The following is a 57,360-nucleotide window of genomic DNA, read 5'->3' on the forward strand; positions in this document are numbered from 1 at the left end:
CCGGCAAGGATGCGGTGCTCGGCGGCATGATCGTCACAGGGATCGGTTTCATCATTTACGGGCTCATCGCCCCACGTTTCGCCAACGGCGTGAACCGGGCGCCGGCCGAGTAATACAGGGAGGACCAGATATGTCAGAGAGAAATGGTCGCTGGGCGGCAATCGCCGCCTCTGTCCTTGCCGCAGCGGCCGTCTGCGCCGCCGCGCTGCCCGCGCAGGCGCAGACGCTCGACCGCGTCCGGACGAGCAGCGCGCTAAAATTCGGCTACGATCCGGACGCAAGGCCGTTTTCGTTCGATGCCCAAGGCAAGCCCGACGGCTATGCGGTGGCGCTCTGCAACAGGATCGCCGATAGCCTGAGAGCCCAGCTGAACCTGCCGAAGCTCGATGTGGAGTGGGTTCCCCTTTCGGGTGACGCCAAACTGCGTGCCATACAGGATGGCACGGCGGACCTTGTCTGCGCAGCGGAGCCGGTCACGCTCGAGCGCCGGCAGCAGGTCTCGTTCTCGCTGCCGATCTTCCCGAGCGGCACGGGGGCGCTGCTCAGTGCGAGCGCCCCCTTGGCATTGCGTGAGGTTCTGCAATATGGCGAACCATCGAGCCGGCCCGTCTGGCGCGGCGCGCCGGCCCGCACGATCCTCGAACACAAAACGTTCTCGTCGATCTCGGGCACGACAAGCGAAGGCTGGCTGTCCGACAAGATCAAGAGCTTCCAGCTCGCGGCGACGGCGACGCCCGTGACGAACTATCAACAGGGAATCGAGCGTGTTCTGGACGGCAGCTCGGCGGTGCTCTTCGGCGATATGCCGGTTCTGATGGATGCCGCCGCCCGCAGCGACAGCTCCGGCAATCTCATCGTCCTCGAGCGTCATTTCACCTACGAACCGCTCGGTCTTGAACTGGTGCGCGGGGACGAGGATTTTCGTCTGGCCGTCGATCGCGCATTGAGCCAAGCCTACGCTGCGCAAGATTTCCGGGTCTTCTTCACAACGTGGTTTGGCCCGCCTGACGATGCAGTCGTGACCTTCTTCCGGCAGACGGCGCTTCCGGAGTGACGCGACGCGCTTTCGGGAAAATGGGCAAGGCAGGGATCATCGGCGCCGGCCAGCAGCAGATCAGGCCCGCTGACATTGCGGCAACGGGCGAGGATAATCACAGGAGCGAAGCTTGAGCCTCCTTTTCAAAGAGATTCGCGACAGCCCGATATTATGGCTGCTGGCCGCCGTGCCGGTGGTGTTTTCAGCTGCGGTGCTTTTTCCCGAAGCCCATACGGCGCTTTTCGTCCTGTCGGTCTTGGCCATTGTGCCGCTGGCCGGGCTGCTCAGCCATGCGACCGAATCCGTTGCCGCCAAGACCGGTGATGCCGCAGGCGGGCTGCTGAACGCAACCCTTGGAAATCTGACCGAACTGGTGATCGCGCTGGCTGCACTGCAAGCCGGCGAATATACGCTGGTCAAGGCATCCATCGCCGGCGCGATCGTCACTAACACGCTGTTCATGCTCGGCGCTTCCTTTCTGCTGGGCGGCCTCAAATACCACACACAGGAATTCAACCGGGCGAGCGCCCGTATCCAAGCCGGCCTGCTTTTCCTGGCCACAATCGCACTTCTGATGCCGTCGACGCTTGGCGGATTGGATGCGACATCGGTCGCACCGGTCACCCAAAAGCTCAGCCTCAGCTTGGCCGTTCTGCTGATCATCGGATATGGGCTGGGGCTGTTGTTCACGCTTGGGACACATCGGGAATTTTTCTCTTCAGCCGAACATGCCGAGGCCGGTGAGGCGCCGTGGCCGCTTAACCTCGCCCTCGGCACGCTTGCCGGCGTCACCATCCTCGTGGCCTTGGTGAGCGAGATTTTCGTCGAATCCGTGCAGGAAGCGGCCGTCGCCTTTGGAATGACCCCGGCCTTTGTCGGCTTCATCGTCGTCGCACTGGTCGGCGCCGCCGCCGAAATGGCCTCGGCATTTTCCGGGGCGCGCAAGAACCGGCTCGATCTCAGCGTCGGCATCGCACTCGGGAGCGCGTCGCAGATCGCCTTGTTCGTCGCGCCCGTTCTCGTCTTGATGAGTTATGTCATCGGCCCGTCGCCGATGGATCTGCAATTCTGGCCGGGTGCTGTGACGATGATGTTTCTTGCGACGGTGACTGCGATGTTCGTCACCAACAGCGGGCGATCGGCATGGTTCGTCGGCGTCCTGGTGCTGATGGTCTATATGATCTTCGCCATAACGCTGTACGTCTTGCCTCCGGCAGTGCGATGACATCCCGCGTTGGAAAACAGGAGCCATCCGGCGGCGAGCCGCAAACTCAAAAAATGCGACGGCTGTTCTTCATCGCACTCGCAAAGCAGCTCCGTGTCATCTGGCCGATCCTTTCCGGCATCGTGTCGATCATGGTGGTATCCGGCCTGGCAATCTGGCGCATCGAGGATTGGCGGATCGATGAAGCGCTTTATTTCACCTTCGTGACGGGCCTTACCATCGGCTACGGCGACTTCACGCCCAAACATGTTTCGGCACGAATACTGGCTTTGCTCATCGGTTTTGCCGGGATTGTGCTGACCGGCGTCATTGCGGCCATCACGGTAAAAGCGCTGAACGCAACGGACCGAGACGGCGGCGGCTAGGCCCGTTACGTTGCGGACTTCGTGTGCCTTCAGTCTCCAATCCAAAAATTTATTCGTGATCTCCGGGAACGATCCGGTAGCCTGGCGACTTCGTATCCATTGCAGGAGTGCCTTGAATGCGGAGCTGACCCATGAGCCAAGAACGCGGCCGCAGAAAACTGATGTTGCGACTTCCCGATATCCGGCATCTGCTGGCGAGTATGACCAGTGAGGCACTCGCGGAGATGTTCGAATCCTATGATCTTGCTGTCGATGCGCTGGAGCGGTTCCGAAACAAGAGCCCGAGGGAGGATGGGCTGATCAGTGAATATGAACAGCTCTGCCGTGAAATCGAACAGGAGGTTGTCGTCTACTGCAGGAACCGGTGAGCCCTCCCGGCGGCGCCGGCTGCGACCGCTCCAAGGAGGGATCTCGCTCGCCTCGACAGAACCGTCATTGCGTCTGTTCGATACGTTCCGGTTGAGGCTCGAAACTCGCGGGGCGGTTATTTTCCGCTGCGTTCGAGACCGAAGGCCACGCCCAGGCTCTCAGCAACTCGTAGAAGACGCTGAGAACGACCGGCCCCAGAAACAGGCCCAGCAGGCCTTGCGACAGGGTGCCGCCGATCACGCCGATCAGGATCACCAGCATTGGCGTGGAGAGGCCGCGCGCCATCAAGATCGGTTTCAGTATGTTGTCGATGATCATGATGGGGATCGCGACGACGGTGAAAACCAATGCAATCGACGTGGGCCAGGAGAACCACGCCCAGAGAATGACAGGCAAGAGGACAAGTGCCGGCCCGAGCTGCATCAGGCAGAGGACAAACACAATAAAAGTCAAAGGCCCGCCGGCCGGAATGTCAAAAAGGGCAAAACACAATCCGCATAACAGCGCCTGCAGAAAGGCGACGCCTATGACGCCGCGCGATACGTTTCGCACCGTGGTGCCCGCCAGCCGGGCGAAGCCGACACCTTTTTCACCGGCGATCCGGCTTGCCAGTATCTGTACGGCTGCAGCCAGGGGTGCCGACCGGGTGAGAAATATGCCCGAAAGCACGATCGAAACGACAAAACTCAAGACACCGACGCCGATCGAGGCAAGTTTCGCGACAATAACGGCCGCAACCTCACGAATGGGCGCCTGAAACTTGATGATGGTGGCGGCCAGATCGCTTGCGATCTGATTCCAGGCGCCGTGGATCCGCTCACCGACGACAGGCCACTCCCGGATGGCGGCCGGCGCGGCGGGCAGGGTAAAATTCCCCTCCCGCAACGTGCCGATCAGCGCCTGCGCGGCGTCGGCAAAATTGACCGCGACAAGGGCGAGCGGCGCAATGATCAGGACGAGAGAAAAGACGACGATGACGACGGCTGCGATGACGGGCCTGTTGCCGATCAATCTGGAAAGTGCCTCGAATATCGGGAAAAGCGCGACCGCCAGAATGGCGGACCAGATGACGATCAGCGCAAAGGGAGCAATGAGGACCAGAGTCCAATAGGCGAAAAGCCCGATAATACCCAAGCGGACGAGATCGCTTATTCTCGCCTCTATCGAAATCTGCCCTGGCCCGGCTCCCTGTGCCGCCGTATCGCCTGCATTCTCCATCGTTGCATCCCGTCCGCCGCGTTTATGACGCCGTGTCCGGCACGACATGGCGGATGCTGCGGTCCTCCACGAAATCCGACGGCCGTTTCTGGCGTTTTCCGAGATCGGGCGCATCGAACTTCACCCGCTCATAGGGGATGGATTGCAGGATGTGCGAGATGCAGTTGACCCGGCCGCGTTTCTTGTCATCCGAGGGCACGACCCACCACGGCGCATGGTTGCTGTCGGTCATGCGCAGCATCTCGTCATAGACCCGCGTGTAGTCCCACCAGCGCTGATAGGATTCGACATCCATGGGGCTGAGCTTCCACTGTCGCACCGGGTCGTCGATCCGGCGTCTGAAACGACGTTCCTGTTCTTCCTCGCTGACCGTCAGGAAATATTTGAGCAGAATGACGCCGCTTTCGACGATCGCGGCCTCGAAGCGGGGCGCCAGCTCAAGAAAGCGCTGCGCTTTCTTTTCGCTGCAGAATCCCATGACGCGATCGACGCCGGCGCGGTTGTACCAGCTGCGGTCGAAGATGACGATTTCGCCGGCCGCCGGCAGATGAGCGATATAGCGCTGCATGTAGATCTGGGATTTTTCGCGGTCGGTCGGCGCCGGCAGCGCCACGACACGGAAGACCCGCGGGCTGACCTTTTCCGTTATGCGCTTGATCATGCCGCCTTTGCCGGCGGCGTCCCGTCCCTCGAAGATGATGACCACCCTCGCGCCGGCCTTCTTGATCCAGGCTTGCAAATGGGCCAATTCCACCTGCAGCCGCCCGATTTCCTTGTCGTAATCCCATGATTTCTTTTTTTTCTTATTGCCCTTTGCGACACGGTCTGCCGCTCCATCCGTCTGTGCGGGCTCGTAGTTCTCGTCCATTTCTCTCCCTCCCTTTCGGCTAAGATGGTTTGCCTGCCGGCATAGCAGCGCCGGTCTCGCCGACACTTCCGATCAGCGCTCTGAGCGCTTCCTCTCGACCATTGAAAAGATTTTCGACGCCGATCGCTTTGATGACGCCGGCGCGGTCGAGGATGCCGCGGCTTTCTTCACTGAGGTCGGCCATGGCAAAGACGATATTGCGCTTTGCCAGCAGTTCGGCCACGGCGTCGAGCGCGGCTGCGCCGGTGCTGTCGATATGCGTGACGGCACTGGCATCGAGCACCAGGCATCGGGTTTCGGCCGGAAGTCCCTTGGCGACCGAGGCCAGCCGCATCCTGATATAATCGGCATTGTAAAACAGAATGCTGCCCTGGATGGCGAAGACGGCGGCGCCCGCGACGGGGCGAGCTTCCGGAAAACGGGCGAGATCGAAAAAGCCGTGCCGTCCTTCGATACGGCCAAGCAGGCCATCGCGGGGAAACATCGTCTGACGCAGGAGATAGACGAGCGTTGCCGCAACGGCGACGATGACGCCGTTGAGAACACCGAAGCTGATTGCGCCCCACATGGCGATCAGCGCAAAAATGAATTCCATGCGGCTGATGCGCCAGATCTTTTTCAATTCGTGAATATCGATGAGGCTGATCGCCGCCGTTGCAAGAATTGCGGCGAGCGCGGGAATGGGAAGGATCCGCAACGCGCTATGAAGGAAGACAAGCGCGGCAATCAGGGTCGCGGCCGATACCAGTCCCGCCACCTGGGAGACACCGCCCGTCGACAGGTTTATCGCGGTTCGCGAATCCGAGACGCTGACCGGAAACGAGCCGAACAGACCGGGCGCGATATTGGCGGCGCCAAGTCCGATCAATTCCTGATTGGCGTCGACCTCCTCGCCGGTTCGTGACCCAAAGCTTCTTGCCGCGACGATGCCGGCGCCGAAGCTGACCAGAAAGATCGCCGCCGAACCGAGCACGATCTTGTCGAGAGGCATCTGATGTAATGCAGGCAGGGACAGGCTCGGCAGTCCGCCAGGGATATCGCCGACAACTGCGATGCCGCGGCCCTGGAAATCGAAGATCGCCGAAAGCACGACCGAGAGGACGACCACCAGAACGGGACCCGGAACTCTGAACCGGAAGGCCCGCACGATCCATAACAAGGCGAACATGACGAGGCCGAGGACGAGGGAAGGCCAGTGGATCAGACTGCTCTTGGCGAGCATTTCGACAAGCGGCGGGATCAGTCCATCCGACTGGATCTTCACTCCTGTGAAGCGGCCGATCTGTCCGACAAGGATCGAGAGCGAAACGCCCGCGAAGAAGCCCACCAGAATGGGGCGGGAGAGAAAACTTGCGAGAACGCCGAGCCTCAGCAATTTCGCCGCGATGCAGAAGACGCCGACGCCAAGCGCAAGGGCCGAGGCGATGGCGACCCGGTCGACAGCTGCCGTCGTCGGTTCGGCGGCGATAATGGCGCCCATGGCGGCCGCCAGCACGGTCATGGTCGCAGCATCCGGCCCGACGACCAAAAGCCGGGAAGGACCGAAGATCGCATAGGCGATCGGCGCGACGATGCTGGCATAGATGCCGGTCTCCGGCGGCAGGCCGGCGATGGCGGGATAGGCGATGGCGCTCGGCAGGCCGACTGCGGCGATCGACAGCCCGGCCGGAATGTCACTGCGGAGCCAGTCTCTGTTGAAGCCGGCCAAGCCCCGCAACATCGGAAGACTTCCTATCACCGCGGGCTCCTTATTCTTTGCCGCTGATATGCATCAGTGTTCAAGAAACACGTAATTCATCCAGCTGCTCATGCGCAGCAGCACCTTGCGCAGAACGGCGACGTGGTGCCAATGATGGGTGTAGACCGCGACGTCCGCGACCACGCCGCCCGGCAGTTGATAGTCCTTGGTGCTTTCGAGCAGCTCGATCCGAGCCAGCGTTTGTCCAGGCGAGAGGCGCTCGGGTGATTGCGGGTCGATCAGCGCGCCGCTCGGCTGCAACTGGCCCTGGGCCATCACATCGATGACCTCTCCCACCCGCGCCTTGAATATCTTGCCGGGCACGGCTTTGAAGGAAACCTCCGCCTCATCGCCGACGCGGACGCGCTGCAGCGAGTTCTGGATGAAGGCCGCCGCCAGCATGCGGTCTTGGCTGTCGATGAAGACCATGACCGGCCGTAGCGGCAGAGGATTGGCCATCATTCCGGGACGGAGGAAGACCTGGGTCACGTAGCCGTCGGTCGGCGCCCGCACGACCGTCTGGTCGAGTTCGTACTCGGCATTGTGCAATTCCGCCTGCAGCCTTGCAACCGTCGGGTTGGTTCCGTTGATCTCAGACTCAAAGGCAAGCTTTGCCTGCAGCGCCTGGGCGCGGGCCGTGTCGACCGTAGCCTCTGACGTCAGGTAGATGCCGCGCCGGTTTTCGACCTCGAGTTCGGAAAAGACAGCACCCTTGCCGCTCGACTTTGCATTCTCGTTCGACTGCTGGAATTTCTCAAAGGCCTGCTGCGACCTGTCCCGCGAGGCCTCGGCGCCCGTGACAGCTGAATTGGCGGCATCCATGGCCGCTTTCAATTGCAGGACGGACTGCTCGGCTTCTGCGAGCGCGGCTTTTTTCTGATCGACGGTAAACTGGTAAGGCCGCGGATCAATGCGAAAGAGGATATCGCCCTTCTTCAAAGGCGCATTCGCTGTCACCGGGACCTCGACGACCTGGCCTCCGACGACCGGGATGACCGGTGCCGAGGTGAAATAGATGCGACCGTCGCTCGAATAGGGATGGTTATAGCTCATCAGGAGCAGCAGGGTTGAAATGAGGAAGATCCCTCCAAGGACAGCGGTTGCGAGCGTCCACTGGTTCACCGGGATCCTGAATATTTTAAAGACTGCCCAGCAGATCGCGGCGTAGGTGAGTATAAGGAGCAGATCCATCAGGCGTTCTCCTTCTCCGGCGTCCTTGTCTCGAGCTCGGCGATTCGTGCATGGAGGCGAGCGATTTCCGCGTTCGCCTCAGCTTCCGCCGATAACTTCCCGTCTTGCCGGATGCCCCAGCCCCTGTCTTCGCGGTAAAGCGTTGCCCAAATGAACAGAAACGGCCAGATCACGTGGAGCGTGAAGAGGCTGACCCATCCGGCAACATGTATAGCGTCCTGATGGGGGTGGTTTCGTGCCTTGGCCATCAGGTGGGGAATGTCGTGAATGGCAATCACGGCATAGAAAAGCGTGACCACGACGAAGACCAAGACGCCCAACGCAAAATAGTCGAGAAACACGGATCCCCCTTCCGGCTTGGGTCTAGCCCGAGCCGCTGATCGCAAGCGAAGCTGGAATAGTAGGCCCGTTTCGGCGCAAAGGCCCGTAGCATCGCGTAATCTCTATCGAGGCGTTCGCAGATCATTCAACGGATCAGATCGGCTGTGCGGCAGGCAGTCATGCAAGAGCAGCGAGTCGCATTGTAAGATCGCGTATTTTACGTCTCCAACTCGTTCGCCTGATATATAATTTCTCCCATCTGCTGAGCGCAGTTCGGCGGCGGGGGCGGCGATGGCGTCGGGAGAAAGTGGTTCGACATACCGGTCCGCCCTTGAAACGGCAGAGACTTATTTTCCCGACCAGGCGAGGCTGGTGCAGCGGCTTTTCTACGTCAATGAAGCCTTTCACAGCATGTGCGAGGATCTGGCTGCCGCGGCGGAGGCTTTGGCGCGTGCCGAACAGCTGCCTGAGGCGATCAAGGAGCTGCGGCGGCTGGAATATGCAGGTCTGGTCGATGCCCTATTGAAAGAGATGCGAGAGGCGATATCGCAATCGAAAATTGTGGTGCTCAGGCGTTCAACCGTCACCGGTCCGAAATCTCCGTAAACGCGTCCGTCCGTCAACCGATTCAAGGCAACCGATTCAAGGGAGGTGCATGCGATGAAAGCAATTTCCCGCAAACTGCTTGGTGGATTGTCGGCTCTGGCGATCATTGTGCTGCAGCCGGCCCTCCCCGTGCGAGCACAGGCTCCCGCGCCCGCTGCCGCGCCTGCTCCGGCGGGCGCCGAACAGCCGGCCGCTGCCCTCCTCTCCGAAGACGAGCTTGAAGTGCTGGTCGCGCGGATCGCGCTCTATCCGGACGAACTGGTCGCGGCGATTTCGGCCGCCTCGCTCTTTCCGCTGCAGATCATCGAAGCACAGCGTTTTCTGGAAGCGAAAAAGAAGAATACCGACCTCAAGCCCAAAAGCGACTGGGACGGCAGCGTCGTTTCGCTGCTCAACTACCCTGACATCGTCAAGATGATGAGCGAGGATCTCGACTGGACCCAATCGCTCGCCGATGCGCTCGCCAATCAGCAGAAGGACGTGCTGATCGCCATTCAGCAGCTTCGCGACGAGGCGGTGGCAAAGAACATCATCAAGACGGACGACAAGGTGACGGTTGTCACCGAAAACGACAACATCATCATCCGGCCGACCGATCCCGAGAAGATCTATATCCCGCAATATCCGCCGGAAATGCTCTATGAGCCGGGCTATGCGACGGAACCGATCTCCTATTATCCCGACTACTACGACAGCTATTATTATCCCGGCGCCGCCTTCTTCGCCGGCGCCGTCACCGGGCTTGCCTGGGCCGCCATCGTCAACTGGGACGACTGGGGGGTATGGGGCGGCCGCTGGGACGGCGATATCGACATCGATTGCAACAATTGCCTGAACAATCGCAACTTCAACGGCAAAATGAAGTTGAATGACGTCGACTGGGCGAATGTCGACCGCAGCAAGCTGAGCATCGGCAAGGATCAGCTTGGCAAGCTGGACCGGTCGGCGATCCAGTCGGGGCTACAGGCCGACAATCGCAATCAACTGCGCAACAAGGCCGCGGACAGGCAGGCAAGCCAGGGGCCGGGCAATCGCGGCACGGCGGCGCGCGCGGACGATATCCGGAAAAGCACGGCGCAAGGGCTGAAGGCCAAACCGCAGGCAAACAGGCCGGCGGCCGGTGATCGTCAGACTGCGTCCCGGCCGGAGAACCGTCCCAAACAATCGGCCAATCGCCCTTCGGCGAAACCCGCGCAGAAATCCGTCAAGAAACCCAGCAAACCGCAGATGGCTGCGAGGCCCGACAATCGCGGACGCCAGTCGAGCGCACTCGGCAATGTCCAGTCCGGCCGCCAGCAGGCCGTCGCCTCGAAACGAGGTGCACAAAGCATGGGCGCTCACCGCCCGGCAGCCCGTCCCGTTCAGCACTCGCGCCCGATGCCGTCGCGCGGCGGCGGCGGCCGCGGTGGCGGTGGTGGCGGCAGAGGAGGAGGACGGCGATGAGACCCCTTCCAAGCCCATGGAGCTACATCATGAGACGTCAAGCGATCGTAATCCCGCTCATGCTTGCGACAGCGCTTTGCGCGATACCGGCGACACCGGCGATTTCGCAGGGCCAGACGGATCTCACCGAATACAAGGCGGCAAAGGCTTCACCGAAATTCGACAGCCCGGATCTTGCCCTCGATCGGCTGAAATCGGTGCTCGGCTCCAATAATATCGGCGATCTTGCCGATCTGCTCGGCCTGAACGCGGACAGACTGCGCGCCAGCAACGAGGCGATGATCGCCTATGGATTGATCCGGGAGGGCGCCGAGCGACAGATGATCCTGAAAGACGCCGATGGTGCGAAGATCGTTGCGATCGGCGATCGGCTCTGGCCTCTGCCGTTCCCGCTCACCGAGGACAAGGATGGGAAATGGTCCTTCGACACACAACGCGGCTTTGAGGAGATCGTCAACCGGCGCATCGGCGAGAACGAACTGGCGACGATCGACACGATGCACGAATATGTGGCGGCGCAGTATCAATATGCATCCGACGATCGCGACGGTGACGGTATTTACGAATTCGCCAAGAAACTGATCAGCAGTCCAGGCAAGCTGGACGGTCTCTACTGGGACCCGAAGGTCTATCCGGAAGAAAGCCCGGCAAGCGCGCTTGTGGAGACGGCCGCCTTCGGCGCCGCCAAACGCGGCGAAGGTTATTTCGGATACCGCTATCGCATCCTGACCGCCCAGGGCGACAATGTGCTCGGCGGCAAACAAAGCTACGTCATCAATGGATATATGACCGGCGGCTTCGCACTCATCGCCTGGCCGGTCAACTATCGGGTGACCGGCGTGCAGACATTTATCGTCAACGGGAGGAGCGCCATCTACCAACGCGATCTCGGACCGCAGACGGAACAGCGCGCCGCCGCAATCAAGGAATTCAATCCGGATGCCAACTGGACCGTTGTCAGCGATTAGGTTCGGGCAGCGTCCCGCGCCCCGTTTCAGAGGTGCGACGCCGCTGCCCCTGTCCGCCCCGACGCAATCAGGGGGGGCTTGTACGAGGCAGCGGCCATGGCGCGATTGGAATAGCGTTTGTTGCCCGTGACTTCCCGCCCGAGCCATTGCGGCAGCGCCGGCAGATCTTCTTCGCTCGCTATTTCGATCTCGGCGAGCGTCAATCCCTCATAGGCGCCGGCAAAGACGTCCACCTCCCAGTTTCGGCCCTCGTGAAGGACCCGGTAGCGGGTCTTTTCAATAACGTGGCCAGTCGCATGGAGAAGCAGGTCTCGCGCCTCTTCGACGGGAATCTCATACTCATATTCGTCTTTCGCAAGCCCCATCGTATGGAATTTGATTGTCAGGCAGGCGGAACGACCGTCAATCAGACGGACACGCACCGGGTTCTCGCCGCGAGACAGATACCCCTGCTGCAGGACATGTGAAATGCTGGCCCGCGCGCGCCAGCTATCGCTACGCACGAGGAATTTGCGCTCGATCTCGGTCGCTTTCACGTTGATTTCTCCCGAAGGATTTCCGGTTTTCTCCGAATCCCGGAAATGCTCCACTCCTTGTTCTCACATAATTCCCGAAGCAAAAGGGCTAGGCGCTTTTGCTGGAACTGCTCTCGCTTTTCCTGCCGGTCACTCGACAGGCGGCTCCCAGGTGAGGAAGAAGCCGACGTCTCCGGGCATGCCGTCCGGGAAGTTGATGATCATGGCCTTCAGCCCATAGCCCTGCGGCTTGGCAACCTCTTCGAAAAGTTCGAGAAGTTCCTTCGCCTTTCCCTGCAGTGTCTTCTGCCATCCCGACAGGTTATTGTTGATGGCCCGACCGCTGTCGGAGCAGAAGGTCGATGGAAAGCTGTAGATCAGCGCCTCGTATTTGCCATCGGCGGCCGCTTTCATCACCAGCCGCTTGATGGTGGCGCGCTCGGCTTCGCCGAGCTGTTTGCGGAAAAAATCCTCGACGAATTCCGCGTGTTTCTTTGCTTCACGCGCCTTGATCTTTTCGCTGCGCTCCATCTCGACAAGCTGAAGCTCCAGAGCACGTTTGCGCAGTTCCTCTGCACTCGTCATCGGATGGGAAGTAGAGGTCTCAGGTGATGTCATCGCAGCCTCCTCCAGAATACCCGGCGATGATAGGGCGAGCTTGGAGACTAAGGCAGTAAAATACATGACCGGGCCGGTAGAATACGGTATCCTACGCCGGCCTTTCGCAAATCGTGACTACGTCCATTATTTGGCCAGTCATCGGATTCTTTTGGCGTTGGGTGGGGTATTCAGCTGGGCAGCATTGCCGTTACGGCTGGCGGGGCGTGCTGCAGATTGTTCGCAATCGCAGTCTGGGGGAACCGATGACGAGTGCAGGCATAAACAGGGTCGCCGCCTCGCAGGAGGAGGTGCAGCAGCAACTCGAGCGAATTCTTTCCAGCCGGGAGTTCCGCCTTCCCGAACGGACGAGGAAGTTCCTTGAATTCGTCGTCACGGAAACGCTTGCGGGCCGTCGCGACTATCTGAAGGCCTTTACCATCGCGCAGGCCGTTTTTGGCCGGGACGCGAACTTCGATGCCCAGCAGGACCCCTGCGTTCGTATCGAAGCCGGCCGGCTGAGACGGGAACTCGAACATTATTACCTGACCGCCGGCGGCGCCGACCGGATCATCATCACCATCCCGAAGGGCGGCTACGCGCCGGTCTTCGATGTCATCGAGAGCGCTGGACCCGCGAACTTGGTGTCACCCGAGCACCCCCATCGGCCTGGCCGGTCGGGCGATGATAGCGGGCAGATCGATACGGCTGCGGATACGATCAGCCGGGAGCAACCGGACCGGGGTCTATCGCGGCCCCTATATTGGCTGCTTGCAGCGGGCGCCGTGCTCATCCTGGCCGCGGCAGCAGCGCTCCTTCAGCAGTTGGGATCGTCGAATGCGGAGCGCGAGACGGTAGCGGGAACCGACAATCGCCCCACCATTATCGTCGAGCGTTTTGAAAGCGCGCCCGACGGGAGCCTTGCCTCCGATATCTCCCGCGGCATGACCGACGATATCATCGAGAAGCTGGTCCGCTTCAACGACATCGTCGTCGTCACCGCCATGCCGCGGAAAACCGGCGAAGCTTCGCCAGGGCCGCTCTATGCCCTGCAGGGAAGTGTGCGGCTTGAGGGCAGCAACTTGCGCTCGACAGCCAGACTCGTGCGACGGGCCGATGCTGCTGTCATCTGGGCAAGCGACTACGATGCCGACTTGAAGATGCAAGGCATCCCGAAAACGCAAACGATCCTTGCCGGGGATATCGCCGCGGCGGTCGCGCGGCCGTTCGGCGTCATGTTCCAAACCGATACTGCGGCCATTGCCGGCAATCCGGACGCTTTTTCCTGCGTTCTCTCCTATTACAGCTACCGCAACGAAATGACGGTGCAAGCTCACGAAGCGGCGAAATCCTGCCTGCAACAGGCCGTGGAAAAAACCCCGGCCGATTCCAATGTCGCGGCCCTTCTTTCGTTGATATATCTCGACGAGTTCCGCTTTTCATACCAGCTTCACACGCAATCGACGGCCGCCACGCTCGGCATCGCCAAAGAACTTGCCGAGCATGCCGTGCAGCTCGACTCGAAGAATGCCCGCGCCCTTCAGGCACTGATGCTGGCCAACTTTTTCGGTCATGATCCGGCTGCCGCTCTCAGCGCCGGCGCCGCCGCCTATGCCAGCAATCCGAACGATACCGAAGTGGCGGGTGAATACGGCCTGCGCCTGTCGATGTCGGGGGAATGGGATAGAGGCTGCACGCTGATTTCGGAGGCCGTCGGCAAAAATGCCGGCCCACGCGGATATTACGAAGTCGGAATGGCCCTCTGCGCCTTCATGCGCGGCGATACGCAGGCTGCCGAACTCTGGTCGCGCATGTCTGATCTCAATTACAACCCGATGCATCGCCTCGTATTGCTCTCCATTCTCGGCGCGCTTGGAAAAAAGCAGGAGGCCGACGAACAGCTCGACTGGATCAGGCGCGAATCACCTGCACTGATCCCGAACATCCGACGCGAAGTCGTCAGCCGGCTGGCGCGAACCGAGGATCAGCAACGGTTCTTTGCGGGAATAGAGGCTGCGGGGCTGTCGGTGCAATCGCCGAGAGATTGAGGTCGTGGGAGCGGAATGCCAGCGCCAAATCGATGGTCTCTAATTTATGCCCGTTATTGACGCCTCTGCGAGAGGCACGGCTTTCGCCTGCACCCGCGTTTATTCGGAATCGGTCTTCCGGTCGGCGAGTCGATTTGACGCCAGATTAGGCTGGACCAGTCTCTTGCTGGCAAAAGCCCTGCCGGAATGCGATTTCAGGTATGTTTCAAATTCAAGCGCCTTGTGCTTGTCAGGAAAGGCGCAATACCAGAGCAAATTCCATGGTGCGAATTTGGCGGTATGGGTGGATTTTCCGGCATTGTGCGCCGACAGACGCTGTTTCAGATCTGCGGTAGAGCCGGTGTATTCCTGATCGGGAAAATCGACGCTGCGGAGAATATAAACGTACCACATCAGCGTTTCAGCCCGTCGTCGCCCTTCGGGCTATGCCGGGCACTGCTTCGGCCTAACGGTTTCTCGCGGCTGCGCCATGCGAAGCCCGTAAGGGCGAAGCGTGGTGGAGCTAAGCGGGATCGAACCGCTGACCTCTTGCATGCCATGCAAGCGCTCTCCCAGCTGAGCTATAGCCCCATCAAGGTGGTCCGGCTGAGGGCCGGTCCTGGGATGCTTCGCAGGGCGTGCCCTGCGGAGTGGCGGCTTATTACTTCCGGTTTTCGGAGATAGCAAGCCTAAAAAATCCGGCCCGGAGAATTTTTTCCTCGCCGGGCCGAAATGCAGCCGTCAGACTTCGTCTTCGTCGCCGGTCACGCCGATGATGTCGCTCATGTCGTCGTCGTCATCGTCTTCGTCCGGTGTGAGGAAGGTGTCGTCGTCGTCATCGCCTTCGATTTCGACATCGTCGTCGCCCATATCCGGGATGTCGTCGCCGGAGGCGGCGTCATCGGCATCCTCGAGCGAAACCAGTTCGACTTCGGTGTTTTCGGTATCGACTTCCGCAACCTCGTCTTCTTCGGCAACGTCAGCGATCGCCGAGGTTTCTTCGAAGAAGGACAGGGGGTAGGATTTGCCGGTATAAGGAGAAACGATCGGATCCCGGTTCAGATCATAAAACTTCTTGCCGGTTTCCGGATCGGTACGCTTGGTTCCAAGTTCCGCTTTCGCCACTATAAGCCTCGTGAGAATGGCCGAATCCGAGATTCGGCAAATGCCGTTCAAGCCGGCGTTCCATCGGAATTTATAAGCCGGTCCCCTTAATCGCTGTGGCTTCCCATGTCAAAGCCAAACTTTATGATCGGAGCGCAAGGTATTTCCGGCGCCGACGGATGACCGGCCGGCGGGTTTATGGTAGCGAGCCGCGGCAGCTGCGGAGCTGAGCGAAGATCGTCGCCGGAAGGGGCGGCCTTGCGAAGAAAATGCTGCGCCTTTACAAAGGATTACGCGTGCATGGCGCCGCGCCGCGGCCTTTGAGCCGGTTGCCCCAGGATTGACAAGATGAGCACCAGGACTTTCACCATCGCCATCGATGGCCCGGCGGCGGCCGGCAAGGGCACTCTCTCGCGCCGCATCGCCGAGCAATACGGCTTCCATCATCTCGATACCGGCCTGACCTATCGCGCCACGGCCAAGGCGCTGCTCGACGCCGGCCTGCCGCTCGATGACGAGGCGGTGGCCGAAAAGATCGCGCGGGAGGTTGAACTTGCCGGATTGGATCGCGATATACTTTCCAAACATGAGATCGGCGAAGCCGCGTCGAAAATAGCCGTCATGCCGGCGGTGCGCCGGGCGCTGGTCGAGGCGCAGCGGCGATTTGCGACGAAGGCGCCGGGAACCGTGCTCGACGGGCGCGATATCGGCACGGTCGTCTGCCCGGATGCGCCGGTGAAGCTCTATGTGACGGCGACGCCGGAGGTGCGGGCAAGACGCCGTTACGACGAGATCCTCGGCAAGGGGGCGACGGCCGATTTCGATGCGATTTTCGAGGACGTCAAGCGGCGCGACGAACGCGACATGGGACGGGCCGACAGCCCTTTGAAACCAGCTGATGATGCGCACTTGCTTGATACGTCGGAAATGAGTATAGAGGCCGCGTTTCAAGCCGCTCAATCGATCATCGATGCGGTCTTGAGCCGAGATGCCTAAATTCAAGCGATTTTGCATGCTCAGACGCATGGATCGCTTTTAATACAGCAGCCTGAAATTCCGTCCAAGCGCCGGATTGCCTTCGTGAAAGAGGGCGGACTGGGTTCAGGCCCGTTCAACGCAAACCAACCGGCGCATACGTGTCCGCTTCCCTATCCAGGACACGCAGGAGATTTTATGTCAGTAGCAACTCCCTCTCGCGAGGATTTCGCGGCCCTTCTCGAAGAGTCCTTTGCCAAGAACGATCTGGCCGAAGGCTATGTAACCAAGGGTATCGTCACGGGCATCGAAAAGGATGTCGCCGTTGTTGACGTCGGCCTGAAGGTCGAAGGCCGCATCGCGCTCAAGGAATTCGGCGCCCGTGCCAAGGACGGCCAGCTCAAGGTTGGCGATGAAGTCGAAGTCTACGTCGAGCGTATCGAAAACGCGCTTGGCGAAGCTGTTCTGTCGCGCGAGAAGGCTCGCCGCGAAGAAAGCTGGGTCAAGCTCGAAGCCAAGTTCGAAGCTGGCGAGCGCGTCGAAGGCGTCATCTTCAACCAGGTCAAGGGTGGCTTCACGGTCGACCTCGACGGTGCGATCGCCTTCCTGCCGCGTTCTCAGGTCGACATCCGCCCGATCCGCGACGTTACCCCGCTGATGCACAACCCGCAGCCCTTCGAAATCCTCAAGATGGACAAGCGCCGCGGCAACATCGTGGTTTCGCGCCGTACGGTCCTGGAAGAATCCCGCGCCGAGCAGCGTTCTGAAATCGTTCAGAACCTCGAAGAAGGCCAGGTTGTCGACGGCGTCGTCAAGAACATCACCGATTACGGTGCGTTCGTCGACCTCGGCGGCATCGACGGCCTGCTGCACGTCACCGACATGGCATGGCGCCGTGTGAACCATCCGTCGGAAATCCTGAACATCGGCCAGCAGGTCAAGGTTCAGATCATCCGCATCAACCAGGAAACCCACCGCATCTCGCTCGGCATGAAGCAGCTCGAGAGCGATCCGTGGGATGGCATCCAGGCCAAGTATCCGGAAGGCAAGAAGATTTCCGGTACCGTCACGAATATCACCGACTACGGTGCATTCGTCGAGCTGGAGCCGGGCATCGAAGGCCTGATCCACATCTCGGAAATGTCCTGGACCAAGAAGAACGTTCACCCCGGCAAGATCCTGTCCACGAGCCAGGAAGTCGAAGTCGTCGTTCTCGAAGTCGACCCGTCCAAGCGCCGTATTTCGCTCGGCCTCAAGCAGACGCTGGAAAATCCGTGGGCAGCATTCGCCCGCAGCCATCCGGCCGGCACTGAAGTCGAAGGCGAAGTCAAGAACAAGACCGAATTCGGCCTGTTCATCGGCCTCGACGGCGACGTTGACGGCATGGTGCACCTCTCCGACCTCGACTGGAACCGTCCGGGCGAACAGGTCATCGAGGAGTTCAACAAGGGTGACGTCGTCAAGGCCGTCGTTCTCGACGTCGATGTCGAGAAGGAACGCATCTCGCTCGGCATCAAGCAGCTCGGCAAGGATGCGGTCGGCGACGCCGCTGCATCGGGCGACCTGCGCAAGAATGCAGTCGTTTCCTGCGAAGTCATCGCGGTCAACGACGGCGGTGTCGAAGTGAAGCTCGTCAACCACGAGGACATCACTTCCTTCATCCGTCGCGCCGACCTCGCCCGCGACCGCGACGAACAGCGCCCTGAGCGCTTCTCGGTCGGCCAGGTCTTCGACGCCCGCGTCACCAACTTCTCCAAGAAGGACCGCAAGATCATGCTGTCCATCAAGGCTCTGGAGATTGCGGAAGAGAAGGAAGCCGTTGCCCAGTTCGGTTCGTCCGACAGCGGCGCTTCGCTCGGCGACATTCTGGGCGCAGCCCTGAAGAACCGCGGCGGCGAATAAGCCTCGCATCCGCCTTTGAATTGAAGAACCCGCCGGAGCGATCCGGCGGGTTCTTCATTTTCAAGTTATGAACATTTATTCCCAGCCGACCATGCGCTGATAGAGCGCGTAAACAGGGTCGGCGGCCGCGCCTGACTGATAAGGCGTCGGCTCGGCATCGATCATCCTCGGCGTCCTGCGTTGAGGCGCCGCATTGGCCGCTTCGGCATCGGCCGCGGCATCCCCGCCGCCGGACTGCGCCTGCTGCTGATCTTCCTGCTGCGGATCGTCTTGCTGCTGATCCGGCGGCGCGCCGTCGTGATGGTGCTGATGCTGGTGGCTGGTTTCACCCGCCTTCCCGTTCGGCGGGACATCCTTGGCGAACTGATAAGGCAGCTGCGTATAGGCAAGTCCCTCCGGCATCCTTGCCGCCAGCGGGATATAGGCAGCCTCGGCCGTCTCGGCTATCGGCATCATCGGCGGTGGCGCGTCGATCTCTTTCGGCTGGCGGGCAGCCGCGGCCACGACCTCCGTTTCCACCGGCGACGGGCGTGGCGCTGCGGACGGGCGCGCATCGGGTGCTGCGAGTTCCGCCGGCTGCCTGGTCAGGGTTTCGGCCGCATCGCTGATGACGGCATCGTCGAGGATCGCATCGATCTCCACGGCCGCTTCGACGGGACCATCCTCCAGCACGGCTTCGACGTCCTGCTCGCGGATGATGGTGACGATCATCTCGGAGACCTCTTCGGTCATCGAAGCGACAATTCCCGTCCAATTTCTCGGAATGACGGGATCGCCTTTTCCCGACATGGCGCGAGGCTGGATCGCAGGCGCCTCCGGCATTTCCCGCGCGTCCTCGGCCGCTGTGGCCTCGGCCGGCAAGGTTGGCGCGGCGTCGATCTCCTGCGGCTCGGGTTCCTCCGGGGCGACCGCGCTTGCCGCTGCCGACGCGGATTGAGCCCGGTTTTCGGGCCGCGGCGCTTCCGGATCGGCAGCGTCCACGGCCTCAGTGATGACCGCCTCCTCGGCGGTTGCCAAAGCCGCGGTCTCGACCAGCGAACTGGCCGGTGCGGACGGCTTGTCTGCCGGCTGGCGCATGGCGGCAGACGCATGATCCTCGTGCAGCTGGATTTCCGGCCGGGCTTCGGCGCGCATCGGCGAAGCGTCGTTCTGGCCATAGGAGCGCACGACGGCACGGGCGGCGAGATCGCGATCCTTGTAGCGGACAATTTCCAGATATGCGACGATGCGGGCTGCTTCCGGACCTGCGGGATTCTTCAGGGCTGCGGCGATCATCCGAAGCGGCAGACTGTGGCCTTGCTCCGTAAGTTGGCGCTCCACCTCGTCGATCCTGGCAGCCGGCAGCCGCTGGATGGCATCGGCAAGCCGGGAGGCGAAGGCGAGATTGCTTTCGTCCTCGCCGCGATCCAGCGAGATCGCGCGGCCGGCCGCATCGATGGCGTCGAGGAGGGCTTCGATCATGCGCTCGCGTGCGGCAAGGAGCAGGATACTGAGTTTGCCGGCAATGGCGGAATTCAGGTCGGCGGCTTCGACGGGATTGACCGGCGCTGGCGCAATCACAGAACGGCCGAGGCCGCCGGCGACGATCGCCGCAGTCTGGCCTTGGGACGAAAAGCTTGCATTGGACGCTGCACGAACGGGAGTCAACATGGCATGCTCCTTTCGCAAAGTGACGATGAAAGCAGGCTCTATAAAAGGGCCGCGCTCATCCGGCCCCCTTGCATCCCAGCAGATCCTCCTGTCCGCATGACGCAATACCGGCGTCATCGAAATGCATAAATATTAATGGGAATTTTAGGAAAGAGGCGTTAACGAATCGCTAACAGCCGCAGACAGGCCCGTCGACGGTCTTTGTTTTCAATTGTGCCGCAGGCAATTTACTCAGCTATGGGCGAAAATATCGGCCTCTTCCCAGCCGAGCAGGTCGAGCTTGGCGCGGGTCGGCAGGAATGCGAAGCAGGCCGTCGCATGGTCGAAGCGGCCGTCGCGGATCAAGCGTGCCGTGAGCTTGTCGCGCAACGCGTGGAGATAAAGCACATCGGAAGCGGCATATTCGAGCTGGGCCGGAGACAGCGTCTCGGCCGCCCAATCGGAAGATTGCTGCGTCTTGGAAATATCGACGTCGAGCATCTCCTTGAGATTGTCCTTGAGGCCATGCCGATCCGTATAGGTGCGGATCAGGCGCGAGGCGATCTTGGTGCAGAACACCGGGGTCGTCGTGACGCCGAACGTGTGGAAGAGGACGGCGATATCGAAGCGGCCGTAATGGAAGATCTTCTGATGGGTCGGATCTTCGAGCAGGGCGACGAGATTGGGGGCCTCTTTCTGGCCGGCGGCGATGCGGATGACGTCGGCGGTGCCGTCACCCGGCGAAAGCTGGACGACGCAGAGCCGGTCCCGGCGCGGCACCAGGCCGAGCGTTTCGGTGTCGATGGCGACCGCGCCGGTGTAACGGGCGGCATCGACCGCTGATATATCGCCTTCGTGATAACGTATGGTGGCGGCCATGAGACTGTCTTCCCCTAGGATGTCAGGCTGAAGCGGCCTGAGATCGTGTTTTAGCGCTATAGCGCAAAGCCGCAAAATGCGAAACCGCTTCCTCTGGCGGTGGATCAGAATGTCGGCGGCGTGTTGATCCAGAGAAGAACGGTTTCGCCATCGTGGCGATTGCGCCAGGAATGGTAGCGGCGGCTTTCGAAGTAAAGTGAATCGCCGGGTCCGAGATCGAAGAACTGATCGCTGTCGAGCACCAGTTCGAGCCGGCCGGACAGAACGTGCATGAACTCCTCGCCCTCGTGACGATAGGCGCCTTCGCTGGCAGCACCCGGCGCCAGCACGAAACGATGGCAATCCATCATCCTGCGGCCTTCGGCAAGCAACTGCACCGCGACTCCAGGGGTCGTTTCCGGCCAGGTGCGCCATTCCCCGGCACGCACCATGACCGGCACCTCGCCGCTTTCTTCACCGGAGAGGCGGGAAACGGTGGTGCCGTAATACTCGGCGAGGTCATGCAGCGTCTTGAAACCGACGCCCTGCGAGGTGCGCTCCAGGGTCGAGAGGGTCGAAGCGGTGATGCCGATGTCGCCGGCCACCTGCTCCAGCGTCTTGCCGCTCGCGTGGCGCAGGCTGCGCAGCTTGCGGCCGAGGCCGGTTCCCTGGCTTGTCTCGGCGCCATCGGCGGACGGCTCCTCGGCCTCCAGCGCCTCGCGGATGGCCGCGGGATTGAGGCCGCGCTCGACACGATACCAGGAGATGCGCTTCAAGCGCGCCAGATCGTCGGCGCTGTATTGCCGATGGCCGGTTTGCGAACGGCCGGGAACGAGCAGACCCTGACTTTCCCAGAGCCGCAGCGTCGAAGCCGAAACGCCCGCCAACCGCGCGGCCTCGGCCACCTTGTAGCGTACAGGCCCGCTATCATTCATCCGAAATATCCCTGATTCCAATCGCGTGCGAGCATTCATCAAAACACGTGATGTTTGAAGAAAAAAATGGCTCTTGTTTTCTTACAGGAAAAATGTAGGAATTTCGATAGTGATTGCAGAATTTCTGCAAGATAATTCCAGATCCCCTTTCAGCCAGGAGCGCATTGATGACCGCGACAAGCCTTACCGACCGGAAGAACGCCGCCATTTCCCGCGGCGTCGGCATGACGACCCAGATCTATGCCGATCGTGCGGAGAATGCCGAGATCTGGGACAAGGAGGGCCGCCGCTATATCGATTTCGCGGCCGGCATCGCCGTTCTCAATACCGGACACCGTCACCCCAAAGTCATCGCGGCGGTCAAGGATCAGCTCGACCATTTCACCCATACCTGCCACCAGGTTGTTCCCTACGAAAACTATGTCAGCCTTGCCGAACGGTTGAACGCGCTGCTGCCGGGTGACTTCGAGAAGAAGACGATCTTCGTCACGACGGGCGCCGAGGCGGTGGAAAATGCCGTCAAGATCGCGCGTGCGGCAACCGGCCGCTCGGCCGTCATCGCCTTCGGTGGCGGCTTTCACGGCCGCACCTTCATGGGCATGGCGCTGACCGGCAAGGTGGTGCCCTACAAGGTCGGCTTCGGCGCCATGCCGGGCGACGTCTTCCATGTCCCCTTCCCGGTCGAGCTGCATGGCGTCACCGTCGATCAGTCGCTGGCGGCGCTGAAGAAGCTTTTTGCCGCCGATGTCGATCCGCAGCGAGTCGCGGCCATCATCATCGAGCCGGTGCAGGGCGAAGGCGGCTTCTACCCGGCGCCGGCCGCCTTCATGAAGGCGCTGCGCGAACTCTGCGACCAGCACGGTATCCTGTTGATCGCCGACGAGGTGCAGACCGGTTTTGCCCGCACCGGCCGGATGTTCGCGATGGATCATCACGAGGTGGCGGCCGACCTGACGACGATGGCAAAGAGCCTTGCCGGCGGCTTTCCGCTCGCCGCCGTCACCGGCCGCGCCGAGATCATGGACGCGCCGGGACCGGGCGGGCTCGGCGGCACCTATGGCGGCAACCCGCTCGGCATCGCCGCAGCGCACGCCGTCCTCGACGTTATCGCCGACGAGGATCTCTGCAATCGCGCCAACCAGCTCGGCGGCCGGCTGAAACAGCGGCTGGAATCGCTGCGTGAGACGGTACCCGAGATCGCCGATATCCGCGGGCCGGGCTTCATGAATGCGGTCGAATTCAACGACCGGACGACCGGATTGCCGAGTGCCGAATTCGCCAACCGGGTGCGTCTGATCGCGCTCGACAAGGGCCTGATCCTGCTGACCTGCGGCGTCCACGGCAACGTCATCCGCTTCCTCGCGCCGATCACCATCCAGGACGAGGTTCTCGGCGAGGCGCTCGACATCCTCGAGGCTTCGATGCTGGAAGCGAGCGCGGCCAAGTAACCGAACCGGATTTCAATGGCTGCCGGCGACCGGCAGCCGCTCCCAAGGAGACATGAGATGGCTTTCACCACCGCCCTGACGAGGCACGTTCCCTTCTCTTCGCCGTTCCTGCGCGCCGCCGGCTATATCAACGGCGTCTGGACATCGGGCGATGCCGCCAAGACCTTCGAGGTGCTCAATCCGGCAACCGGCGAACTGCTTGCTTCGCTGCCCGATATGGGGGCTGCCGAGACGCGGGCGGCGATCGATGCGGCCTATGCCGCCCAGCCGGCCTGGGCTGCGCGGCCCGCCAAGGAGCGCAGCCTCATCCTGCGCAAATGGTTCGACCTGATGGTTGCCAATGCAGATGCGCTCGCTGCAATCCTCACCGCCGAAATGGGCAAGCCCTTCGCCGAAGCGCGCGGCGAGATCCTGTATGCCGCGTCCTATATCGAATGGTATGCGGAGGAAGCCAAGCGGATCTACGGCGAGACGATCCCAGCGCCTTCCGATGACAAGCGCATGATCGTCATCAAGCAGCCGGTCGGCGTCGTCGGCACGATCACGCCGTGGAATTTCCCGGCGGCGATGATTGCCCGCAAGATCGCGCCGGCACTGGCCGTCGGCTGCACGGTGGTGTCGAAGCCGGCCGAGCAGACGCCGCTGACGGCAATCGCGCTTGCCGTGCTCGCCGAACAGGCCGGCATTCCCTCAGGCGTCTTCAACCTCATCGTCGGCGTCGACGGCCCGGCGATCGGCCGCGAGCTCTGCGGCAACGACAAGGTGCGCAAGATCAGCTTCACCGGCTCGACCGAAGTCGGCCGCATCCTGATGCGGCAGTGCGCCGACCAGATCAAGAAGGTGAGCCTGGAACTCGGCGGCAACGCGCCGTTCATTGTCTTTGATGATGCTGATCTCGATGCCGCCGTCGAGGGCGCGATCGCCTCCAAATACCGCAATGCCGGCCAGACCTGCGTTTGTGCCAACCGCCTCTATATCCAGTCGAGCGTCTATGACGCCTTCGCGGCCAAGCTTGCTGCCAGGGTCGCCGCAATGCCGGTCGGCGACGGCTTCCAGGCCGGCGTCGAGATCGGGCCGCTGATCGACGAGCAGGGCCTTGCCAAGGTGGAAGACCATGTCGGCGACGCGCTTGCCAAGGGCGCCAAGGTGCTGACCGGCGGCAAGCGCATCGACGGCGCCGGCACCTTCTTTGCCCCGACGGTGCTGACCGGCGTTGAGCGCGGCATGAAGGTGGCGCGCGAGGAAACCTTCGGGCCGGTGGCGCCGCTCTTCCGTTTCAAGACGGCCGAGGATGTCATCACTCAAGCCAATGATACGGAATTCGGCCTTGCCGCCTATTTCTATGCCGGCGACCTGAAGAAGGTCTGGCGGGTGGCGGAAGCGCTGGAATATGGCATGATCGGCATCAATACCGGCATCATGTCCTCCGAGACCGCGCCCTTCGGCGGCATCAAACAATCCGGCCTCGGCCGCGAGGGCTCACGTCACGGCGCCGACGACTATCTGGAAATGAAATATCTCTGCATCGGCGGCGTCTGATCGGCCAGCCGCAAGAAGCAGGCACGCGGCCTCTCGCCGCGTGCCGTCAATAATGCGGTGGGCGGGTGATACCAGGCGCTTCCAGAGACTGTTCCTCGAGCGACAGGAAACGTTCGGTCAGCCGGTCGAGCTTGGTGCGCATCTGCTCCACGACCTTCCATTGTTCGGCAAGCTGATCGGACAGCTCCTCGATCGTCTTTGCCTGATAGGCCAGCATTTCCTCCAGCCGGGTGATGCGGTTCGTCTCGTCGGACATTAGAGCCTTTCCGGGTTAGATTGCAGCATTCTGCCGGAGCAGATTTTCGTCAGGGCAAAGGCGATTGGCGATGGGCATACCCCTTGGTACGTCCGAGCCGATCGCCTTTGCCCTGGCGGAAAGATGCCCGGCCCACCCGGCCGCACCGCTTCGCCGTGGCGAAGCGATAAGTGCGTCCGGCGATTTTAAGTCTTGCAGATTTGCCTGGCAAATCTGCGGGAGGGTTGGCTGAAACGGGCCGCCTGCTCGACCGGCCGGCTTGGCCGTAGAGCTGGGCTACGACACGCGCCAGCCGGTCGACCATCCGCCTCCGTTTGAGCCAACAGAATGCTACAATCTAACCCGGAAAGGCTCTACATCCTCCTTTGCCGACACCGGCAGAACAGATGGTTCTCCCAAAGCGGAAATAGGCCACCTCGTCAATGTTTTCGATGGCCTGCGCAACCGCGCAAAACTGAACCGTTTGGTTACTAAAAGACCTTGCCGTGCCCTGTGTTGTGGGATAGGCCCTTTCCCATCAGGGAGGAATACTGATGGATGCAGGAAACGGCTTTCTTCATCCGGACCGGCTCTTTCCGGCCGACCCGGCAACACGGACCATTGCGCGCGACCTCTATGAGACGGTGCGCACTCTTCCGATCGTCAGCCCGCATGGGCATACCGAACCGTCCTGGTTCGCCGACGACAAGCCTTTCGAAGATGCGGCTTCGCTGCTGGTTATTCCCGATCACTATCTCTTCCGCATGCTGCACAGCGTCGGCGTCGCATTGGACGAGCTTGGCGTGCCGCGGCTCGACGGCAAGCCCGTGGCTCAGGGACGCGCGATCTGGCGGACCTTCGCCAGGCATTACCATCTCTTCCGCGGAACGCCATCGAGCCTCTGGGTCGATCATGCGATGTCCGCCGTTCTCGGCTGCACCGAGCCGCTGACACCTGACAATGCCGATGCGCTCTACGATCACATCAATGCCCAGCTTGCCCGTCCGGAATTCCGCCCGCGAGCGCTGCATCAGCGATTCGGCATCGAAACGATCGCGACGACGGAGGGCGCGCTCGATCCGCTGGCGCACCACCAGAAGATGGCGGCGGACGGCTGGATCGGCAAGGTCCGGACCACCTACCGGCCGGACAGCGTCACCGATCCCGATGCCGTCGGCTTCCGCGACAATCTCATAAAGTTCGGCGAGATCACCGGCACTGAGGTGACGCGCTGGGACGGGCTGATCGAGGCGCATCGGCGCCGGCGCGCCTATTTCCGCCAGTTCGGCGCCACCGCGACCGATCACGGCGTGCCGAGCGCCTTCACCGCCGACCTGCCGCTTGCCGAAAAACAGGCGCTGCTCGACAAGGCGCTGAAGGGGCCGCTTTCGGCTGTCGACGCAGAGCTTTTCCGCGGCCAGATGATGACGGAGATGGCCGGGCTTTCGGCTGAGGACGGCATGGTCATGCAGATCCATGCCGGTTCGCGGCGCAATACCGACAGCGGGTTGTTTGCGACGCGCGGCCCCAATATGGGCGCCGATATCCCGACGCGAACGGACTGGGTCGGCGGCCTGAATGCGCTGCTTTCCAAGTACGGCCATGCGCCGGGGCTGCGGGTGCTGCTCTTCACCCTCGACGAGACGACTTATGCGCGCGAGATGGCGCCGATGGCCGGCCATTGGCCCTGCCTGATGATCGGTCCGCCTTGGTGGTTCCACGACAGCCCGCTCGGCATTCGCCGCTATCTCGACCAGGTGGTGGAAACGGCTGGCTTCGCCAATATGGCCGGTTTCAACGACGACACGCGGGCGCTGCTTTCAATCCCGGCGCGGCATGATGTCTGGCGCCGCGAAGTCTGCCGCTTCCTCGCCGGACTCGCCGCCGAGCACCGGATTTCCAAAGGGGAAGCCGAGATCGTGGCGGGCGAACTCTCCTATGGCAATGCGAAGAAGGCCTATAAGCTGTGACCGAACGACTGCAGACCCTTTCCGGCCTCGCCCCGACGGCGAAGCTTCCCGCCTATGACCGCGGCCGGCTGAAAAGCGGCATCCTGCATCTGGGACCCGGCGCCTTTTTCCGTGCGCATTTTGCGCCGTTTACCGATGGCGCGCTGGCCGCCGCAGGCGGCGACTGGGGCATCGAGGTGGCAAGCCTGCGCACGCCCGATGTCGCCGACAATCTGAGCGCCCAGAACGGGCTTTATACGACGCTGATCCGCGATACGTCGGGCACGACGGCTGAGGTGATCGGTTCGATTCTTAAGGCGCATGTGGCGCCGCGCGATCCGGCCGGCCTGCTGGCGCGGCTCGAAGATCCGGAAATCCGCATCGTCAGCATGACGGTGACGGAAAAGGCCTACGGTTTCGATCCGGCAACGGGCGGCCTCGACCTCAAACATCCCGACATCGTCGCCGACCTCGCCGACCGGCATGCGCCGCGCGGCGTCATCGGCTATCTCGTCGAAGGCCTAGCACGCCGCCGGCAGAAGGGGATCGCTCCCTTCACGCCGCTCAGCTGCGACAACCTGCCGAGCAACGGCGCCGTCCTGAGACGCCTCGTGCTCGAATTCACCTCTCGCATCGATGCCGATCTGCATGACTGGATCGAAGCGAATGTACCCTTCCCGTCGACGATGGTCGACCGCATCACCCCGGCCAGTACCGACGCGACCTATGCCGATGCCGAGCGGCTGACAGGCCGCACGGATATGGCGGCGATCGAGACGGAGCCCTTTACGCAATGGGTTATCGAAGATCATTTCGCCGATGGCCGTCCGGCCTGGGAAAATGTGCGTGGCGCGCTGATGGTCGAAGACGTCTCGGCCTATGAGAAGATGAAGCTCCGGATGCTGAACGGCGCCCATTCGCTGCTCGCCTATCTCGGTTATATCGGCGGCTATGAATTTATCCGCGACGTGATGGACGATGCTGCCCTGGCAGCCCTGGCCTATCGCCACATGCATGCGGCGGCGCGAACGCTCGATCCGGTCCCCGGCATCGATCTCGACGATTACGCCAACGAATTGATAGCGCGCTTTGCAAACAAGGCGATCGCGCATCGCACCTATCAGATCGCCATGGACGGCACACAGAAACTGCCGCAGCGGCTGCTGGAACCGACCTGCGAGGCGCTGGCGCATGGCGACCGGGCAGAGACCTATGCGATCGCCGTTGCGGCATGGATGCGCTATGCGCTCGGTGAACACGGCAATGGCGATCGTTACGAGCTGCGCGATCCCCGGGCTGCCGAAATCGCGGCGTTGATTGCCGATGTCCCGCGCACCGGCCCGGCGATCTCGGCGGCGCTTTTCACCCTTCCCGGCCTTTTCCCGGCGGCGTTGACGGAACATCGGGCGTGGACGCAGGATGTGTCGGACAAGCTGGAGATTTTGATCCAGGACGATCGGTTGCCGTTGTTTTGAGGTTTTCTGACATGGGAGAGGGTGTGCCGTGGCCGCCCCCCTCTGCCCTGCCGGGCATCTCCCCCACAGGTGGGGAGATCACAAGTGGCCAAACCTTCGCGCCCGTCTATCGTTGCGCCCGGCTGTGACGCCAGTTGTTTGAGGAAGCCGGTGAGCCCAGCCAATCTCCCCACCTGTGAAGGAGATGCCCGGCAGGGCAGAGGGGGCTGCCACGGAGTGCCCTCTCCTTATGACTTAAACTCTCGGAGCGCTCGAGCGCACAGGAATTCCATCCCTCAAGCCTTCACCCGCACCATATCCGGATCATAAAGCGGCGCCAGCGACACCTTGCAGGGGATGCGTTCCCTGGCGACATCGAGTTCGTAACTGCCGGAGAGGACGAAATCCTCGGTGACGCCATCGGCATCGCGGACATAACCGTAGCCGATCGGTTTGCCCACCGTATAACCGAAGCCGCCGCTCGACAGCCAGCCGACGCGTTTGCCGTCGCGATAGATGGTTTCGCGGCCGAGCAGCACCACATCGGGATCGTCGGGAACGAAGCAGGCGAGGCGTTTCTTCACGCCGCCCGACAGCTGCCGCTCGATCGCCGCACGGCCGCGAAAGGGAATGTTCTTCCTGATCTTCACCGCCCAGCCGAGGCCGGCTTCAACAGGCGTGTGATCAGGACCGATATCGGAACCCCAGGCGCGATAGCCCTTTTCCAGGCGGCAGCTTTCGATAGCGCGGTAGCCGGCATTGACGAGGCCAAGCTCGCCGCCTGATGCCATCAATACGTCATAGACCGTGGTCGCGTATTCGATGGGAACATGCAGCTCGTAGCCGAGCTCGCCGACATAGGTGATGCGCAAGGCCCGCACCGGGCAGCCCGATATGCCGACGGTTCTGACCTGGCCGAAGGGGAAGGCGGCATTCGAGACGTCGCTGCCGGTCACCTTTTCCAGCACGGCGCGTGCATTCGGGCCCATCAGCGACAGCACTGAATAGGCCGAGGTGACGTCGACCAGCTCGGCATGCATCTCCGCCGGAATATTACGGGCGATCCAGTTGAAGTCATGGGTGGCGAAACCGGTGCCGGTGACGATGTAATATTCGTCCTCGGCGATGCGGGCAACCGTCACGTCGCATTCGATGCCGCCCTTATCGTTCAGCATCTGCGTATAGATAAGCGATCCCACCGGCCTTGCGACATCGTTGGAAGCGATCCAGGAGAGCGCCGCCTCGGCATCCCTGCCCTTCAGCACGAATTTGGCGAAGGAGGTCTGGTCGAAGATGACGGCCGCCTCGCGCACCGCCTTGTGCTCGCGGCCGACGGCGTCGAACCAGTTCTGCCTGGTATAGCTGTAGATATCCTTCGGCTCCTCGTTGGCGAAGAGATCGGCGAACCAGTTCGGCCGCTCCCAGCCGAGCTTTTCGCCGAAACAGGCGCCCTGCGCCTTCAATCGATCATAGAGCGGTGATTTGCGGCAGGGGCGGCCGCTCGCATGCTCCTCGAATGGCCAGGCCATGGTGTAGTGTTTGCCATAGGCCTCGAGCGTGCGGGTACGCACCCAGTCGGCATCGAAATGCGGACGGCCGAAACGGCGGATATCGACCGGCCAAAGATCATAGGGCGGCTCGCCCTTCGTCACCCATTCGGCAAGCGCCATGCCGGCGCCGCCGGCAGAGGCGATGCCGAAGGCGTTGAAGCCGGCGCCGACGAAGAAGTTCTTCAGCTCCGGCGCCTCGCCGAGAATGAAATTACCGTCAGGCGTAAAACTTTCCGGGCCGTTCAGCAGTTGCTTGACGCCGACATTCTCAAGCGCCGGAACCCGGCCGAGCGCCTGCTCCATGATCTGCTCGAAATGGTCGAAATTGCTGTCGAGCAGCGTATAGTGGAAACCGTCGGGGATGCCTTTCTCCGCCCAGGCGATGGGGTTCGGCTCGTAGCCGCCCATGACGATGCCGCCGACCTCCTCCTTGTAATAGGTCAGGCGATCGGGATCGCGCAGCGTCGGCAGGTTGGAGGGAACGCCGAAGGATTCGGTGATGATATATTGGTGCTCGACCGAGACCAGCGGCACGTTGACGCCGAAGCGGGCCGCGAAGGCGCGCGTCCACTGGCCGGCGCAGACGACGACGCGCTCGCATTCGATACGGCCCTCAGCAGTAACGACGGCGCGGATTCTTCCCTTGTCGATTTCGAGATCGAGGACCTCGGTATCCTCGAAGATCGAAACGCCCGACAGGCGGGCGCCCTTTGCCAGCGCCTGGGTGATGTCGGACGGGTTGGCCTGGCCGTCTGTGGGAAGGAAGGCGGCGCCAACGAGATCATCTGTTGTCATCAGCGGCCAGAGATCGAAGGCTTCCTGCGGCGTCAGCAGCTGCATTTCGAGTCCGAAGGACTGGGCGGTGGTCGCCTGGCGCTTGACCTCCGTCCAGCGCTCCTCGTTGCAGGCAAGGCGCAGGCCGCCATTCATCTTCCAGCCGGTGCCGAGGCCGGTTTCTTCTTCCAGGCGCTTGTAGAGATCGACGGAATAACCGAGCAGCTGGGTGATATTGGCACTGCTGCGCAGCTGGCCGACAAGGCCGGCGGCATGGAAGGTGGTGCCCGAGGTGAGCTTCTTGCGTTCGAGCAGCACGGTATCGGTCCAGCCGAGCTTGCCGAGATGATAGGCTGTTGAGCAGCCGATGATGCCGCCGCCGATGACCACGGCTTTCGCTGTCTTCGGTAATTGTCTCGTCATTTATCGATCCTGTTCAAAGGCTTGATAGGCGCGCTCGAAACGCGCGAGATTTTCGGCCGTGTATGCGGCATAGTCGAATTGGATGGTGGAATGGATTTCCGAAATCATGCTCCAGAGCGTTTCGCGCAGCAGCGAGGCGCATTTCATCGCGCCGTAGCGGCGGCTGAGATCTGATGTCAGCGGCCGGTCGAAATAGGCCTCCAGCATCATCCGCTCGGCCGCTTCAGAGAACTCGTTGTTGGAGGCCAAGCCGCCAAGGTCGAACAGCGGCGTGTTGAAACCGGCATAGTCCCAGTCGATCAGCCAGAGCCGCTTGCCGTCATCGAGAAAATTGGCGGCCAACAGATCGTTGTGGCCGAAGGCGATCTCGAACGGCGCTGCTGCCGCTTCCAGCCTCTCGGCCCTGCCGAGCAGCGCCGGCAGCAATGGAAGATAGGGGCTGCCCGACTCCTTCAGGCTGGCGGCGTAGTCGCGGATGACGTGGAAGACCCAGAAGATCATCGCCTGGCCGCGGAAATGCCGGGCGATGTCGTGATGGCAGGCGCGGATGAGGGGAACGATCCGGGCGAGCATATCAGGTGTCCTGACATCCTCCGGCGAAAGCGCCCGCGCCTCGATATAATCGAGCACCAGCACGCCGGGCGAATGGTGGATGACGGCAGGCGATATGCCGGCAGCATGCGCCGCGCGGCTTGCGGCAAGCTCGTTCTGGCGGCTGATGTGATGGATGGGAATATCGGTGCCGAGTCTGACCACGCAGCGCGCGACCGCATCGCTGACCAGATAATTCCGGTTGGTGATGCCGCCTGAGATCGGCGAGATTTCGATCGGGCCCTGCCAAATGCCGAGCGCATGAATCCTATCTTCAGGCGTCATGCTCATCCCCCGGAGGATGATGCCGAAAAGTGTGAGCGGTTTTCGGACGCATCATGCTCTAACTATTTAAGCTGGAACAGGATTCTTCCTGTTCCAGCGGCCCCTTCTCGAAATGATGGGGCAGAGCGGGATCTACTGTCAAGCAGGCGGTTAGATCGTCTTTCCGGCGGCATCGAAGACGTGGCAGCGGGCCGGGTCGAAGAAGGTCGTGACGTTGGTGCCGCGCTCCACCTTCTGCTGGCCGTCGAGCGCGACGGTCATGAGCTGGCCATCCGGCGTCGTGGTGTAAAGCATGGTGGCGCCGCCGAGATTTTCGACGAGATCGACGTTGACGGTCGAGAGCGTAATGGCGCCTTCCGTGAGGGAAAGATGCTCGGGGCGGATGCCGAAGGTGACGTCCTCACCGGCTTTGCCGTTCAGCCGGCGCGGCAGGCGGACGGAATTGCCGCAGACATGAATGCTGGTTTCCGTCTCACCGACCTGCTCGATGCGGGCCTTGAGAAAATTCATCTTCGGGCTGCCGATGAAGCCGGCGACGAAGCGGTTGGCCGGGTTATTGTAAAGATCGAGGGGCGCGCCGACCTGCTCGATGCGGCCGGAATTGAGCACCACGATCTTGTCGGCCATCGTCATGGCTTCGACCTGGTCATGGGTGACATAGATCATCGTGTTGCCGAGCTGCCGGTGCAGGCGGGAAATCTCGACGCGCATCTGCACGCGCAATTCGGCATCGAGGTTCGACAGCGGCTCGTCGAACAGAAAGATGCGCGGCTCGCGCACGATGGCCCGGCCGATCGCCACGCGCTGGCGCTGGCCGCCGGAGAGCGCCTTCGGCTTGCGCTCCAGGAGTTTTTCGATCTGCAGGATCTCGGCGGCGCGTTTGACCTTCGGCTGGATATCGGCCTTCTTGTAACCCGCTGTCTCCAGGCCGAAGGCGAGGTTCTTGTAGACCGACATATGCGGATAGAGCGCATAGGACTGGAAGACCATGGCGATGCCGCGCTTGGCCGGCGCCACCTCGTTCATGCGCTCGTTGTCGAGCAGCAGCCCGCCGCCGGTAATCTCCTCGAGACCGGCGATCATGCGCAGAAGGGTCGATTTTCCGCAGCCCGAGGGGCCGACGAAAACAACGAATTCGCCGGGATCGATCGTCAGGTCGATGCCATGGATCACATCGAAGGCGCCATAGCGCTTCTCGACCTTCTGAAGAACGACACTGGTTGCCATCGTCTCAAAACCCTCTCTTGCCGGTTACTTGGCCGGTTGCTTGGCTGGTTACCTGGTTCTTGCGCGCCAATCGGCGTATTTCGGACTGTCGGGGCCGACCGGCAGCGGCACTTCGGCGCCGCTGTCGGAAGACTGGTAGATGGCGGTGACGAGTTCCAGCGCGCGGCGCGCATCCACCGTCGTCACCGGCAGCGGCCCATGGCCGCTGAGGAACGCATGGAACTGGCCCATCTGGGTGGTAAATCTGGGGGCGACCGGCTGCCAATCGCTGACCACCCGGTCGATCCGTTGCTGGACGTCGTCATTGGCGGCGATGATCTTCCAGGGATCCTTGCCCGGCGTATAGGGCTCATGGCTGCTTTCGAAAGTAACGTTCTCGAAGTGCAGCCTCAGCCGGCTCAACTGTTCCTGCGATCCCAGCGTGCAGGACAGCGAGACGAAGGCGCCGCTTTCCATCAGCAGGCTGGCGGAGGCGCAATCCTCGACCTCGATATCGTTGACGCGGGTGGCGACACGGCCGAAGACCCTTGCCGCCGGACCCATCAGATGCATCATCATGTCGTGCAGATGCAGCGCATGGGTGACGAGCACGCCGCCGAGTTCCGTCGCCCATTTGCCGCGCCAGGGCACGGCATAATATTCCGGTTTGCGCAGCCAGAAGGTTTCGACCGACGCCGTATAGGCTTTGCCGGCAATACCGGCGTCGATGATCCGTTTGGCCTTCTGGATGCCGTCGCCGTAGCGATACTGGAAGATCGGCATCAGTACGCCTTTGGCGTTCTTTTCCGCCGCCATGATCGTATCGACGGCGGCGAGCGATCCGGTCAGCGGCTTTTCGCAAACGACATGTTTGCCGGCGGCGAGCGCCGCGACCACCTGCTCCAGATGCACCCCGGGCGGGGTGCAGATATCGATGATGTCGATCGTGTCGTTGGCGAGCAGCTCGGCAAAAGAGGTGGTGCGCCGCTCGATGCCGAACTCGTCGCCGACTGACGCCAGGCGCTGCTCATCCAGGTCGCAGATCGCCACGACCTTGAATTTGTCTGAATGCGGCAGGTAGCCTTCGACGATGTGGGAGCGGCCAATACCGCAGCCGACGATCGCCACCGTCTTGATGCTCATGTCATTCTTTTCCACTATTGCCATCAACGCTTCATGCCCGTCGTGGCGATGCCCTCGATCAGCAGGCGCTGGAAGAACAGGAAGAAGAAGAATACCGGCACGAGCGTCAGCGTCGACATGGCGAACAAGCCGCCCCAATCCGATGCGCTGGTGGAATCGACGAAGGTGCGCAGGCCGAGCTGGATCGTATAGGTGTTCATGTCGTTCAGGTAGATCAGCGGACCGAAGAAATCGTCCCAGGTCCAGATGAACGAGAAGATCGCGGCCGTCGCCAAGACCGGCAGCGACAGCGGCAGCATGATCTTCCAATAGATGCGCCAGGCGCTGCAGCCGTCCATCATGGCGGCTTCGTCGAGTTCGCGCGGGATGCCGCGGAAGAATTGCACCATCAGGAAGATGAAGAAGGCGTCGCTTGCCAGGAACTTCGGTACGACGAGCGGCAGGATGGTGTTGACCCAGCCGAGGTTGAGGAAGAGCACATATTGCGGGATCAGCGTCACGTGATAGGGGATCATCAGCGTGCCGAGCATGATTGCGAACCAGAAATTGCGGCCGGCAAAACGCAGCCGGGCAAAGGCGAAGGCCGTCAGCGAACAGGCGATGACATTGCCCGTTACCACCAGCAGCGAAATGACGAGCGAATTCCAGAAGAACCGGCCGAAGCTGACATCGAGGCCGACCCAGCCGCGGGCATAGGAGGAGAAATCGATCGACGACGGGATGAGCGAGGTCGACGAGAAGATCTCGGTTTCCGGCCTGACCGATGCCGAAACCATCCACAACAGCGGATAGACCATCAGAAGCGATGCGGCGATCAGCAGGGCGTGGATGATGAGCGACGCCGGCAGGCTGCGTTTGGTGATATCCGATGGCGGCCTGGCCGCAGTGACGGAAGCGGTCATCTCAGTCATCGTAATGCACCCAATAACGCGAGGTCAGGAAGGAGAAAGCGGTGAAAACGGCGATGATCAGCACCAGGATCCAGGCGAGCGCCGAGGCATAGCCCATGCGGAAATTGCCGAAGGCTTCCTGATAGAGGTAGAGCGTGTAGAACAGCGTCGAGTTGATCGGACCGCCCGTGCCGCCGGAGATGATGAAGGCGGGTGTGAAGGCCTTGAAGGCATCAATGGTCTGGACGACGGCGTTGAAGAAGATCACCGGCGTCAGAAGCGGCAGGGTGATCTTGTAGAATTGGCGGAATTTCGAGGCGCCGTCGAGGCTTGCTGCCTCATACATATCCTGGGGAATCTGGCGCAGGCCGGCCAGGAAAATAATCATCGGCGAGCCGAACTGCCAAACGGACAGAGCCACCAGCGTGTAGATCGAATAGTTCGGATGCGAGATCCAGCTCGGACCTTCGATGCCAAATTGCGAGAGCGCGGCATTGACGAGACCATCGCTGGCGAAAAGCTGGCGCCAGAGCACGGCGATCGCCACGCTGCCGCCCAGCAACGAAGGGAGGTAGAAGATGGCGCGATAGAAGGTCAGTCCGCGCAGGCCGCGATTCAAAGCCATGGCGACCAGCAAGGCGAAGGTCAGTTTGAACGGCACCGAGAAGACAACATAGGTCAGGGTGACGTGCATGGCGGCCGAGAATTTCGGATCCGCCGTGGCGATGCGCACGTAATTCGCCATTCCCACCCACCGCGGCGACTGCAGCATGTCGAAGTCGGTGAAGGAGAGGTAGAGCGAAATCAGGGCCGGTCCGAGCGTCAGCCCGAAAAAGCCGATAAGCCATGGCAGAAGGAAGAGATAGCCGGGAGCATTGGCGTTCCAGAGACGCCGGAAGCGTCCTTCGGCCACGGCCCCCTGATATCTTTCCACATTTATGGCCCCTGCGGGCGTGCGCATCGCATTGCTCATACGGGATCAGCCTCGTGCGAGAATCTGCGTAATTTCGGTGACCAACTGTTTGCCACCGTCGGCGGGAGACAGCTGTCCGAAACCGACCTGTTCGGCGATGTTTCGAAGCATCAGCTCGCCTTCACCGGCGCCGGCGGGCGGCGGCGGCGGCAATTTGCCGGCGAGATCGCCGAGCCCGCTGACATAGGCCAATGCCACCTTGCCGTTCTCATCGAGCTTCGCCGCGACGACCTCGCGCATGGCAGCCGATTCCGGAATGCCGCGTTCGACATCCAAGAGCAGCACTGCCTCGGGATTCTTGACGAAGAAGTTGATGTAGTCCACGGCCAGGTCGATCGCTTTCGACTGGGCCGAAACAGAGAAGAACATCGAAGGCTTGCGATAGTGGCCGCCCTTCGAATCCGCCTTGATGCGCATATAGTTGGTCAGCGCCAGCTTGTCCTTGTTCATGGCCTGATAGGCAACGAACTGATTGGAATGGGCAAAACCGGCCGCAGATTTGCCCAGCGACACCGTGTTGGTTTCGATATCGTTCTTGTCGAGAGCCTGGATATCGGCGGGAACGCAGGCGCCGGCTTCACGGAACTTGGCCCACATATCGTACCATTCCGATGCGTCGTCCACGCCGAAGCCGATCTTGCCGTCGGCGGTATAGAGCGCCTTGCCGCGCTGACGCAGCCAGTTTTCGAACAGAGGTTCGCCGCCGCTGCCGTCGGCGAGGCCGAACATGCCTTTGCGCTTGCCGGCCTTGGTGATCTCGGCGCCCATGCGGGCGAACTCGTCCCAGGTGGTCGCCTGCGTCGGCAGATCGACCCCGGCCTCCTTGAAGGCGGTGGTATTCAGAACCGTCGCGGCCGAATTCGCGCCGAGGCTGACGCCATAGAGATGACCGTCGACGCTGCCGCCATCGATCTGCGCCTTGTCGAAATCGTCAAGGTTGAGCTTCGCCGGCATGTAGGATTCCAGCGGCGCAAGCGCGCCGCGCCGCGCGTACTGAACGATATAGCGGTAGTCCATCTGGATGACGTCAGGCGCATTGCGGCCGGCGACCTGGGTCGCAAGGCGCGGCCAGTAATCGCCCCAGCCAAGGAATTCGCCGGTGATCGAGGTACCGGCATTCTTCGTCTGATAGAGCTGTGACACCTTGTTGGTGCGGTCGGCGCGCGGCTGCGAGCCCCACCACAGGAGGCGCAAGCGCTGTTCCTGTGCAAAAGCGCTGGTTCCGAGCGCCGAGAGCGAAAGAAGCGTGGCCCCTCCCGCAACGAAATTACGTCTGCTTACACGTAGGCTCATTTTTTCCTCCTCCAAAGGGAAGCGCCTCCACACGCTTCCGACCAGTTACCCTTGCATAAATAACTAATTGGTTACAAGCTACGAGCAAAGCGGCAAGCGTGTCAAGCGGGGTGTCGGTTCTTGGCGGCCGCCCTTTAAATTCGGTTTTTACAATTTCGCACCGAAGGCTTATGAGCGCAACATGCGAGAGGGAGGGGAACGATGAACGACAGCGGGGAAAACGGGGAGAAGAAAAAATCCCGGCGCCCATCTCAGGAACGCACGGCGCAGCGCGATCCGGAGCGGACACGCGCCGCGATCCTGGAAGCGGCCACCCGGGAATTCGCCGAAAACGGCATGGGCGGGGCCCGCGTCGATGCCATCGCCGAACGGGCCGGCACCAACAAGCGCATGCTCTATCATTATTTCGGCGACAAGGAACAGCTCTATCTCAGAGTGCTCGAAGAGGCTTATGTCGGCATCCGCACCGCCGAGCGCGCGCTTCATATCGGCGACCGCAGTCCGGAAGAAGGCATTGGGGAACTGGCGCTCTTCACCTGGCGTTATTTTCTCCAGCACCCGGAATTCCTCAGTCTGCTCGGCACGGAAAACCTGCATCGCGCCCGGTGGCTTCGCCAGTCCGTCCGGCTCAAGGAACTGCATTCGCATCTGATCGGCGAACTATCCCAAGTGCTGGAGCAGGGAAAGAAGCAGGGCGTCTTCGTCGAGACGGCCGATCCTCTGCACGTTTATCTGACGATTGCCTCGCTCGGTTATTTCTATCTGTCCAACCAGTACACGCTTTCGACGATCTTCGGCCGCGACCTGATCGAGCCGACCCATCTCAATGCCTGGGAAAGCCATATCGTCCACGTGACGCTCGCCTCGATCAAGCGCTGAATCCCGATTTGACTATTGACAGCCTCGCCGCTCTTCTGCCATCAAGTAACTGTTTAGTTACCGGCTTGGGAGGGCCGGGCCGGATGCCCGCTCCCGCCGCACAAGATTCCAGGGAGGAAAAAATGGCACGCTTGGGGATCATCTTGCACGGCGTTACCGGCCGCATGGGGTACAATCAGCACCTGGTGCGTTCGATCCTCGCCTTCCGCGACCAGGGCGGCATTACCCTGAAATCGGGCGAGAAACTCGAAATCGACCCGATCATCGTCGGCCGCAACGGCGCCAAGATGGAAGAGTTGGCGAAGAAGCATAATATCAAGCGCTGGTCGACCGATCTCGACGCCGCGCTCGCCAATCCCGACGACACGATCTTCTTCGACGCCGGCACGACGCTGATGCGCGCCGAACTGCTGTCCAGGGCGCTCGATGCCGGCAAGCATGTCTATTGCGAAAAGCCGATCTCCGACGACCTGCAGGTGGCGATCGATCTCGCCCGCAAGGCGCGCCGCTCCGGGCTCAAGCATGGCGTCGTGCAGGACAAGCTCTTCCTGCCGGGCCTGCGCAAGCTGGCGCTGCTCAGGGATTCCGGCTTTTTCGGCAAGATCCTCTCGGTGCGCGGCGAATTCGGCTACTGGGTGTTCGAAGGCGATTGGGGCGTGCCGGCGCAGCGCCCCTCCTGGAACTACCGCAAGGGCGACGGCGGCGGCATCATCCTCGACATGCTCTGCCACTGGCGCTACGTGCTCGACAATCTGTTCGGCGAGGTCAAGGCTGTCTCCTGCCTCGGCGCCACGCATATTCCACGGCGCATCGACGAGCAAGGCAAGCCCTATGACTGCGACACCGACGATGCGGCCTACGCGACCTTCGAACTCGAAGGCGGCGTGATCGCGCAGGTCAATTCCTCCTGGGCGGTGCGCGTACGCCGCGACGATCTGGTCACCTTCCAGGTCGACGGCACGCATGGTTCGGCCGTCGCCGGCCTGACGAAGTGCTGGAGCCAGCACCGCGTCAACACGCCGAAGCCGGTCTGGAACCCCGACCAGCCGCAGACGATCGATTTCTACAAGACCTGGGACGAGGTTCCCGATACCCAGGCCTTCGACAACGGCTTCAAGGCGCAGTGGGAAATGTTCATCCGCCATGTCGTCGAAGATGCGCCGTGGCCCTACGGCCTCGAAGCCGGCGCCAAGGGCGTGCAATTGGCCGAACTCGGGCTGAAATCCTGGGCCGAGCGCCGCTGGCTCGACGTTCCCGCGCTGGAGTTCTGAGCCGTGACGACGATCAATCTCCCCCTCGACGGCAAGATCGTCCCCTATAGGCTGACCGGCACGCCGATCGAACTGAAGAAGCGGGACGCCAAGAGCTTCCCGCGCATCGCCTTCGCCGCCGCCCACGTCGTCGCCGATCCGCTCGCCGACAACGATCCCTGGCTGACGCCGGCGATCGACTGGGACCGCACGCTCGCCTTCCGCCATCGGCTGTGGGATCTCGGCCTCGGTGTGGCCGAAGCCATGGATACGGCGCAGCGCGGCATGGGCCTCGGCTGGCCGGAGGCGCGCGACCTCCTCCGCCGGGCACTTGGTGAGGCCGCCGGCCGCAAGGATGCGCTGATTGCCTGCGGCGCCGGCACCGACCATCTGGTGCCTGGACCCGACGTAACCATCGACACCATCCTCAAGGCCTATGAGGAGCAGATCGAAACGGTGGAGGCGGCCGGCGGCCGCATCATCCTGATGGCGAGCCGGGCGCTTGCCGTCACGGCCAAAGGACCGGACGATTATGTCAGGGTCTACGACCGCATCCTTCGCCAGGTCAAAGAACCGGTCATCATCCACTGGCTGGGCGAAATGTTCGACCCGGCGCTCGAGGGATATTGGGGCAATGGCGACCACCTGAAGGCGATGGAAACCTGCCTTGAGGTGATCGAAGCCAACGCTGCCAAGGTCGACGGCATCAAGATCTCGCTGCTTTCCAAGGAGAAGGAAGTGACCATGCGCCGGCAACTGCCGAACGGCGTGCGCATGTATACCGGCGACGATTTCAACTATGCCGAACTGATTGCCGGCGACGAAGAGGGCCATTCCGACGCACTGCTCGGCATTTTCGATGCGATCGCGCCGGCAGCCTCGGCTGCGCTCGACGCGCTCGGCCGCAAGAGCAACCGTGAATTCTTCGACCTGCTCGAGCCGACCGTGCCGCTGTCGCGCCACATCTTCAAGGCGCCGACCCGCTTCTACAAGACCGGCGTCGTCTTCCTCGCCTATCTCAACGGCCTGCAGGACCATTTCACCATGGTCGGCGGCCAGCAGAGCACCCGCTCGCTCACGCATCTGGCCGAACTCTTCCGCCTGGCCGACAAGGCGCGGGTTCTGGCCGATCCGGAACTCGCCACAGTGCGCATGAAACAGGTGCTTGCCGTCCACGGCGTCAACTGAAGCTGCGATACGAGAGGGAATGACATGCAGGTCGAAGGACTTTCGATCAATCTGGCGACGATCCGCGAGCAATGCGGCTTTGCCGAAGCCGTCGATATCTGCCTGAAACACGGCATCACCTCGATCGCGCCCTGGCGCGACCAGGTCGCCAAGGCCGGCCTCGACGAAGCGGTCAGGATCGTCAAATCGAACGGCATCAAGCTGACCGGACTTTGCCGCGGCGGTTTCTTTCCGGCGGCAAACGAGGCCGACTGGCAGAAGAACCTCGACGACAACAGGCGCGCCATCGACGAGGCGGCGGCCTTCGCCGCCGATTGCCTGGTGCTCGTCGTTGGCGGCCTGCCGGGCGCTTCGAGAGATATCGTCGCCGCCCGCCAGATGGTGTTCGACGGCATTGCCGCGGTGCTGCCGCATGCGCAGGCATCAGGCGTGAAGCTCGCCATCGAGCCACTGCATCCGATGTATGCCGCCGACCGGTCCTGCGTGAACACGCTCGGCCAGGCGCTCGACATGTGCGAGCCGCTCGGCGAGGACGTCGGCGTCGCAATCGACGTCTACCACGTCTGGTGGGACCCCGATCTTGCCAATCAGATCGCCCGCGCCGGCCGGATGAAACGCATTTTTGCCCATCACATCTGCGACTGGCTGGTGCCGACCAAGGACATGCTGCTCGACCGCGGCATGATGGGCGATGGCGTCATCGATCTCAAAGGCATAAGACGGATGATCGAGGCGGCCGGTTTCTTCGGCGCGCAGGAGGTGGAGATTTTTTCGGCCGAGACCTGGTGGAAACACCCGGCCGACGAGGTGATCGCCACCTGCGTCGAGCGCTTCCGGAGCTGCTGCCAGATCTAAGTTTCAATATTCGTTTCATCATGCATGCAGGAGGATCATCGATGGAGAAACGCCGTTTTGCCCTGATCGGCACCGGGAACCGCGGCACCACCATGTGGGGCAAGGATCTGCTGGCCGGCTGGCGCGAACATGTCGACCTCACAGCCATCGTCGAGAAGAATTCGCTGCGCGGCGAGCGCGCCCGCAACATGATCGGCAGCAATGCGCCGCTCTATGAAAACATCGATTCCATGCTCGCCGAACAGAAACCGGATCTGGTCATCGTCTGCACGCCCGACCATACGCATGACGATATCGTCGTGCGGGCGCTGGAGGCCGGCATCGACGTGATCACCGAAAAGCCGATGACCACCTCAGTCGAGAAAATTCGCCGGATTCTCGATGCCGAAAAGCGCACCGGCCGCCGCGTCGACGTCTCCTTCAACTATCGCTACGCGCCGACGGCCGCGAAAATCAAGGAACTGCTGAATGCCGGCGAAATCGGCCGGGTGACCTCCGTCGATTTTCACTGGTATCTCAACACCAAACACGGCGCCGATTATTTCCGCCGTTGGCATGCCTATACCGAAAATTCCGGCAGCCTTTTCGTCCACAAGGCGACACACCACTTCGATCTGTTGAACTGGTATCTCGACAGCGATCCCGACGCTGTCACCTCATTTGCCGACCTACAGAACTACGGCCGCAAGGGTCCCTTCCGCGGACCGCGCTGCAAGCTCTGTCCACACGCGCATGAATGCGACTATTATCTCGATCTCGAAAAGGATCCCTTCCTCGATCAGCTCTATGAAGATCCCTCGAAGATTGACGGCTATTTCCGCGACGGCTGCGTTTTCCGCGAGGACATCGATATTCCCGATACGATGATGGTCAGCCTGCGCTACCGCAACAATGTCCATGTCTCCTATTCGCTGAACACCTTCCAGCCGATCGAAGGCCACCACCTCGCCTTCAACGGCACCAAGGGACGCATTGAGATTCGCCAATATGAGGCCCAGCCCTGGGAAGAGCCGAAGCAAGACACGATCCTGCTCATCCGCAATTTCCCGAACGGCAAGGAGGCCGTCGAGCGCATCGTCGTTCCGCATTTCACCGGCGGCCATTACGGCGGCGACGACCGGATGCGCAACATGATCTTCAAGCCCGACACGGAAGATCGGCTCGCCCAGCGCGCCGGCACGCGGGCAGGCGCCATGTCCGTGCTCTGCGGCATTGCCGCTTTGACGAGTTCGCGCACCGGCAAGGTGGTCGAGATTGCCGAGCTGATGCCCGAGCTTGCCGATGACGGCTCGCCCAATTCCTTGAGGACACCGCGCTGAACGCCTTAGGACGCAGTTGCGTCAGGCGATGTTTTCGAGATTCTGCCGGCGGATCTGGTAGAGCAGCGGCCGGCCGGCCGTAAAACGCTCGACCTCATCCGCCGCCATCGCGCCGAGACGCGCCCGTTCCAGACCGATGGCGCCGGCAATGTGTGGTGTCAGGAAAACATTCGGCAGATCGTAGAAGACAGAACCCGCGTCAGGAATCTCCGGATCGGTTACATCGATAACAGCGTCGATGCGGCCGGTCTTCAGCTCTGAAAGCAAGGCGGCTTCATCGATGAGAATGCCGCGCGCGGTGTTGATGAGCGTCGCCCCGTCCTTCAGCAGCGACAGTCTTCGCGCATCGATCATATGCTGCGTCGAGGCCAGTGACGGCGCATGCAGGGAAATGATATCGGCTCGCCGCATCAATTCGTCGAGGTCGACCTTCTCCGCCCCCAATCGGGCGGCCTCGGCGGCATCGAGCATGGGATCGAACAGCAGCAACCTGTAATCAAAGGGTTTCAAGAGTTCGATCACCCGCCGGCCGATACGTGAGGCGCCGATAATGCCGAGGGTTCGGCCGTAGTTTCCGATCGCTTCGCGCTGCATCGGATAGGTCCGATCGCGGTTGCGGTCGGCGACGTAGAGATCGCGGAAACGGAAGGCGCGTTTGCCGGCGAAGAGGATCGCAGCCAGCGTGAATTCGGCAACTGGCACGGCATTGGCTTCGGCCGCGTGGCTGATCGCTATGCCGGCTTCGAAGATGGAGTCATCAATGATGCCCTTGACCGTGCCCGCGGCATGGACGACGAGGCGCAGCCGCGGCGCGGCAGCGGGAATCTCAGGCCCGACATAGGGCGCACCCCAGCCGGTGATCAGGATCTCCGCTTCTGAAAGCAGGCGTCTTGCGCGCGCGTCGTCCAACCGCTGCAGCGGCTCCGGATCGAGCAGGCGACCGATAGCATCGAGCCGGCGCAGGATCTCATCGGGCAGGACATGTTCCGTGCGCGACGGCTCCATGGCAAGGACGATCGCCGGACGGCTCATGGCATCTGCCCTGGCGCTTCGATGGCGCTGACGGTCACGCCCTTTTCCCGCACCAGGGCCTCCAGCGCCGCAAGGTCCGGTGCCTGCGGCGGCCGCTTCCAGGCCGACGAAACGGCAGCGGGATCGTCGAGTGCCAGCACCGCCGTCACCAGAATGGTTTCGCCGGCCGGAATCTGACCACGCAGCTGCGGCACGATGGTTTTGGCGACGATCATGTTGGTGTTGGGCTGCGCCTTCTGCGCCAGCCCCGCGCGTTCGACCGACGATCCCAAGTCGAGAATGCCGCTGAAATCACCTTCGCCGATCGCATAGGCAGCGCCATCCGACGCCGACAGCCTGTCCAGCTCGAAATCCCGGCGGGCGATGGCAAAGCCGCCTTCGGCGACCCTCAGCGGCCGGGCCGCCCTGATCCGGTGGAGGCGGATATGCCAGGGGGCCGCGGGCGCCAGCCAGCTTTCGACGCCGACATCGGGGAAAGGTGACCATTTCGCATAAAGCACGTCGCCCGCGAGCCTGGCTTCCTCATTCGTCTCGCGGACGCGGTAGTGCAGGCCGTCTTCGCTGAAAGCCAACATCGAATCGAAGGCGGCGAGCGCAAAGCCGCGTTCATCGGATTCGATGCTGAAGCCATAACGGGTGGAATAAGCGAATTTCGCGTATTTTTCCGTGCCGAAACGCATCTGCAGGTTTTCCTGGCCGGAGGACAGCGCCACGACATCGCCGCCCGCCCGCATCATCACCATGCCGGGATGACGCTGGGGAACGACCTCGGGCGCCTGCTCCGGCGCCTGCTCCTCAGCGGTCCAGAACGGATGATCCTCGGCGATCGCCAGCGGCAGAAACGCCTTGAGCGCCCAGTAGGGCGAGCCGGCGGAATTGTAGCTCTCCGACATCAACAAATTCGGATAACCGAAACCGATCGACAGCACGCCGTCGCGATCGGCGATCGGCTTATCCCTCCACCAGCGCAGATGCTGCAGGCAGAGGTGTTTGACCACGCCCCAAGGCAGCGCCTCAAGATCGGCAAAGGCGAGCGCCGACCAGAAGCCGGCGCAGGCGAAACGATAGGTCAGGCTGCGGCCGAAGGGGATCGTCGCGCCGTCTGCGGCAAACCAGTGGCGGAAATCCCGGGCGAACAGGATGGCGCGCTCGCGGTAGCGTTTGGCGTAATCGTCGTCGACGAGCTTCGAATAGATCAGCCCATAGAAATGCATGGCGAAGGGAATGTAGTGATCGATGCGGCGCACATTACCGTCGCGATACCAGCCGTCGCCGATATAGAAGCCTTCCAGTTCTTCCAGATATTGCCGCGTCAGGCTGCGGTCGAAATCGGCGCCGAGGCGATCGAGGGCGATGTCGACGAAAATCCGGAAGAATTTCCAGTTGTTGTCGGCATAGTCGAATTGTCTGGCATGTTTGAGATAGGCGATGACATTGCTGCGGGCGCGCTGATCGAGCGGCTCCCAGATCTTTTCCGGCACCAGCGCCAGGGCAAAACCGAGAGCGGCAAGCTCGACCATCCGCTGATCGCGGCCATTGACCGTTCCCCAATATTCGGGATGGGCGGGATCGGTGCCGTTCGCGAGGCCTTCGGCGAATCGATGCCAGTGGGCGAAGTCTCCCTTGCCGGCGCCAAGCGGCGCCAATCCCCAGAGCGGGCGGGCAAAACCTTCGAGATCGGCCGCCGCCCGGTCGAAGTGGGCGGCAGCGCCGCTTAGCCTGACGCGGGCATTGCCTTTCGAAAAGCAGGCAAGCAGCGGATCGAAGAGATCAAGCAGGGCCCGGCCCATATCGGCGCGGGTCTTGAGCGGGTTGCCTGCAAGCGGATTGGCGCTGGCGGGATCATAGGTCATCGGATCACTCACGGGGTTCAGTATTCGGAACAGTCCCTCCCGGAACGGGAACGACAGCCTGGCAGATGTGGCGCGCCGGCGCCGTCCTGTCGCGGAAACGCGACAGCATCAGCGAGATGGCCTCGCGCCCGAGGGCGGCGCGGTCGACGCGCATGGTGGAAAGCTGCGGATTGGTCATCAGCGCGCAGGGCAGATCATCGAAGCCGACGATCGCGAAATCCTCCGGAACCCGCAGACCGGCTTCGGTGACGGCCTCCAGCACGCCGACGGCGATGAAATCATTCATGCAGAAGGCGGCGGTGAAACCGGCATTTTCGGCGAGGATGGCAGCCATGCGTTCATGAGCCTCGCCGCTGGCGCTGCCCTGCAGTACGAGCGGCACGAAACGGCCCTCGGCACGGGGAACGGCGGCGATGGCCGCCTCGAAACCGCGGATGCGCTCCCTGATCGTATGGCGGTGGGAACCGCTCAGATGCAGGATACGGCGATGGCCGGCCTTCATCAATCGGCTGGTCGCCTGATAGGCGCCGAAGAAATTAGCCGGCGATACGCCGTCGAACTGCATTCCGGGATCGGTGCCGTTGACGAGCACGGCCGGCGTCATAGTCTCCCGCAGCCAGCCGCGTAACATCTCGTTCGGATCGATGCCGACAAGAAAGAGCCCTTCGGCGCCCGCTGCCTGCATATAGTCGCGCACGGCGTCGGGCGTGGTGCGATCCTCGCGGACCATCCGGATGTTGAAGGGCATGCCCGCTTCGGCCGCTCCGGCGCGCAAGCCGTCGACGATCGCCTCGTAAAAGACGCTGAGGCCGCCGGTGACGCCGTCGCTGGCGATCAGCGCCAGCCCGCCGGCAACGGCTTCGGTCGCAGATTTGACCGGATAACCATGCTCGGCCGCCACCTTCAAGATCTGGCGGCGCACGCTTTCACTGATACCGGGTTCGTTGGCAAGCACCCGCGACACCGTGGAGACGGAGACGCCGGCCAATGTGGCGATATCGGCCTGGCGCGGCCGTCTGATTTTCTCTTCGTTCCCGATTTTTTCGTTATTCATGGGCAAAGCTTATGCAATTTATGCAAATTTGCAAGGTAATCGTTATTTCTTGCAATAATTATTTTTTTGCGTACTCTTGGCGCGAAAATGTCTGCAAACGCCGTTGGAGGATGGCAGCGGGCATATTGGGGCAAGGAGGATATCATGCAGGTCAACCGCCGTTCATTTCTGATGGGTTCAGCCGGAACAGCCGCCGGCCTCGCCCTCGGCGCAGGAAGCGCCATTCCGGCTTTTGCCGAAGACGTATCGCTGCGCGCCATGTGGTGGGGCTCGAACGACCGCGCCAAGCGCACGCTCGACGTCGCCAAGCTCTATCAATCGAAGACACCCGGCGTCACGATCGTCGGTGAATCGCTTTCGGGCGACGGCTACTGGACCAAGCTCGCCACCCAGATGGCCGGCCGCGCCATCGCCGACGTCTTCCAGCTCGAGCCGGGAACGATCTCCGATTATTCCAAGCGCGGCGCCTGCATGCCGCTCGACGAATTCGTCCCCTCGACGCTGAAGGTCCAGTCCTTCGGCGCCGACATGCTGAAACTGACCACGATCGACGGCAAACTCTACGGTGTCGGCCTCGGCCTGAACTCCTTCTCGATGTTCTTCGACACCGTCGAATTCGAAAAGGCGGGCATCCCGCTGCCGACACCCGACCTTACCTGGGATGAGTATGCCAAGCTCGCCGTGGAACTCACAAAGTCTTCCGGCAAGAGCGGGGGACCCTATGCGGCCCGCTACGCCTATGTATTCGACGCCTGGCTGCGCCAGCGCGGCAAGAGCCTCTTTGCCAAGGAAACCGTCGGGCTCGGCTTCACCGCCGACGATGCCACGGAATGGTTCGACTATTGGGAGAAGCTGCGCAAGGCGGGCGGCACCGTTGCCGCCGACGTCCAGACGCTCGATCAGAACACTATCGACACCAATTGCCTTGGTCTCGGCAAATCGGTGATCGGCATGGCCTATTCCAACCAGATGGTCGGCTATCAGCTGATCATCAAGAACAAGCTCGGCATCACCATGCTGCCGCGGGAAAAGAAGGGCGGGCCGTCGGGCCACTACTACCGTCCTGCGCTGATCTGGAGTCTCGGCGCCACGACGAAGAATGGCGAAGCGGCCGCGAAATTCATAGATTTCTTCGTCAACGATATCGAGGCCGGCAAGATCCTCGGCGTCGAGCGCGGTGTGCCGATGTCGCCGGCCGTGCGTGAAGCCATTCTGCCGCAGCTCAACCCGACGGAGCAGGAAACGGTCAAATACGTCAATCTTCTCAAAGATCAGGTCGGCGAATATCCGCCGCCGGTGCCGATGGGTGCAACCCAGTTCGACCAGCGCGTCCTGCGCCCGATCTGCGACGAACTCGCCTTCGAACGGGTTTCGCCGGCCGATGCGGCGACCCGGCTCATCGAAGAGGGTAAGGCGACGCTCAAAGGATGATCGATCGCCTGAGGTAAGAGGAGGCCCGCAAACCCCGGCGGGCCTCTCTCTTTCCGGGCCGTCAGTTGGCCAGGCTTTCGACGACGCGCCAGTCCGGCCGGCCGAGATCGAACGGCCAGGCATGCACATCCCGATCGTTGAAATAGACCACTTCCCGCAAATTCGGAAAGGCGCTCTGCTTCAGCGTCGCGGTTTCGATCCAGGGCCTGACATAGGCGTCGCCGCCTTCATAACCGAGCTCCGCCACCCAGATCGGCTTGCCATAGCCGGCGACGAGATCGTAACCCTGCTTCAGCGCTTCGGAGAATGTCCGGTGCTTGTTGTAGGCAAGCTCGTCGTAGCGTTCCAGGCCGAAGACCGACAGGCCGACGAGATCGACATAATCGTCGCCGGGATAATAGTCCTGCAAGCCCGGCTCGCCCTTCGGCGACCACATGATTTCAGTGCCCGGCGCCTCCTGGCGGACGATATCCATCATCCGCTTGTAGGCGGTGATATAATCGCGCGGATTCCACCCGGACCATGAGAACCGCCCCGACTTGTCCTCCATCTCCTGGCCCCAGCGGACGATTACCGGGCTTTTCAGCTGGGATATCATTTGCGCGATCGCCCGCATGTTGACATCGTAATCGCCGCGCAGGACCTTCCGGCGAAGCTCGGCGGAGGTCAGCCGCCAGTCGACGTCCCAGGACCACGGTTCCACTGTAATCAGCAGATTGCGGCCCCTGGCCTGCGCGTAGGCATCGGCGACGCGCAGCGTCTCCAGATCGACGTCCTCCCAGGGCAGGAACAGGGCTTCGGTTGCCACATTGGCTTGTGCACCAAAATCGCCATGCGGATCGTAGGCACCGAACTTGATGCCGTCGGCATGAAGGACGGGACGTTTGTCGATGATCGTCTGGACGCCTGCCGCCGGGTTCGGGGCAATGCCGGCATATTGCATCTCGCTTCGGCCAGGCATGTCCGCGGCACACAGAAGGAGCAGCGCCATCGCTGCGGTCGAGAGGTTTTTTTTCATCAGCTTCTTCACGACTCACCCTCCTTTTCGGGCTACTTCCTGGCTCAGCAGGACCTGCTTCAGGTCGCGCGCCTTGTCGCTGACCGAATCCATGGAAACGAGCTTGAGAAACTCGTCATCCCCGCGCACCGACGCATGACGGAAAACGTACCAATTGCCGTCCGGCTGGCGCCGCTGATAGATCGTGTTGCCGATCTTGCGGTGACCGAAACAGGTGCTGGCGCGGGCCGCACCCTCGGCATTCGTCCAGGTGGCGCGCATGCAGAGCTGGCCGAGATCATCGACTACCCATTTGCCCTCAGCGAAGGACTGCTTGCCCTTGTCGTTCACCCAGGCGACGAACCGCCGGCCGTCATCCGAGAAACGGCCGCCGCCGGTGTTCCAGACCCAGGTCTTGTCGCCGTAGATGCGGTAGAGCTCATAGGCGCTGAGCGGCGTCGGCGTCGCCGCCTTCTTGCCGGCTGTCTCGCCATGTGCCGCCAACGGCAGGCATAGGCTGAGAGCAAGCGCTGCTCCATAAAGTTTCGATCCGATACGCATTACATCCTCCTGTTCGGCACTTGCCGGTTCCGCCGGCTCAGACACCCTGTTGGTCCCGTCCCATGTTGCCGAACCCATTCCATTTGAGACGGAATTTCGTGATCTTGGTCTTGCCGCCGCCGAGGCCGGCGCCGGCCACGGCAAATTGCGTTTCGGTGAAGCTGACGAATGGCTGGCCGTGGGAAAGGGCTTCGAGGCTGCGGAGACCATGGCCGCCGAGCTGCATGCCGCCGGTAAGCCAGATCGCAAGCCCCATGGCGGTCGCGAGCCGCAGCCCGTGCGATTGCGGTAGAAGCGGCAGACCGTTCTCGATCGCATGGCGAAGGACGATCAGCACCGTCACCGACAGATAGATCGAAAGATTTATCGCGGCAAAGATATAAAAGCCCTGGGCGGCAGCCGCCTCGCTGGCGAGCGTCATGGCGACGGCACATAGCCCGGCGAGCGCGATGTAGGGCGCGACGACGCGCAGCGGCAGAGAATGTTGCTGCTGCTTTCCTTTCGGCGTGATGCGGAAATCGACAAAGGAGCCGGAGATATAATCGCGCACGGCCGCCAGGCTGCCGGCGAGCGACCATGGCCAGCGCAGGAAGATGAAGGCCAGCCCCTCCCAGCCGAACAGTTTCGCATCATGCGGCCTGAAGCTTCCCGTCGCCCGCCAGAAGACGGAAAACAGCGTCAGCACGCCCGATATCGGTGCGAAATGCAGCAGAAAATCCGGATAGGTGACGTTGACGAAGACATGGCCCGTCAGCAAGGCGGCAACCGGCAGCAGGAACATCACCGCCATGAATGCGGAAAAAAGCGGATACCACAGCTGCGAGAACACGAACTGAAATTTTAGCCGCCACGGCAGATGCCCGATATGACGGCTGGAATGTTGCAGCAGAATGGTAACCAGGCTGCGCGACCACTGGAACTCCTGGACAACGAGATCGGCAAAATTCGCCGGGCCGTCGCCATGGGCGATCGCATCGACGGCATGCACGCCGCGCCAGCCGCCGGCATTCATCATCAGCGTCGTCGAATGGTCTTCGGCAAGCTCGGGGCCGAGGCCGCCGATCTGACGAAGCGCTGACGTGCGAACCGCATAATGTGAACCGATGCAAAGCGGCGCCCAGCCATTGTTGTAACCGGTCTGCAGCGAACCATGCAGGCTGGCCTCGGCATAGAGCCTGCCGCGCGCCGCCCAGCTCGTAGCGGCATTCGCATCGCAGATGCTGGGCGCGGAGACATAGCCGATCGCGGGATCGGCGAAGGGACGCAGGACCTCGCGGAGATAGGTCGGCGTCGGCACGTGATCGGCATCGAACTGGGCGACGAAATCGTAACGCGCATAGCCGAAATGGTCGTAGAAATAGGCGAGATTGCCTTCCTTACAGCGCGTCCGGCGCGGCCAGGCTGCGCGATGATAGTCCGCCACCCCCTTTCGAGTGGAGATCAGCACGCCGTGCTCGGCGCACCAGCGCCGGGTCTCTTCCGAAGGATCCTCGTCGGCCAGCCAGACATCGAAATCGACGCCGACCTGATCGAGCATCGCCTGCAGCGTGGCGCGGACGACGGCAAAAGGCTCGGACGGTGCCTTGGTGACCACCATCGCCACCCGCCCCTCCGGCAGCCGCGCGCGCGGGCTGACCGTCCGCGCGTCGAGGAAGATCAGGATGAAATAGGCCGGAACGAGCGTGATCCAGCCCAGCACGAGGGTGATGAGCACGAAAGCGGTCCAGGAAATGATGTGGGCCGACTGGCACCACCAGATCCAAAAATAGCCGAGGGCCGCCAGCCAGCAGAGGATGCCGAGGCCGTAAGCGGCACGGTTCCAGCCGGTAAAAACTGGATCGAAAGTATCCGCGGCGGCGGCTTTCGCCGTCCTGGCACGGTGGCCGATTTCCGAACCAATGCTCATGCCGTCACCTTCAGGCCGAAAGTCGGACCGGCGGTGCGGATGATCGTATCGATATCCGAAAGAGCGGGCGTGAAGCCGAGTTCCGCCTTCGCTCTTGCCGTTTCGGCAAAGAGGATCGGCGGATCGCCGGCCCGGCGGGGGCGATACCGGACGGGAACTTCACGGCCGGTCGCCCGGTGGATGGCTTCGAGGATCTCGCGCACCGAAGTGCCCCGGCCGGAACCGAGATTGACGCTGAGCGAGCCGCCATCGGCCATCAGATGATTGACGGCGGCAAGATGCGCCTGTGCGAGATCGCTGACATGAATATAGTCGCGCACACAGGTTCCGTCTTCGGTGGGATAATCGGTGCCGAAGATATCGAGCCGCTCCAGCCTGCCGGCGGCAGCGAGAAGGGCGCGAGGGATGAGATGGGTCTCGGGCTGGTGACGCTCGGCAAGCTCACCCTCCGGATCGGCGCCGGCCGCATTGAAATAACGCAGCGCGGCAAAACGGATCCCGTAGGCGGCGGCAAAATCTTCGAGCGCCATCTCGAAGATCAGTTTGGTGCGGCCGTAGGGATTGACCGGTTGCTGTGGCGTTTCTTCGCCTATCGGCAGGGAGGCGGGGACGCCATAGGTGGCGCAGCTGCTCGAAAAGACGATCCGTTCGATATCCTGGTCGAGGCAGGCCTCCAGCAGCGTCAGGCTGCCGACGACGTTGTTGCGGTAATATTTCCTGGGCATCTCGACGGATTCGCCGACATAGGCATTGGCGCCGCAATGGATGACGCAATCGGGCGAAAACTCTGCGAGCGTTCGGCGCAGTGTGGCTGCATCGGCGAGGTCCGCCCGGATCAGCGGTCCCCAGCGGACACTGTCGGCATGCCCTGTCGACAGATTGTCATAGGTGACCGGGATCATGCCGGCCCGCGCCAGCGTTTTGCAGATATGACTGCCTATGAAACCGGCGCCGCCGGTAACCAGAATGTAGCGGGGCATGTCATACGACCTCCGCCTTCTCGGCGCCGGCCTTCTTTGCGCCAGTAAGCAAGCCGTCGAAATAATCGACGGTGCGCGCCAGGCCGGTTTCGAGGCCGATGCAGGGCTGCCAGCCCAGATCGGCGATCGCCCGGGAAATATCCGGTCGGCGCTGGCGGGGGTCGTCGGTGACCGCAGGCAGATGAACGATGCGGGAGCGCGAATTGGTCCGGTCGCGGATGATTTCCGCCAGGCGCCGAACCGTGATCTCGGTCGGGTTGCCGAGGTTGATCGGACCGTGGCAGGCGCTGCCGGCGGCCGAGAAACGCAGAAAGCCCTCGACGAGATCGTCAACATAGCAGAAAGAGCGGGTCTGCTGACCATCGCCATAGATCGTCAGGTCCGCATTGCGCAGCGCCTGCACGATGAAGTTGGAGACCACCCGGCCGTCATCCAGACGCATGCGCGGCCCATAGGTGTTGAAGATACGGCCCACCTTGATGTCGACGCCGTAAGTCCTGTGATAATCGAAAAACAGGGTCTCGGCGCTGCGTTTGCCTTCGTCGTAACAGGCCCGCGGTCCGATCGGGTTGACATTGCCGCAATAGGATTCGTGCTGCGGGCTCTGGTTCGGGTCGCCATAGACCTCCGACGTCGACGACTGAACGACGGTCGCACCGGTCTTGCGGGCGCAATCCAAGGTGTTGACCGCGCCAAGCACATTGGTGAGCAATGTGCCCACCGGATCCCGCTGATAGTCGGGCGGAGAGGCCGGCGAGGCGAAGTTGAAGATGAGCGACGCTTCAATATCGAAGGGCTGGCGAACATCGTGCTCGACGACGTGAAAACGGGCGTTCGAGGCGAGATGATCGACATTCACGCGGCGGCCGGTCGAAAAATTATCGAGACAGATAACTCGGTGGCCGCGCTGCAGAAGCCTTTCGCAGAGATGCGAGCCGAGGAAACCCGCCCCGCCATTTACCAGAGCGGTGCCCGGCTCCCTGAGCACCGGCACGCCTGCTACTTCGGAAGAACCTTCGTTGGGAACGAAACTACGCATTACAAACCCCTTCCCATGTATTTAGTCTTTTGTTTTAGTTATGCGCTGCACGTCTTGCCTATCCGATTGGACATTCTTGATAGCGACTATCCAAACATGAATAACTTTTGAATTATTCTTCAGGCAATTGAATTACTATTAAAATGATAAGGCGATAACAGCTAAGGTCAACTTCAAAAAGCCTCAGTATCCAAAATAATTACGTAACTATTCTTAAAATTAACAAATGATTAATCATTTTATATCTATTATTCCCTCAGAACGAGTGTCCTGGCCTCACTCAAGCTTCACTCCATGAAGTTGATCTATAAGTAATGGTAGGGTTGGCCGCGCGGAACTGCACGACCGGTCTTGCATCCGGAAGCGCCATATGCGAGGGATTTTGGCCATGTTGAAAAAACAAGCTGCAGCGCAGCCGAGAGGCTGGCGTCTTTTTCATTTTGCGATGTTTGCCGGGGGAACGACGCTTCTTGCGATCGGAACGACGGCCTGTACGGTCGTCAACGACGACATCGCCGCCGTCGCCAAAAAGAACGTCGTCGTCGTCGAGGCGCCGCGCGTCGCGAAAGCCTATGCCTATCCGGCAAATCGGCGCGAACGCCCGGCTGCATCTACGGTTCGCGTCGCCTATCACGGCTCGGCGCCTTATATCTGCTCTCCAAGCGGCTTCGGACAGAAGTCGCGCTGCTTCGCACGACCGTCGATCTGAAACGTGCTACGCCTCCTTGCGTGCCTGAACAGACGCGCGGCGGGGTAGATCAGTTGCGCCACCGGCCGGACATGTCGTCCTCGCCGGCGGGATGCTCGTTGAAGAAACGGGATGCAGCTTCCGTGCGGTTTCGGACGTTCATCTTCTTGTAGATGTTGCGGACGTGAACCTTCACGGTGTTTTCGGAAAGATGCAGCTTGTCGGCGATGATCTTGTTTTGCGTGCCCTTGCAGATGAGATCCAGGATCTGAACCTCGCGCGTGGTCAAAGAGGAGATGCTGTCGCGTCTCAGCTTCAGCGCATTGGTACGCGCCGCATCAACCGATTTTGTCTGATAGAGCGAAGGCTCCAGCTGGGTGTTCTTGTTGGTGAGGCGATTGAGCAGGGCTGACGGAAAATGTTCGCCGCCCTTCATCAGCAGATCCACCGCGGCCATGAAGACATCGAGCCGCAGGTTGAGCGGCAGGACGCCATCGATGATCCTTGCCTCCACCAGGCGACTGACATAGGGTTCGAGCATGTCGATGGCTTCGACGACAAGTCCGACAGAGGTTTCCGGGTGGTTTTCGCGGGCAGCCTGCAGCGCCTCATGAAGCTCCGGCGCAGGTATATGATAGAATAAAACGAGCTTCAAATCGCCGGCATCTTTTTCCAGCATCGGCTTCGTGCTTGTTATGCTCGCCACATCACAGTTCGGAAATTTCTTGGCTAGCGCCTCTACCATGCATTCCGAAAACAGATCGGCTTTGGCGACGACTAATATAGTATTTCCGGATGAACCTAATTTCTTGCACTGGTCTGTATTCTCCATTCCTGAGCTTGTCATGAACATATACGCCTCCCCTAGCGTTACACTTTACTCAAACGTGGAGCGATGGCGGGTATTCGATAGTAAGAAATGCCTGCCCCTGATCTCACCGCTTTATTTTTTAGACATTTCTTAATTATGTTAATACGGATTGAGAGGGAAGGAAATGGCCCAAAGTGATTAGTTTTAGTGGGCAAAAAACGATAATATACTAAGCTTTGGTTGCATTTTTACTGATATGGGTACTTCAAGGTTATATTTGCTCTCACTATAGATGAGAGCTGAATGTAATAGTTCAGTACAGATTGTTATATTTTCGGCCTGCATGAGGTGTCGGAACCGCCGCAAAGTGGACCTCAACCCAGCCGCGAATGCGGGGCTTCCGGATTCCAGAGACACGGGCACCGCCACCCACAAAGACGTCCCGACGTTGCACCGGAAGAGGCTAGCCGGACGTGGCAAATCCGCCTTAGCCCGAATTGATATCTATCGGCTCCGCATTTTTTCCAGCAATCTGTGATCGTCGCCCAAGAGGCGGCATGGACGATCCAGGTATCGGCGTGTGTTTTTGATACATGGCATCCATTTAGGGCAACTCAACGACAATAACGCCTGGATACTCCTTATCCTCTTTAGGATGTGGAGCTGGATATGTGCGGCCTTGTACTGAGTACGTACAATCCCAATACCAACGGTTTGATCAACAAATCGCGAAAAGCCGCAGATGACTGGTACCGAATACATCTGCCGATGTTAACCACATCGGAGCGAGCGCGAGCAAAATCCCATTTGAGATGAGAGGGATTTCGAAAGGCTGCTCCGGTTTTTTTCTGGAGAACGTTTGATGTCCGACGCCTATAAACACGACCCGAAATCATCGGGCGACGAAACCGAAATCACCAAGGTCGGGGCGCTTGCCGACGGCTATGCCAACAGCGCCATCAATTCAACGGAAGTCGACGACGGCTCGACCGGTTATGTCGGGGGCGTCGCCAATGGCGACAACCGCGACAATACCGACAACAGCGTCGACGTCGAGGTAAAGGCCGACATCGATGTGTCTGCCAATAACGGCGACAACCGCGACAACGAATACGACTGGAGCTACAAATCCGACGACGATACGAGCACCAAGACCACGACGATTACCGACTCCAATAACGACTACGACTGGAGTTATGACAGCAAGTCGTACAGCGACAACGACACCGACACCAAGACGATCACGGACACCGATACGAAGACCGTGACCGACACCGATATCAAGACCATTACGGATACGGACACCAAGACGATCTCCGACAGCAACAATACCGCTGACAGCTTCAACAAGACCGACACCGACTTCGCCGTCATCGAGGACGTCAAGGACTTCGACAACCTCGGCGTTGCCGGCCACGACCTCGCCTTCAATCTCGGCGACGACTTCTCCTTCACGCTCGACGTCGACAACATTCTCAACGATTCGCTGACGGGTGCCGGCAACGACAGCGGCTTCAGCGCCGTCCAGGCGAACCATCTGGCTGACCAGGACAGTGCCTGGAACATCAAGATGGACAACGACGGCGCCCAGAACCATCTGAACGCCAATGCCGGCACCGCCGATAGCGCGGAAGGCATGGAGATGGACGGCAAGGGCTGGGATCTCAAGGCCGGCGACGACGCCAGCGGGTCGAGCGCAGCCGATGCCTCCGCGATCCTTGCCAATTCCGGCTTCCACCTCGAGCTCGTTCAGGGCGCGAACCTACTCAGCAACACAGTCGACTCCAGCGTCATCGGCGGCAATTCTCATGCCTCCGACGTCGGCGAGGATACCAGCACCTGACACTGACCTCCAAGGACGAAGACGAACTGCA

At 61.3% G+C, this 57,360-nt stretch carries 52 protein-coding genes and 1 tRNA gene (1 of these 53 cut by a window edge); 23 read left to right on the forward strand and 30 right to left on the reverse strand.

The features are described 5' to 3' along the window. The 5 genes from potE to AF337_RS05305 all read left to right on the forward strand — a co-directional run. Window positions 1-113 carry the 3' portion of a putrescine-ornithine antiporter gene (gene potE, locus AF337_RS05285; RefSeq protein ID WP_049731292.1) on the forward strand. 1,246 nt of this gene lie to the left of the window's left edge, so only the last 113 of its 1,359 coding nucleotides appear in the window; its start codon lies off the left edge, out of view; it ends in the stop codon at window positions 111-113. A gap of 17 nt (window positions 114-130) precedes the next feature. Then, the gene (locus tag AF337_RS05290) at window positions 131-1,054 is read left to right on the forward strand and encodes an amino acid ABC transporter substrate-binding protein (protein ID WP_082336750.1); all 924 of its coding nucleotides are present in this window, start codon (window positions 131-133) and stop codon (window positions 1,052-1,054) included. A 112-nt stretch (window positions 1,055-1,166) separates the two neighbouring features. Continuing rightward, complete coding sequence (gene cax / locus AF337_RS05295; RefSeq protein ID WP_049731293.1) at window positions 1,167-2,261, forward strand: calcium/proton exchanger; 1,095 nt, start codon at window positions 1,167-1,169, stop codon at window positions 2,259-2,261. 53 nt (window positions 2,262-2,314) lie between these two features. Next, window positions 2,315-2,626: a potassium channel family protein gene (locus tag AF337_RS05300; RefSeq protein WP_193393574.1), complete on the forward strand. Its 312-nt coding sequence runs from the start codon at window positions 2,315-2,317 to the stop codon at window positions 2,624-2,626. Window positions 2,627-2,757: 131 nt separating this feature from the next. After that, window positions 2,758-2,994 (forward strand): hypothetical protein, encoded by a 237-nt coding sequence (locus AF337_RS05305; RefSeq protein WP_049731295.1) that lies wholly within the window; start codon window positions 2,758-2,760, stop codon window positions 2,992-2,994. Window positions 2,995-3,058: 64 nt separating this feature from the next. On the opposite strand, the gene AF337_RS05310 is transcribed toward AF337_RS05305, so the two are convergent. Genes AF337_RS05310 through AF337_RS05330 form a run of 5 tightly spaced genes read right to left on the reverse strand, consistent with a single transcriptional unit; the run spans window position 3,059 to window position 8,351 of the window. Further along, window positions 3,059-4,213: an AI-2E family transporter gene (locus AF337_RS05310; RefSeq protein ID WP_049731296.1), complete on the reverse strand. Its 1,155-nt coding sequence runs from the start codon at window positions 4,211-4,213 to the stop codon at window positions 3,059-3,061. Window positions 4,214-4,235: 22 nt separating this feature from the next. Further along, entirely contained in the window at window positions 4,236-5,081 is an 846-nt protein-coding gene (ppk2, locus tag AF337_RS05315) for a polyphosphate kinase 2 (protein ID WP_049731297.1), read from the reverse strand. Between the two features lie 19 nt (window positions 5,082-5,100). Next, window positions 5,101-6,801, reverse strand: a complete 1,701-nt coding sequence (locus AF337_RS05320) for a SulP family inorganic anion transporter (protein ID WP_244471186.1) — start codon at window positions 6,799-6,801, stop codon at window positions 5,101-5,103. A gap of 51 nt (window positions 6,802-6,852) precedes the next feature. Next, entirely contained in the window at window positions 6,853-8,010 is a 1,158-nt protein-coding gene (locus AF337_RS05325; RefSeq protein WP_049731299.1) for an HlyD family secretion protein, read from the reverse strand. Then, entirely contained in the window at window positions 8,010-8,351 is a 342-nt protein-coding gene (locus AF337_RS05330) for a DUF3302 domain-containing protein (protein WP_049731300.1), read from the reverse strand. The genes AF337_RS05325 and AF337_RS05330 overlap by 1 nt, the downstream gene beginning before the upstream one ends. A gap of 271 nt (window positions 8,352-8,622) precedes the next feature. Here AF337_RS05330 and AF337_RS05335 point away from each other — a divergent pair, with 271 nt between their 5' ends. From AF337_RS05335 to AF337_RS05345, 3 genes are read left to right on the forward strand one after another with little or no spacing between them, the layout of a single operon-like run. Next, window positions 8,623-8,937: a hypothetical protein gene (locus AF337_RS05335; protein WP_049731301.1), complete on the forward strand. Its 315-nt coding sequence runs from the start codon at window positions 8,623-8,625 to the stop codon at window positions 8,935-8,937. Window positions 8,938-8,991: 54 nt separating this feature from the next. Further along, window positions 8,992-10,380: a DUF3300 domain-containing protein gene (locus tag AF337_RS05340; RefSeq protein WP_049731302.1), complete on the forward strand. Its 1,389-nt coding sequence runs from the start codon at window positions 8,992-8,994 to the stop codon at window positions 10,378-10,380. Window positions 10,381-10,409: 29 nt separating this feature from the next. Next, window positions 10,410-11,348 carry a DUF2950 family protein gene (locus AF337_RS05345; RefSeq protein WP_049731303.1) on the forward strand — a complete coding sequence of 313 codons (939 nt, stop codon included), beginning with the start codon at window positions 10,410-10,412 and terminating at the stop codon, window positions 11,346-11,348. 26 nt (window positions 11,349-11,374) lie between these two features. On the opposite strand, the gene AF337_RS05350 is transcribed toward AF337_RS05345, so the two are convergent. Both AF337_RS05350 and AF337_RS05355 read right to left on the reverse strand, forming a co-directional pair. Further along, the gene (locus AF337_RS05350) at window positions 11,375-11,884 is read right to left on the reverse strand and encodes a CYTH domain-containing protein (RefSeq protein ID WP_049731357.1); all 510 of its coding nucleotides are present in this window, start codon (window positions 11,882-11,884) and stop codon (window positions 11,375-11,377) included. 129 nt (window positions 11,885-12,013) lie between these two features. Then, window positions 12,014-12,481 carry a hypothetical protein gene (locus AF337_RS05355; RefSeq protein ID WP_049731304.1) on the reverse strand — a complete coding sequence of 156 codons (468 nt, stop codon included), beginning with the start codon at window positions 12,479-12,481 and terminating at the stop codon, window positions 12,014-12,016. 245 nt (window positions 12,482-12,726) lie between these two features. Between AF337_RS05355 and AF337_RS05360 the strand changes: the two genes are divergently transcribed. Further along, window positions 12,727-14,508, forward strand: a complete 1,782-nt coding sequence (locus tag AF337_RS05360; RefSeq protein ID WP_049731305.1) for a hypothetical protein — start codon at window positions 12,727-12,729, stop codon at window positions 14,506-14,508. Between the two features lie 99 nt (window positions 14,509-14,607). Here AF337_RS05360 and AF337_RS05365 read toward each other — a convergent pair whose 3' ends face one another. The 3 genes from AF337_RS05365 to AF337_RS05375 form a co-directional block, all read right to left on the reverse strand. Then, a complete protein-coding gene (locus tag AF337_RS05365) occupies window positions 14,608-14,901 on the reverse strand; it encodes a GIY-YIG nuclease family protein (protein ID WP_049731306.1) in 294 nt (97 codons plus the stop codon). A gap of 101 nt (window positions 14,902-15,002) precedes the next feature. After that, window positions 15,003-15,078 (reverse strand) — tRNA-Ala (locus AF337_RS05370). A gap of 150 nt (window positions 15,079-15,228) precedes the next feature. Next, window positions 15,229-15,612, reverse strand: coding sequence for a TIGR02300 family protein (locus AF337_RS05375; RefSeq protein WP_003583384.1), 384 nt, complete (start codon window positions 15,610-15,612; stop codon window positions 15,229-15,231). Window positions 15,613-15,939: 327 nt separating this feature from the next. On the opposite strand from AF337_RS05375, the gene cmk reads away from it, so the two are divergent. Further along, window positions 15,940-16,587, forward strand: a complete 648-nt coding sequence (cmk, locus tag AF337_RS05380) for a (d)CMP kinase (RefSeq protein ID WP_049731307.1) — start codon at window positions 15,940-15,942, stop codon at window positions 16,585-16,587. A 177-nt stretch (window positions 16,588-16,764) separates the two neighbouring features. Next, window positions 16,765-18,468, forward strand: coding sequence for a 30S ribosomal protein S1 (rpsA, locus tag AF337_RS05385; RefSeq protein ID WP_003571265.1), 1,704 nt, complete (start codon window positions 16,765-16,767; stop codon window positions 18,466-18,468). A 75-nt stretch (window positions 18,469-18,543) separates the two neighbouring features. On the opposite strand, the gene AF337_RS05390 is transcribed toward rpsA, so the two are convergent. From AF337_RS05390 to AF337_RS05400, 3 genes are all read right to left on the reverse strand, one after another. Continuing rightward, window positions 18,544-20,118, reverse strand: a complete 1,575-nt coding sequence (locus AF337_RS05390; protein ID WP_049731308.1) for a hypothetical protein — start codon at window positions 20,116-20,118, stop codon at window positions 18,544-18,546. 231 nt (window positions 20,119-20,349) lie between these two features. Then, on the reverse strand, window positions 20,350-20,976 hold the full coding sequence (locus AF337_RS05395; RefSeq protein WP_049731309.1) for a ribonuclease D: 627 nt from the start codon (window positions 20,974-20,976) through the stop codon (window positions 20,350-20,352). Between the two features lie 104 nt (window positions 20,977-21,080). After that, window positions 21,081-21,890 carry a MerR family transcriptional regulator gene (locus AF337_RS05400; protein WP_049731310.1) on the reverse strand — a complete coding sequence of 270 codons (810 nt, stop codon included), beginning with the start codon at window positions 21,888-21,890 and terminating at the stop codon, window positions 21,081-21,083. 167 nt (window positions 21,891-22,057) lie between these two features. Between AF337_RS05400 and AF337_RS05405 the strand changes: the two genes are divergently transcribed. Then, entirely contained in the window at window positions 22,058-23,338 is a 1,281-nt protein-coding gene (locus tag AF337_RS05405) for a 4-aminobutyrate--2-oxoglutarate transaminase (RefSeq protein ID WP_049731311.1), read from the forward strand. 57 nt (window positions 23,339-23,395) lie between these two features. Beyond that, window positions 23,396-24,877, forward strand: a complete 1,482-nt coding sequence (locus tag AF337_RS05410) for an NAD-dependent succinate-semialdehyde dehydrogenase (RefSeq protein WP_049731312.1) — start codon at window positions 23,396-23,398, stop codon at window positions 24,875-24,877. Between the two features lie 46 nt (window positions 24,878-24,923). Here AF337_RS05410 and AF337_RS05415 read toward each other — a convergent pair whose 3' ends face one another. Continuing rightward, the gene (locus AF337_RS05415) at window positions 24,924-25,133 is read right to left on the reverse strand and encodes a SlyX family protein (RefSeq protein WP_010055195.1); all 210 of its coding nucleotides are present in this window, start codon (window positions 25,131-25,133) and stop codon (window positions 24,924-24,926) included. Between the two features lie 533 nt (window positions 25,134-25,666). Between AF337_RS05415 and uxaC the strand changes: the two genes are divergently transcribed. Next, window positions 25,667-27,082 carry a glucuronate isomerase gene (gene uxaC / locus AF337_RS05420; protein ID WP_049731313.1) on the forward strand — a complete coding sequence of 472 codons (1,416 nt, stop codon included), beginning with the start codon at window positions 25,667-25,669 and terminating at the stop codon, window positions 27,080-27,082. After that, entirely contained in the window at window positions 27,079-28,536 is a 1,458-nt protein-coding gene (locus AF337_RS05425) for a mannitol dehydrogenase family protein (protein WP_049731314.1), read from the forward strand. The genes uxaC and AF337_RS05425 overlap by 4 nt, the downstream gene beginning before the upstream one ends. A 275-nt stretch (window positions 28,537-28,811) precedes the next feature. Here the strand turns inward: AF337_RS05425 and AF337_RS05430 are convergent, their stop codons facing one another. From AF337_RS05430 to AF337_RS05460, 7 genes are all read right to left on the reverse strand, one after another. Further along, on the reverse strand, window positions 28,812-31,262 hold the full coding sequence (locus AF337_RS05430; protein ID WP_049731315.1) for a GcvT family protein: 2,451 nt from the start codon (window positions 31,260-31,262) through the stop codon (window positions 28,812-28,814). Continuing rightward, window positions 31,263-32,138: a phosphotransferase gene (locus AF337_RS05435; RefSeq protein WP_049731358.1), complete on the reverse strand. Its 876-nt coding sequence runs from the start codon at window positions 32,136-32,138 to the stop codon at window positions 31,263-31,265. Between the two features lie 150 nt (window positions 32,139-32,288). After that, complete coding sequence (locus AF337_RS05440) at window positions 32,289-33,365, reverse strand: ABC transporter ATP-binding protein (protein WP_049731316.1); 1,077 nt, start codon at window positions 33,363-33,365, stop codon at window positions 32,289-32,291. 48 nt (window positions 33,366-33,413) lie between these two features. After that, window positions 33,414-34,511, reverse strand: a complete 1,098-nt coding sequence (locus tag AF337_RS05445) for a Gfo/Idh/MocA family protein (protein ID WP_184342718.1) — start codon at window positions 34,509-34,511, stop codon at window positions 33,414-33,416. After that, entirely contained in the window at window positions 34,511-35,398 is an 888-nt protein-coding gene (locus AF337_RS05450; RefSeq protein WP_088936374.1) for a carbohydrate ABC transporter permease, read from the reverse strand. The genes AF337_RS05445 and AF337_RS05450 overlap by 1 nt, the downstream gene beginning before the upstream one ends. Further along, window positions 35,391-36,350 (reverse strand): carbohydrate ABC transporter permease, encoded by a 960-nt coding sequence (locus AF337_RS05455; protein ID WP_049731319.1) that lies wholly within the window; start codon window positions 36,348-36,350, stop codon window positions 35,391-35,393. The genes AF337_RS05450 and AF337_RS05455 overlap by 8 nt, the downstream gene beginning before the upstream one ends. A 6-nt stretch (window positions 36,351-36,356) precedes the next feature. Then, window positions 36,357-37,643: an ABC transporter substrate-binding protein gene (locus tag AF337_RS05460; RefSeq protein ID WP_049731320.1), complete on the reverse strand. Its 1,287-nt coding sequence runs from the start codon at window positions 37,641-37,643 to the stop codon at window positions 36,357-36,359. 201 nt (window positions 37,644-37,844) lie between these two features. Between AF337_RS05460 and AF337_RS05465 the strand changes: the two genes are divergently transcribed. The 5 genes from AF337_RS05465 to AF337_RS05485 all read left to right on the forward strand — a co-directional run bounded on the left by AF337_RS05465 (window position 37,845) and on the right by AF337_RS05485 (window position 43,134). Then, on the forward strand, window positions 37,845-38,522 hold the full coding sequence (locus AF337_RS05465; protein ID WP_049731321.1) for a TetR/AcrR family transcriptional regulator: 678 nt from the start codon (window positions 37,845-37,847) through the stop codon (window positions 38,520-38,522). Between the two features lie 122 nt (window positions 38,523-38,644). After that, window positions 38,645-39,793, forward strand: a complete 1,149-nt coding sequence (locus AF337_RS05470; RefSeq protein WP_049731322.1) for a Gfo/Idh/MocA family protein — start codon at window positions 38,645-38,647, stop codon at window positions 39,791-39,793. A 3-nt stretch (window positions 39,794-39,796) separates the two neighbouring features. Further along, entirely contained in the window at window positions 39,797-40,960 is a 1,164-nt protein-coding gene (locus AF337_RS05475; protein ID WP_049731323.1) for a dihydrodipicolinate synthase family protein, read from the forward strand. A 24-nt stretch (window positions 40,961-40,984) separates the two neighbouring features. Next, the gene (locus tag AF337_RS05480; RefSeq protein WP_049731324.1) at window positions 40,985-41,815 is read left to right on the forward strand and encodes a sugar phosphate isomerase/epimerase family protein; all 831 of its coding nucleotides are present in this window, start codon (window positions 40,985-40,987) and stop codon (window positions 41,813-41,815) included. Window positions 41,816-41,856: 41 nt separating this feature from the next. After that, on the forward strand, window positions 41,857-43,134 hold the full coding sequence (locus tag AF337_RS05485) for a Gfo/Idh/MocA family protein (RefSeq protein WP_049731325.1): 1,278 nt from the start codon (window positions 41,857-41,859) through the stop codon (window positions 43,132-43,134). Between the two features lie 21 nt (window positions 43,135-43,155). On the opposite strand, the gene AF337_RS05490 is transcribed toward AF337_RS05485, so the two are convergent. The 3 genes from AF337_RS05490 to AF337_RS05500 are packed head-to-tail and all read right to left on the reverse strand — an operon-like array spanning window position 43,156 to window position 47,073. Next, entirely contained in the window at window positions 43,156-44,166 is a 1,011-nt protein-coding gene (locus AF337_RS05490) for a hydroxyacid dehydrogenase (protein ID WP_049731326.1), read from the reverse strand. Then, the gene (locus AF337_RS05495; protein ID WP_049731327.1) at window positions 44,163-46,019 is read right to left on the reverse strand and encodes a DUF2264 domain-containing protein; all 1,857 of its coding nucleotides are present in this window, start codon (window positions 46,017-46,019) and stop codon (window positions 44,163-44,165) included. The genes AF337_RS05490 and AF337_RS05495 overlap by 4 nt, the downstream gene beginning before the upstream one ends. Before the next feature lie 4 nt (window positions 46,020-46,023). After that, the gene (locus AF337_RS05500; RefSeq protein ID WP_049731328.1) at window positions 46,024-47,073 is read right to left on the reverse strand and encodes a LacI family DNA-binding transcriptional regulator; all 1,050 of its coding nucleotides are present in this window, start codon (window positions 47,071-47,073) and stop codon (window positions 46,024-46,026) included. Between the two features lie 144 nt (window positions 47,074-47,217). Between AF337_RS05500 and AF337_RS05505 the strand changes: the two genes are divergently transcribed. Then, the gene (locus tag AF337_RS05505) at window positions 47,218-48,504 is read left to right on the forward strand and encodes an ABC transporter substrate-binding protein (RefSeq protein WP_049731329.1); all 1,287 of its coding nucleotides are present in this window, start codon (window positions 47,218-47,220) and stop codon (window positions 48,502-48,504) included. A 61-nt stretch (window positions 48,505-48,565) separates the two neighbouring features. On the opposite strand, the gene AF337_RS05510 is transcribed toward AF337_RS05505, so the two are convergent. From AF337_RS05510 to AF337_RS05530, 5 genes are read right to left on the reverse strand one after another with little or no spacing between them, the layout of a single operon-like run. After that, window positions 48,566-49,534 carry a glycoside hydrolase family 26 protein gene (locus AF337_RS05510; protein WP_049731330.1) on the reverse strand — a complete coding sequence of 323 codons (969 nt, stop codon included), beginning with the start codon at window positions 49,532-49,534 and terminating at the stop codon, window positions 48,566-48,568. 3 nt (window positions 49,535-49,537) lie between these two features. Then, entirely contained in the window at window positions 49,538-50,062 is a 525-nt protein-coding gene (locus AF337_RS05515; protein WP_049731331.1) for a DUF995 domain-containing protein, read from the reverse strand. A 37-nt stretch (window positions 50,063-50,099) separates the two neighbouring features. After that, window positions 50,100-51,968, reverse strand: coding sequence for a glycosyltransferase family 2 protein (locus AF337_RS05520; protein ID WP_049731332.1), 1,869 nt, complete (start codon window positions 51,966-51,968; stop codon window positions 50,100-50,102). Then, window positions 51,965-52,948, reverse strand: a complete 984-nt coding sequence (galE, locus tag AF337_RS05525; RefSeq protein WP_049731333.1) for a UDP-glucose 4-epimerase GalE — start codon at window positions 52,946-52,948, stop codon at window positions 51,965-51,967. The genes AF337_RS05520 and galE overlap by 4 nt, the downstream gene beginning before the upstream one ends. 1 nt (window position 52,949) lies before the next feature. Further along, the gene (locus AF337_RS05530) at window positions 52,950-53,987 is read right to left on the reverse strand and encodes a UDP-glucuronic acid decarboxylase family protein (RefSeq protein WP_049731334.1); all 1,038 of its coding nucleotides are present in this window, start codon (window positions 53,985-53,987) and stop codon (window positions 52,950-52,952) included. A 388-nt stretch (window positions 53,988-54,375) separates the two neighbouring features. On the opposite strand from AF337_RS05530, the gene AF337_RS05535 reads away from it, so the two are divergent. Next, the gene (locus tag AF337_RS05535) at window positions 54,376-54,696 is read left to right on the forward strand and encodes a hypothetical protein (RefSeq protein WP_049731335.1); all 321 of its coding nucleotides are present in this window, start codon (window positions 54,376-54,378) and stop codon (window positions 54,694-54,696) included. Window positions 54,697-54,745: 49 nt separating this feature from the next. Here the strand turns inward: AF337_RS05535 and AF337_RS05540 are convergent, their stop codons facing one another. Continuing rightward, window positions 54,746-55,528 (reverse strand): helix-turn-helix transcriptional regulator, encoded by a 783-nt coding sequence (locus AF337_RS05540; RefSeq protein ID WP_049731336.1) that lies wholly within the window; start codon window positions 55,526-55,528, stop codon window positions 54,746-54,748. A gap of 820 nt (window positions 55,529-56,348) precedes the next feature. Between AF337_RS05540 and AF337_RS05545 the strand changes: the two genes are divergently transcribed. Further along, a complete protein-coding gene (locus tag AF337_RS05545; protein WP_049731337.1) occupies window positions 56,349-57,329 on the forward strand; it encodes a hypothetical protein in 981 nt (326 codons plus the stop codon). Window positions 57,330-57,360 lie beyond the last annotated feature (31 nt).

The organism is Rhizobium ecuadorense, from assembly GCF_001187535.1.
Lineage (GTDB): Bacteria > Pseudomonadota > Alphaproteobacteria > Rhizobiales > Rhizobiaceae > Rhizobium > Rhizobium ecuadorense.

Excerpts from the sequence above, each read along its gene's own strand:
- AF337_RS05360 (WP_049731305.1), top strand. The coding sequence starts at position 12,727 with ATGACGAGTGCAGGCATAAACAGGGTCGCCGCCTCGCAGGAGGAGGTG.
- AF337_RS05500 (WP_049731328.1), bottom strand. The coding sequence starts at position 47,073 with ATGAATAACGAAAAAATCGGGAACGAAGAGAAAATCAGACGGCCGCGC.
- AF337_RS05485 (WP_049731325.1), top strand. The coding sequence starts at position 41,857 with ATGGAGAAACGCCGTTTTGCCCTGATCGGCACCGGGAACCGCGGCACC.
- AF337_RS05505 (WP_049731329.1), top strand. The coding sequence starts at position 47,218 with ATGCAGGTCAACCGCCGTTCATTTCTGATGGGTTCAGCCGGAACAGCC.
- ppk2 (WP_049731297.1), bottom strand. The coding sequence starts at position 5,081 with ATGGACGAGAACTACGAGCCCGCACAGACGGATGGAGCGGCAGACCGT.
- AF337_RS05480 (WP_049731324.1), top strand. The coding sequence starts at position 40,985 with ATGCAGGTCGAAGGACTTTCGATCAATCTGGCGACGATCCGCGAGCAA.
- AF337_RS05320 (WP_244471186.1), bottom strand. The coding sequence starts at position 6,801 with ATGTTGCGGGGCTTGGCCGGCTTCAACAGAGACTGGCTCCGCAGTGAC.
- AF337_RS05335 (WP_049731301.1), top strand. The coding sequence starts at position 8,623 with ATGGCGTCGGGAGAAAGTGGTTCGACATACCGGTCCGCCCTTGAAACG.
- AF337_RS05540 (WP_049731336.1), bottom strand. The coding sequence starts at position 55,528 with ATGTTCATGACAAGCTCAGGAATGGAGAATACAGACCAGTGCAAGAAA.
- AF337_RS05340 (WP_049731302.1), top strand. The coding sequence starts at position 8,992 with ATGAAAGCAATTTCCCGCAAACTGCTTGGTGGATTGTCGGCTCTGGCG.
- AF337_RS05290 (WP_082336750.1), top strand. The coding sequence starts at position 131 with ATGTCAGAGAGAAATGGTCGCTGGGCGGCAATCGCCGCCTCTGTCCTT.
- AF337_RS05405 (WP_049731311.1), top strand. The coding sequence starts at position 22,058 with ATGACCGCGACAAGCCTTACCGACCGGAAGAACGCCGCCATTTCCCGC.
- AF337_RS05400 (WP_049731310.1), bottom strand. The coding sequence starts at position 21,890 with ATGAATGATAGCGGGCCTGTACGCTACAAGGTGGCCGAGGCCGCGCGG.
- AF337_RS05325 (WP_049731299.1), bottom strand. The coding sequence starts at position 8,010 with ATGGATCTGCTCCTTATACTCACCTACGCCGCGATCTGCTGGGCAGTC.
- AF337_RS05455 (WP_049731319.1), bottom strand. The coding sequence starts at position 36,350 with ATGAGCAATGCGATGCGCACGCCCGCAGGGGCCATAAATGTGGAAAGA.
- AF337_RS05490 (WP_049731326.1), bottom strand. The coding sequence starts at position 44,166 with ATGAGCCGTCCGGCGATCGTCCTTGCCATGGAGCCGTCGCGCACGGAA.
- AF337_RS05515 (WP_049731331.1), bottom strand. The coding sequence starts at position 50,062 with ATGCGTATCGGATCGAAACTTTATGGAGCAGCGCTTGCTCTCAGCCTA.
- AF337_RS05345 (WP_049731303.1), top strand. The coding sequence starts at position 10,410 with ATGAGACGTCAAGCGATCGTAATCCCGCTCATGCTTGCGACAGCGCTT.
- uxaC (WP_049731313.1), top strand. The coding sequence starts at position 25,667 with ATGGATGCAGGAAACGGCTTTCTTCATCCGGACCGGCTCTTTCCGGCC.
- AF337_RS05430 (WP_049731315.1), bottom strand. The coding sequence starts at position 31,262 with ATGACGAGACAATTACCGAAGACAGCGAAAGCCGTGGTCATCGGCGGC.
- AF337_RS05440 (WP_049731316.1), bottom strand. The coding sequence starts at position 33,365 with ATGGCAACCAGTGTCGTTCTTCAGAAGGTCGAGAAGCGCTATGGCGCC.
- AF337_RS05445 (WP_184342718.1), bottom strand. The coding sequence starts at position 34,511 with ATGGCAATAGTGGAAAAGAATGACATGAGCATCAAGACGGTGGCGATC.
- AF337_RS05435 (WP_049731358.1), bottom strand. The coding sequence starts at position 32,138 with ATGACGCCTGAAGATAGGATTCATGCGCTCGGCATTTGGCAGGGCCCG.
- AF337_RS05460 (WP_049731320.1), bottom strand. The coding sequence starts at position 37,643 with ATGAGCCTACGTGTAAGCAGACGTAATTTCGTTGCGGGAGGGGCCACG.
- AF337_RS05305 (WP_049731295.1), top strand. The coding sequence starts at position 2,758 with ATGAGCCAAGAACGCGGCCGCAGAAAACTGATGTTGCGACTTCCCGAT.
- AF337_RS05390 (WP_049731308.1), bottom strand. The coding sequence starts at position 20,118 with ATGTTGACTCCCGTTCGTGCAGCGTCCAATGCAAGCTTTTCGTCCCAA.
- galE (WP_049731333.1), bottom strand. The coding sequence starts at position 52,948 with ATGCCCCGCTACATTCTGGTTACCGGCGGCGCCGGTTTCATAGGCAGT.
- AF337_RS05470 (WP_049731322.1), top strand. The coding sequence starts at position 38,645 with ATGGCACGCTTGGGGATCATCTTGCACGGCGTTACCGGCCGCATGGGG.
- AF337_RS05545 (WP_049731337.1), top strand. The coding sequence starts at position 56,349 with ATGTCCGACGCCTATAAACACGACCCGAAATCATCGGGCGACGAAACC.
- AF337_RS05310 (WP_049731296.1), bottom strand. The coding sequence starts at position 4,213 with ATGGAGAATGCAGGCGATACGGCGGCACAGGGAGCCGGGCCAGGGCAG.
- AF337_RS05355 (WP_049731304.1), bottom strand. The coding sequence starts at position 12,481 with ATGACATCACCTGAGACCTCTACTTCCCATCCGATGACGAGTGCAGAG.
- AF337_RS05365 (WP_049731306.1), bottom strand. The coding sequence starts at position 14,901 with ATGTGGTACGTTTATATTCTCCGCAGCGTCGATTTTCCCGATCAGGAA.
- cmk (WP_049731307.1), top strand. The coding sequence starts at position 15,940 with ATGAGCACCAGGACTTTCACCATCGCCATCGATGGCCCGGCGGCGGCC.
- AF337_RS05300 (WP_193393574.1), top strand. The coding sequence starts at position 2,315 with ATGCGACGGCTGTTCTTCATCGCACTCGCAAAGCAGCTCCGTGTCATC.
- AF337_RS05465 (WP_049731321.1), top strand. The coding sequence starts at position 37,845 with ATGAACGACAGCGGGGAAAACGGGGAGAAGAAAAAATCCCGGCGCCCA.
- AF337_RS05415 (WP_010055195.1), bottom strand. The coding sequence starts at position 25,133 with ATGTCCGACGAGACGAACCGCATCACCCGGCTGGAGGAAATGCTGGCC.
- AF337_RS05495 (WP_049731327.1), bottom strand. The coding sequence starts at position 46,019 with ATGACCTATGATCCCGCCAGCGCCAATCCGCTTGCAGGCAACCCGCTC.
- AF337_RS05395 (WP_049731309.1), bottom strand. The coding sequence starts at position 20,976 with ATGGCCGCCACCATACGTTATCACGAAGGCGATATATCAGCGGTCGAT.
- AF337_RS05535 (WP_049731335.1), top strand. The coding sequence starts at position 54,376 with ATGTTGAAAAAACAAGCTGCAGCGCAGCCGAGAGGCTGGCGTCTTTTT.
- AF337_RS05530 (WP_049731334.1), bottom strand. The coding sequence starts at position 53,987 with ATGCGTAGTTTCGTTCCCAACGAAGGTTCTTCCGAAGTAGCAGGCGTG.
- rpsA (WP_003571265.1), top strand. The coding sequence starts at position 16,765 with ATGTCAGTAGCAACTCCCTCTCGCGAGGATTTCGCGGCCCTTCTCGAA.
- AF337_RS05450 (WP_088936374.1), bottom strand. The coding sequence starts at position 35,398 with ATGACTGAGATGACCGCTTCCGTCACTGCGGCCAGGCCGCCATCGGAT.
- AF337_RS05410 (WP_049731312.1), top strand. The coding sequence starts at position 23,396 with ATGGCTTTCACCACCGCCCTGACGAGGCACGTTCCCTTCTCTTCGCCG.
- AF337_RS05520 (WP_049731332.1), bottom strand. The coding sequence starts at position 51,968 with ATGAGCATTGGTTCGGAAATCGGCCACCGTGCCAGGACGGCGAAAGCC.